At 32.7% G+C, this 57,671-nt stretch carries 49 protein-coding genes, 1 tRNA gene and 1 pseudogene (2 of these 51 only partly in view); 23 read left to right on the forward strand and 28 right to left on the reverse strand.

The features are described from left to right. Positions 1-539, forward strand: partial view of an AraC family transcriptional regulator gene (locus tag ACVCZW_RS15925; RefSeq protein ID WP_452231167.1) — the 3' portion only. It extends 334 nt beyond the left edge of the window; only the last 539 of its 873 coding nucleotides appear in the window; its start codon lies off the left edge, out of view; its stop codon occupies positions 537-539. 51 nt (positions 540-590) lie between these two features. Here ACVCZW_RS15925 and ACVCZW_RS15930 read toward each other — a convergent pair whose 3' ends face one another. The 4 genes from ACVCZW_RS15930 to ACVCZW_RS15945 all read right to left on the reverse strand — a co-directional run bounded on the left by ACVCZW_RS15930 (position 591) and on the right by ACVCZW_RS15945 (position 3,508). Continuing rightward, complete coding sequence (locus ACVCZW_RS15930; protein WP_452230678.1) at positions 591-1,247, reverse strand: HD domain-containing protein; 657 nt, start codon at positions 1,245-1,247, stop codon at positions 591-593. Positions 1,248-1,253: 6 nt separating this feature from the next. Next, positions 1,254-2,240: an acyl-ACP desaturase gene (locus ACVCZW_RS15935; protein ID WP_452230679.1), complete on the reverse strand. Its 987-nt coding sequence runs from the start codon at positions 2,238-2,240 to the stop codon at positions 1,254-1,256. Positions 2,241-2,244: 4 nt separating this feature from the next. Next, a complete protein-coding gene (locus ACVCZW_RS15940; protein WP_452230680.1) occupies positions 2,245-2,982 on the reverse strand; it encodes a lysophospholipid acyltransferase family protein in 738 nt (245 codons plus the stop codon). A gap of 115 nt (positions 2,983-3,097) precedes the next feature. After that, the gene (locus tag ACVCZW_RS15945) at positions 3,098-3,508 is read right to left on the reverse strand and encodes a BrxA/BrxB family bacilliredoxin (protein ID WP_452230681.1); all 411 of its coding nucleotides are present in this window, start codon (positions 3,506-3,508) and stop codon (positions 3,098-3,100) included. Positions 3,509-3,976: 468 nt separating this feature from the next. Between ACVCZW_RS15945 and ACVCZW_RS15950 the strand changes: the two genes are divergently transcribed. Beyond that, the gene (locus ACVCZW_RS15950) at positions 3,977-4,759 is read left to right on the forward strand and encodes a TerB family tellurite resistance protein (protein ID WP_452230682.1); all 783 of its coding nucleotides are present in this window, start codon (positions 3,977-3,979) and stop codon (positions 4,757-4,759) included. 70 nt (positions 4,760-4,829) lie between these two features. Here ACVCZW_RS15950 and ACVCZW_RS15955 read toward each other — a convergent pair whose 3' ends face one another. Continuing rightward, on the reverse strand, positions 4,830-5,204 hold the full coding sequence (locus ACVCZW_RS15955) for a GreA/GreB family elongation factor (RefSeq protein ID WP_452230683.1): 375 nt from the start codon (positions 5,202-5,204) through the stop codon (positions 4,830-4,832). 476 nt (positions 5,205-5,680) lie between these two features. On the opposite strand from ACVCZW_RS15955, the pseudogene ACVCZW_RS15960 reads away from it, so the two are divergent. After that, positions 5,681-5,860: pseudogene (locus ACVCZW_RS15960) on the forward strand (DnaJ domain-containing protein); the annotation flags it as partial. Here the strand turns inward: ACVCZW_RS15960 and ACVCZW_RS15965 are convergent. The 6 genes from ACVCZW_RS15965 to ACVCZW_RS15990 all read right to left on the reverse strand — a co-directional run bounded on the left by ACVCZW_RS15965 (position 5,857) and on the right by ACVCZW_RS15990 (position 12,883). After that, positions 5,857-6,003, reverse strand: a complete 147-nt coding sequence (locus ACVCZW_RS15965) for a hypothetical protein (RefSeq protein ID WP_452230684.1) — start codon at positions 6,001-6,003, stop codon at positions 5,857-5,859. The pseudogene ACVCZW_RS15960 and the gene ACVCZW_RS15965 sit on opposite strands and share 4 nt — an antisense overlap. A 95-nt stretch (positions 6,004-6,098) precedes the next feature. Then, on the reverse strand, positions 6,099-7,259 hold the full coding sequence (locus tag ACVCZW_RS15970) for a metal ABC transporter permease (RefSeq protein WP_452230685.1): 1,161 nt from the start codon (positions 7,257-7,259) through the stop codon (positions 6,099-6,101). After that, positions 7,252-8,379: a metal ABC transporter permease gene (locus tag ACVCZW_RS15975; RefSeq protein ID WP_452231168.1), complete on the reverse strand. Its 1,128-nt coding sequence runs from the start codon at positions 8,377-8,379 to the stop codon at positions 7,252-7,254. Before ACVCZW_RS15975 ends, ACVCZW_RS15970 begins: the two co-directional genes overlap by 8 nt. Positions 8,380-8,734: 355 nt before the next feature. Further along, entirely contained in the window at positions 8,735-9,532 is a 798-nt protein-coding gene (locus ACVCZW_RS15980; protein ID WP_452232878.1) for a metal ABC transporter ATP-binding protein, read from the reverse strand. A gap of 146 nt (positions 9,533-9,678) precedes the next feature. Continuing rightward, positions 9,679-10,590 carry a metal ABC transporter solute-binding protein, Zn/Mn family gene (locus tag ACVCZW_RS15985; RefSeq protein ID WP_452232879.1) on the reverse strand — a complete coding sequence of 304 codons (912 nt, stop codon included), beginning with the start codon at positions 10,588-10,590 and terminating at the stop codon, positions 9,679-9,681. Positions 10,591-10,630: 40 nt separating this feature from the next. Further along, positions 10,631-12,883 carry a TonB-dependent receptor gene (locus ACVCZW_RS15990; RefSeq protein WP_452232880.1) on the reverse strand — a complete coding sequence of 751 codons (2,253 nt, stop codon included), beginning with the start codon at positions 12,881-12,883 and terminating at the stop codon, positions 10,631-10,633. Positions 12,884-12,982: 99 nt separating this feature from the next. Here ACVCZW_RS15990 and ACVCZW_RS15995 point away from each other — a divergent pair, with 99 nt between their 5' ends. Then, positions 12,983-13,639 (forward strand): metal-dependent transcriptional regulator, encoded by a 657-nt coding sequence (locus ACVCZW_RS15995; protein ID WP_452232881.1) that lies wholly within the window; start codon positions 12,983-12,985, stop codon positions 13,637-13,639. Between the two features lie 111 nt (positions 13,640-13,750). Beyond that, positions 13,751-14,176 carry a hypothetical protein gene (locus tag ACVCZW_RS16000; protein ID WP_452232882.1) on the forward strand — a complete coding sequence of 142 codons (426 nt, stop codon included), beginning with the start codon at positions 13,751-13,753 and terminating at the stop codon, positions 14,174-14,176. A 297-nt stretch (positions 14,177-14,473) separates the two neighbouring features. Here the strand turns inward: ACVCZW_RS16000 and ACVCZW_RS16005 are convergent, their stop codons facing one another. The 4 genes from ACVCZW_RS16005 to ACVCZW_RS16020 all read right to left on the reverse strand — a co-directional run bounded on the left by ACVCZW_RS16005 (position 14,474) and on the right by ACVCZW_RS16020 (position 17,733). Then, the gene (locus tag ACVCZW_RS16005; RefSeq protein WP_452230691.1) at positions 14,474-14,605 is read right to left on the reverse strand and encodes a FeoB-associated Cys-rich membrane protein; all 132 of its coding nucleotides are present in this window, start codon (positions 14,603-14,605) and stop codon (positions 14,474-14,476) included. 54 nt (positions 14,606-14,659) lie between these two features. Then, positions 14,660-16,759 carry a ferrous iron transport protein B gene (gene feoB, locus ACVCZW_RS16010; protein WP_452230692.1) on the reverse strand — a complete coding sequence of 700 codons (2,100 nt, stop codon included), beginning with the start codon at positions 16,757-16,759 and terminating at the stop codon, positions 14,660-14,662. Continuing rightward, positions 16,752-16,988 carry a FeoA family protein gene (locus ACVCZW_RS16015; RefSeq protein ID WP_452230693.1) on the reverse strand — a complete coding sequence of 79 codons (237 nt, stop codon included), beginning with the start codon at positions 16,986-16,988 and terminating at the stop codon, positions 16,752-16,754. The genes feoB and ACVCZW_RS16015 overlap by 8 nt, the downstream gene beginning before the upstream one ends. Positions 16,989-17,061: 73 nt before the next feature. After that, positions 17,062-17,733, reverse strand: a complete 672-nt coding sequence (locus tag ACVCZW_RS16020) for an SCO family protein (protein WP_452232883.1) — start codon at positions 17,731-17,733, stop codon at positions 17,062-17,064. A 114-nt stretch (positions 17,734-17,847) separates the two neighbouring features. Between ACVCZW_RS16020 and ACVCZW_RS16025 the strand changes: the two genes are divergently transcribed. The 13 genes from ACVCZW_RS16025 (at position 17,848) to ACVCZW_RS16085 (ending at position 31,801) form a co-directional block, all read left to right on the forward strand. Then, positions 17,848-19,788 (forward strand): M1 family aminopeptidase, encoded by a 1,941-nt coding sequence (locus ACVCZW_RS16025; protein WP_452230695.1) that lies wholly within the window; start codon positions 17,848-17,850, stop codon positions 19,786-19,788. A gap of 72 nt (positions 19,789-19,860) precedes the next feature. Beyond that, the gene (rseP, locus tag ACVCZW_RS16030) at positions 19,861-21,201 is read left to right on the forward strand and encodes an RIP metalloprotease RseP (RefSeq protein ID WP_452230696.1); all 1,341 of its coding nucleotides are present in this window, start codon (positions 19,861-19,863) and stop codon (positions 21,199-21,201) included. A gap of 75 nt (positions 21,202-21,276) precedes the next feature. Continuing rightward, a tRNA-Asn gene (locus ACVCZW_RS16035) sits at positions 21,277-21,350 on the forward strand. A 222-nt stretch (positions 21,351-21,572) separates the two neighbouring features. Beyond that, the gene (locus ACVCZW_RS16040) at positions 21,573-21,893 is read left to right on the forward strand and encodes a hypothetical protein (RefSeq protein ID WP_452230697.1); all 321 of its coding nucleotides are present in this window, start codon (positions 21,573-21,575) and stop codon (positions 21,891-21,893) included. 137 nt (positions 21,894-22,030) lie between these two features. Further along, positions 22,031-22,444, forward strand: coding sequence for a response regulator (locus tag ACVCZW_RS16045; RefSeq protein WP_452230698.1), 414 nt, complete (start codon positions 22,031-22,033; stop codon positions 22,442-22,444). A gap of 4 nt (positions 22,445-22,448) precedes the next feature. Beyond that, complete coding sequence (locus ACVCZW_RS16050; protein WP_452230699.1) at positions 22,449-22,988, forward strand: heme NO-binding domain-containing protein; 540 nt, start codon at positions 22,449-22,451, stop codon at positions 22,986-22,988. Next, entirely contained in the window at positions 22,988-24,946 is a 1,959-nt protein-coding gene (locus tag ACVCZW_RS16055; RefSeq protein ID WP_452232884.1) for a PAS domain-containing sensor histidine kinase, read from the forward strand. Before ACVCZW_RS16050 ends, ACVCZW_RS16055 begins: the two co-directional genes overlap by 1 nt. Before the next feature lie 2 nt (positions 24,947-24,948). After that, positions 24,949-26,082, forward strand: coding sequence for an FIST signal transduction protein (locus tag ACVCZW_RS16060; RefSeq protein ID WP_452230701.1), 1,134 nt, complete (start codon positions 24,949-24,951; stop codon positions 26,080-26,082). Next, positions 26,082-27,161: a sensor histidine kinase gene (locus ACVCZW_RS16065; RefSeq protein WP_452230702.1), complete on the forward strand. Its 1,080-nt coding sequence runs from the start codon at positions 26,082-26,084 to the stop codon at positions 27,159-27,161. The genes ACVCZW_RS16060 and ACVCZW_RS16065 overlap by 1 nt, the downstream gene beginning before the upstream one ends. Next, complete coding sequence (locus ACVCZW_RS16070; RefSeq protein WP_452230703.1) at positions 27,133-27,450, forward strand: Hpt domain-containing protein; 318 nt, start codon at positions 27,133-27,135, stop codon at positions 27,448-27,450. Before ACVCZW_RS16065 ends, ACVCZW_RS16070 begins: the two co-directional genes overlap by 29 nt. 9 nt (positions 27,451-27,459) lie before the next feature. Continuing rightward, a complete protein-coding gene (locus ACVCZW_RS16075) occupies positions 27,460-28,173 on the forward strand; it encodes a LytR/AlgR family response regulator transcription factor (protein WP_452232885.1) in 714 nt (237 codons plus the stop codon). Positions 28,174-28,589: 416 nt separating this feature from the next. Further along, the gene (locus ACVCZW_RS16080) at positions 28,590-29,084 is read left to right on the forward strand and encodes a CAP domain-containing protein (RefSeq protein ID WP_452232886.1); all 495 of its coding nucleotides are present in this window, start codon (positions 28,590-28,592) and stop codon (positions 29,082-29,084) included. 116 nt (positions 29,085-29,200) lie between these two features. Further along, positions 29,201-31,801, forward strand: a complete 2,601-nt coding sequence (locus ACVCZW_RS16085; RefSeq protein WP_452232887.1) for a DUF6923 family protein — start codon at positions 29,201-29,203, stop codon at positions 31,799-31,801. A gap of 145 nt (positions 31,802-31,946) precedes the next feature. On the opposite strand, the gene ACVCZW_RS16090 is transcribed toward ACVCZW_RS16085, so the two are convergent. From ACVCZW_RS16090 to ACVCZW_RS16100, 3 genes are all read right to left on the reverse strand, one after another. Continuing rightward, entirely contained in the window at positions 31,947-32,342 is a 396-nt protein-coding gene (locus tag ACVCZW_RS16090) for a response regulator (protein ID WP_452230707.1), read from the reverse strand. Continuing rightward, entirely contained in the window at positions 32,329-33,849 is a 1,521-nt protein-coding gene (locus tag ACVCZW_RS16095) for a PAS domain-containing sensor histidine kinase (protein WP_452230708.1), read from the reverse strand. The genes ACVCZW_RS16090 and ACVCZW_RS16095 overlap by 14 nt, the downstream gene beginning before the upstream one ends. A 491-nt stretch (positions 33,850-34,340) precedes the next feature. Then, a complete protein-coding gene (locus tag ACVCZW_RS16100) occupies positions 34,341-36,401 on the reverse strand; it encodes a tetratricopeptide repeat protein (RefSeq protein WP_452232888.1) in 2,061 nt (686 codons plus the stop codon). 180 nt (positions 36,402-36,581) lie between these two features. Between ACVCZW_RS16100 and ACVCZW_RS16105 the strand changes: the two genes are divergently transcribed. Next, positions 36,582-37,823, forward strand: coding sequence for an oligosaccharide flippase family protein (locus ACVCZW_RS16105; RefSeq protein WP_452232889.1), 1,242 nt, complete (start codon positions 36,582-36,584; stop codon positions 37,821-37,823). Between the two features lie 236 nt (positions 37,824-38,059). Continuing rightward, positions 38,060-39,280 carry a glycosyltransferase gene (locus ACVCZW_RS16110; protein WP_452232890.1) on the forward strand — a complete coding sequence of 407 codons (1,221 nt, stop codon included), beginning with the start codon at positions 38,060-38,062 and terminating at the stop codon, positions 39,278-39,280. A gap of 148 nt (positions 39,281-39,428) precedes the next feature. Here ACVCZW_RS16110 and ACVCZW_RS16115 read toward each other — a convergent pair whose 3' ends face one another. Genes ACVCZW_RS16115 through ACVCZW_RS16125 form a run of 3 tightly spaced genes read right to left on the reverse strand, consistent with a single transcriptional unit; the run spans position 39,429 to position 45,243 of the window. Further along, a complete protein-coding gene (locus ACVCZW_RS16115) occupies positions 39,429-40,943 on the reverse strand; it encodes a cellulase family glycosylhydrolase (protein ID WP_452232891.1) in 1,515 nt (504 codons plus the stop codon). Then, positions 40,937-42,154 (reverse strand): hypothetical protein, encoded by a 1,218-nt coding sequence (locus ACVCZW_RS16120; RefSeq protein ID WP_452232892.1) that lies wholly within the window; start codon positions 42,152-42,154, stop codon positions 40,937-40,939. The genes ACVCZW_RS16115 and ACVCZW_RS16120 overlap by 7 nt, the downstream gene beginning before the upstream one ends. Beyond that, the gene (locus ACVCZW_RS16125; RefSeq protein ID WP_452232893.1) at positions 42,154-45,243 is read right to left on the reverse strand and encodes a hypothetical protein; all 3,090 of its coding nucleotides are present in this window, start codon (positions 45,241-45,243) and stop codon (positions 42,154-42,156) included. The genes ACVCZW_RS16120 and ACVCZW_RS16125 overlap by 1 nt, the downstream gene beginning before the upstream one ends. A 270-nt stretch (positions 45,244-45,513) precedes the next feature. Here ACVCZW_RS16125 and ACVCZW_RS16130 point away from each other — a divergent pair, with 270 nt between their 5' ends. Genes ACVCZW_RS16130 through ACVCZW_RS16140 form a run of 3 tightly spaced genes read left to right on the forward strand, consistent with a single transcriptional unit; the run spans position 45,514 to position 48,225 of the window. Beyond that, positions 45,514-46,698, forward strand: a complete 1,185-nt coding sequence (locus ACVCZW_RS16130; protein ID WP_452232894.1) for a response regulator — start codon at positions 45,514-45,516, stop codon at positions 46,696-46,698. Between the two features lie 27 nt (positions 46,699-46,725). Beyond that, positions 46,726-47,211 (forward strand): glycosyltransferase, encoded by a 486-nt coding sequence (locus ACVCZW_RS16135; RefSeq protein WP_452232895.1) that lies wholly within the window; start codon positions 46,726-46,728, stop codon positions 47,209-47,211. A gap of 12 nt (positions 47,212-47,223) precedes the next feature. Then, positions 47,224-48,225, forward strand: coding sequence for a type I phosphomannose isomerase catalytic subunit (locus ACVCZW_RS16140; protein WP_452232896.1), 1,002 nt, complete (start codon positions 47,224-47,226; stop codon positions 48,223-48,225). A gap of 12 nt (positions 48,226-48,237) precedes the next feature. On the opposite strand, the gene ACVCZW_RS16145 is transcribed toward ACVCZW_RS16140, so the two are convergent. From ACVCZW_RS16145 to ACVCZW_RS16175, 7 genes are all read right to left on the reverse strand, one after another. Then, on the reverse strand, positions 48,238-49,527 hold the full coding sequence (locus tag ACVCZW_RS16145; RefSeq protein ID WP_452232897.1) for a phenylacetate--CoA ligase family protein: 1,290 nt from the start codon (positions 49,525-49,527) through the stop codon (positions 48,238-48,240). After that, entirely contained in the window at positions 49,524-49,829 is a 306-nt protein-coding gene (locus ACVCZW_RS16150; protein ID WP_452230719.1) for a type II toxin-antitoxin system RelE/ParE family toxin, read from the reverse strand. Before ACVCZW_RS16150 ends, ACVCZW_RS16145 begins: the two co-directional genes overlap by 4 nt. Position 49,830: 1 nt before the next feature. Beyond that, positions 49,831-50,049 (reverse strand): hypothetical protein, encoded by a 219-nt coding sequence (locus ACVCZW_RS16155; protein ID WP_452232898.1) that lies wholly within the window; start codon positions 50,047-50,049, stop codon positions 49,831-49,833. 62 nt (positions 50,050-50,111) lie between these two features. Beyond that, positions 50,112-51,788: a C45 family autoproteolytic acyltransferase/hydolase gene (locus ACVCZW_RS16160; protein ID WP_452232899.1), complete on the reverse strand. Its 1,677-nt coding sequence runs from the start codon at positions 51,786-51,788 to the stop codon at positions 50,112-50,114. Further along, complete coding sequence (locus ACVCZW_RS16165) at positions 51,778-53,316, reverse strand: phytoene desaturase family protein (protein WP_452230721.1); 1,539 nt, start codon at positions 53,314-53,316, stop codon at positions 51,778-51,780. Before ACVCZW_RS16165 ends, ACVCZW_RS16160 begins: the two co-directional genes overlap by 11 nt. A 4-nt stretch (positions 53,317-53,320) precedes the next feature. Beyond that, positions 53,321-56,998 (reverse strand): MMPL family transporter, encoded by a 3,678-nt coding sequence (locus ACVCZW_RS16170; protein ID WP_452232900.1) that lies wholly within the window; start codon positions 56,996-56,998, stop codon positions 53,321-53,323. Then, positions 56,991-57,671: the 3' portion of a DUF2062 domain-containing protein gene (locus ACVCZW_RS16175; RefSeq protein WP_452232901.1), read on the reverse strand. Its footprint extends 516 nt past the window's final position; the window shows 681 of its 1,197 coding nt (coding positions 517-1,197); the start codon falls outside the window, past its right edge; the stop codon is at positions 56,991-56,993. Before ACVCZW_RS16175 ends, ACVCZW_RS16170 begins: the two co-directional genes overlap by 8 nt.

Here is a 57,671-nt window from a genome sequence, read left to right on the forward strand (position 1 = left end):
TTTTGCAGTTAATAGAACGCGCTAAAAAAGGAATTTTATTCAAACCAGAAATAAAGAGAATTGTTGGTCCAAAAATAGAGAAGTTACCAAAATATGAAGGCATAAAACGCGTAACAAAGCTTTTAGAGATATTAGAATTGTTGGCATTAAGTGCAGACTATGTGTTGCTTAACGAAAATGGGCATATGTTTGAAACCCAACCACAAGACAGTAATAAAGTAGATAAGATTTTTAAATACGTTAATAAAAATTATCAAGAACATATTACTTTAGATGAAATTGCAAGTCATGTAAATTTAACGGTTCCTGCGTTTTGCAGGTATTTTAAAAAAGTTACAGGAAAGACATTTACACAGTTTGTTAATGAGTGTCGTATATTTTATGCAACAAAGCTTTTAACAGAAAGTCAAAGTAGTATCACCGATATTTGTTTTGAATGTGGTTTTAATAATTTTTCACATTTTAATAAGGTGTTCAATGAAGTAATAGGAAAGAGCGCCTCGAAATATAGAAATGAAATGCGATTAATAATTCAATAAAAATACCGGAATAGAAGTACTGCATTAGAAATTGCAAAAGAGAATTCAAACTTACTTTTCACCATGCCATTCGGCATAAAATTGGGTTAGAAAACCTTCCATATAGTGGTGTCTTTCTTGCGCAATTTCTTGGCCAGTCTTTGTATTCATTTTATCTTTTAGCAATAGTAGTTTTTCGTAAAAATGATTAATTGTAGGAGCAGTAGATTGTTTATATTCTTTTGTACTCATTTTTAAATTCGGCGTAATTTCAGGATTATAAAGTGCTCTGTCTTTAAATCCGCCATAATTAAAACAGCGCGCAATACCAATAGCGCCAATGGCATCTAATCGATCTGCATCTTGTACAACTTCTAGTTCTTTAGAAGTAAAAGCTAATGCACCTTCTAAGGATTTGTTAAAGGACATGTTTGCAATAATGTTTACAACATGTTCGATAACCTCAGAAGGTACATTTTCTTTAAATAGAAATTCACGTGCTACTCTTGGTCCTACCGCATCATCTCCGCCATGAAATTTGCTATCTGCAATATCATGTAAAAGGGCAGCTAATGAAACTACAAAAACATCTACGTTTTCTTTTTTAGAAATAAGTAAAGAATTATTAAAAACCCTTAGGGTGTGAAACCAATCATGGCCACCTTCGGCATCTTTAAGCGTTTCTTTTACAAATGCTTTTGTGGCTTCCATGAGGATTTCAGTATTCATATACTTCTATAATTTTGCAGGTTCTACCCAATTAAATTGGAAAGAGTTTTCAGGAACTTTCATACGATCTGCGATACGAATCATTCTAGAAGGAAGCTTCATCAGGTAATCTCTAGCTTTTTCAGCTTCATCGGTTAGATTGGAAACCTTATCAATTTCCCAACGGATAATAAGTTTGTCCAATATATCTACATAATCTGCAGCGGTGTATACACCAATACGTTGTGCTGTATTAGAAAACTCTTCAAAAGCGGAACTTATTTTGTTTCCAGATTCTCTTAAAAAATGCGCAGGCATGGTAATTTTTTGCTTCATCATATATTGAAAAGCAAGCATCATTTCACTAGGATCTACAGCAAAAATACGCTCTACAAATTCGCAGTATGCATGATGGTGTCTCATTTCATCTCCAGAAATAATTTTACACATTTTAGAGAGTTGCTTATTTCCCTTCTGTTTCGCCATTTTAGCGACTCTATTATGAGAAATGTAGGTAGCTAGTTCTTGAAAACTGGTATATAAAAAGTTTTTATACGGATCTCTATCGGTACCAATATCAAAACCATCTGCAATAAGATGCTGCGTGGTTTTTTCAATTTCTTTCATATTAACACGTCCAGAAAGATATAGATATTTGTTTAACACATCACCATGTCTATTTTCTTCTGCGGTCCAGTGTCTCACCCATTTAGACCAACCATTTCTTCCTACTTGATCTACACCTTCCACATCCATTAACCAGGATTCGTAGGTTGGTAGGGCTTCTTCTGTTATCATATCACCAACTAAAACTACCCAGAAATCATAAGGTAATTCTTTAGAAAGCTCTCTAATTTCTTTTACTTCTTCAAAAAAATTATCGCCTTCGCTATTTGGTAAAAAATCAGATGGTTGCCAAATGGTATCTACCGGAATTAGATATTTTTGAATTAAGGACTCTATGTCTTTTTCTAAAAACGACATCACTTCTAATCTTACATTTTTTGTGGACATAATTTTATAGTTTAATACTGTTTTTTATTGTTTTTTCAATATGCTCTAGCAATAATTCCGTCGTTTCAAAATCACTTTTTTTAACTGGTTTATGTGCCGTAAAAGTTAAGTGATTTCCTATACCTAAAGGAAACTTACCATAGCGTAAGTTTTTCCATGAGTTATTAATAGTGACTGGTATTATAATAGCACTTGGTATGTATTTTATTAGCGTTTCCAGACCTTTAGTTTGAAAAGGTTTTGGTTTTCCATCACGACTTCTAGTGCCTTCCGGAAAAATAACTGCTGCCCGTTTTGTAGATTCTATATAATCTCCAAATTTACGAATGGCCACAATAGATTGCCTTGGGTTTTTTCTATCTATTAAAACAGAACCTCCGTGACGCAGGTTATAAGAAACACTAGCAATACCTTTTCCTAATTCCTTCTTACTTACAAATTTAACATGATGCTTTCTAAAATACCACATCAATGGTGGAATATCTGCCATGCTTTGATGGTTCGAAACGATCAGTACAGGTTGCGAATTATCTAAGGGATAGGCATTGTAAAACGAATGTCTTGAGCCTAAAATATTTACACATCGCATAAGACAAAACTGTAAAGCATCTACACTATTTTTATGCGCATTGTATCCAAAAACATTGAAACAAAACCATTGTATGGGATGAAACACTGCTAATGTTAATCCGAAAAAAAGATAGTAGATACAAGATAATGGATATGCTATAAGTTTTCTCATTTTTTTTGTTAAAATGTAATACTCCAAAAATAAAAAAACCACGTCTATAAAACGTGGTTTAATTGTAATAGTTTGTGTGTAACTTTAACTTTTAACATATAATGTTAAAAGGCTACTAACAATGCTCGTTATACGCATCTATAAGATTTTCTGCGATCATTTCTGCAGGTCTACCTTCAATATGGTGACGTTCTAGCATATGTACTAACTCTCCGTTTTTAAACAAAGCCATACATGGTGAGCTTGGAGGAAAAGGGATCATATATTCACGAGCTTTATTCACTGCTTCTTTATCCACTCCTGCAAAAACCGTTACAATATGGTCTGGTCTTTTTGCGTTTTTTATACTAGTTTTAGCTCCTGGTCTTGCATTGGCTGCAGCACAACCGCAAACTGAATTTACAACCACTAAAGTTGTTCCTTCTTTTGCAATAGCTGCATCCACATCTGCAACTGTGTGTAATTCTTCAAAACCTACGTTGGTTAAATCTTCACGCATTGGTTTTACTAATTCTGCTGGATACATATCTTGTAATTTTATGTTTAATAATTATTTCTATACAAAGATAATCAAAAACCGTGCAATAATTATTATGGCGTTACCTTATGACAGTAGTTCTTTATATTTAGTGTTAAAGAAAATTAGGAGTTTTTAGTTTAGGCAAAAAAGAAAAATCAAGCATAGCAATAGCTATGGTTTGTTTTTATTTTGACGAATTAGCTAAAAAGAACCATTTTATAATGCTAAATATAAATAACTAATGGCAATTACACTTATGGTGTCATAAGGTCAGGCTATACACTATATCTTTTTTACAAAAAAGTAAAAAAGGATGTCGTTTCTATCCTTAACGCGAACAACGGCATTTTCAATTTTAGTTTTACTTCCCGTATTTTAAAGAGGAGATGTCACGAATATGCAAAAGGGTTTCTGTAACAAAACCACACATATTATAACTAACAAGTAGTATCTTTGAACTTTAAAAATAAAAACATGAGTTTCGGAAAATGGATTGGAGCATCTTTAGGATGGTCTTTTGGAGGGCCAATAGGTGCCATTATAGGTTTAGCACTTGGTAGTTTTGTAGATACATTATCTTCAGGTAAAGGATTTACAATTGGTCAAGGAGATTTTGAAAGAGGAAGTACGCAACAAAGACCAAATTATAGAACACAACAACAACGTAGATCACAAACTACTTCTGGTGATTTTGAAGTAAGCTTACTTATTCTGGCATCTGTAGTAATAAAAGCAGATGGAGTGCAAGACCAAAGAGAATTGGACTTTGTGCGTAATCAATTTGTTAGCATGTACGGAAAAGACAGAGCGAACAAAGCATTTAAACTTTTTAAAGGTATTAGTAGTCAAACGGTGCCATTACGTCAAGTTTGTAGTCAGATTCAACAAATGATGGATCATGCATCTCGTTTACAATTAATGCATTTTCTATTTGGTATCGCCAAAGCAGACGATATGGTTACCGAAGATGAAGAGCGAACCATTTTTACCATCGCTGGATATCTAGGAATAAGCTCTCGAGATTATAACAGTATTAAAGCGATGTTTTATAACAGTAGCGAGAATGCATATAAGATTTTAGAAATCACAAAAACGGTAACTGTTGTTGAGATTAAAAAAGCATATCGTACCATGGCTAAAAAGTACCATCCAGATAAAGTAGCACATTTAGGAGAGGAACATAGAAAAGGAGCCGAAGAAAAATTTAAACAAATACAAAAAGCATACGAGCAACTTCAGAAAGAACGTGGTTTTTAAATCTTTAGTTTATAGAAATAAAAAAGAGTTCTTGTATCTTACAAGAACTCTTTTTTTGTAAAAAAAAACGTTACATACTTTCAACCATTAAAATCTCTAGTTTTCTTTCTCCATCCTTAAAAGGCCAAGTAACTATATCCCCTACTTGTCGTCCAATTGTTGCAACGGCAATATCACATAAAATAGATGATTTTCTTTTTTTGTTGTTGGCTTTATTGGTTGGAACAAACATATATTCTTGTTCTTTATTTACAGTGTGATCTTTAATTTTTACACGTCGGTTTACCGTAACTATATTACTTGGTAAGTCTCGTCGAAGTACTTGTTTAGCATTTTTTAATTCTAAAACTAATAGTTCTTCTTCTTGTTTCGTTACTTTTTTTCTTCGGATATGATCTTTAATCATATCATATATTCCTGTTGTTAAAATTACATTTTCTGACATAATATTTTTTTTGAAAACTTCCTTCTAATTACAATGTAGTTGTGACTCAAACATTCAAAAAAAGAACACAGCGTAAAGAGGTGCATTTTTGAGTGTTAAAAGTAGATTTAAAAGAAAATTAAGGTTAAAAATTTGATACTAAAAAGAGTAGCCCTGTTTTGAGTCGTAACAGGGATTAATTAATAAACTCTTTTGAATTTTTTAAAAAAATATCGTCGTGTAAGTAAGATAATGACAAAACTAACCCCAAAGAAGTTTTTATAGTATCTAAAAAATAAATAGTTGTCATTTTATCAAAAGTTGTTAATCAAATTTAACCTTTATATTTGATAATTACAATGATATAAGGATGAAAAATTAATGTTGAATATTAAAAATAGATTTGTCTTACTCAACGATAAGTTCGACTGTTCTCATCAAAATTAACTGTTTAAAGAAAAGACAATCATTCTAGAAGTAATAGTACTCATAAGTTTTTAGATAACACCAAACCGGCAACTACAGACCAAATTAAAAAAGCCTACCGTACTATGGCTAAAAAATACCATCCAGATAAAGTAGAACATCTTGGTGCAGAACATAAAAAAGGAGCAGAGGAAAAATTTAAACAAATACAAAAAGCATACGAGCAGTTGCAAAAAGAACGTAGTTTTTAATTCGTTTTTTTGTTTTTAATTCGTTTTTCAACACTCTTAAAGTAGCGCTTTTCCTTCCATTTTCTAATAAAAAAGACTACTAAAACAATTAAGCCAAGAATCATCATTCCTTCTTTTCCTGTCAGGTATTCAAATATTTTCATGAGTATTATTTAGAGATGTAAAAGTCGGTATTAAATAAAGAAGCTTTCAGTGTGTAGCTGTTTTTTTTTTTTTGAATTCTGATTATATAGATCTATTAACCTCTAAATAAGAAGAAGTCATCTTTCATATCTTCAATCTGTGCATCTTCATTTGTGATAATGTAATCAATAGCTTTAGAAGTAAAAGCATCCCCTTTTTCGGTAAGGGATACTATGTTTTTATCTAAAACAATCATATTGTTTTTTAACGCCAAGTCTAACACTGTTCGTGCTCTTACTTTTTGCCAATTAATATGTTCTTGTAAATGATTTACGTGACGTTCTCGTTCTTCGGTATGGTTTTTTAAATGCAATAGGAAAGTTAATAATGACACTTCTACACGTTGCTGCTTTTCTCTATACATAACAGCAATTATTCCTTTACTCGGAGCAAATAAAAACACGATTAAGAATATTAAGCCTAACATGGTGGTTATAGATCCGGCAATAGATGCATCTAGCCAATGTGCAAACCAGTAACCAGAAATAGCGCTTAATACACCAAAACCAACGGCAAGCCAAAGCATTTTCTTTAAGTCTGTGGTTAGTAAATATGCGGTCGCAGCAGGAGCAATCATTAGTGCAACTACTAAAATAGCGCCAACAGCATCAAAAGCACCAACGGTTGTTACCGATGCTACAGACATTAAACCATAATGTATTATTGCTGGTGAAAAACCTAAGGATGCAGCAAGACCTTTATCGAAAGTACTTAGTTTTAATTCTTTAAAAAAAGCGATAAGTAAGCCAATAGTTATAAGTAAAATAGTACCAATAATCCATAAGGATTTCGGACCAACATCTACTCCAGAAATGGTAAGTCTATCAAAAGGAGCAAAGGCTAATTCGCCCAAAAGCACAGCGTCAACATCTAAATGTACATCATTCGCATTTTTTGCAATCAATATAACACCAATACTAAATAGTGCAGGAAAAACTAAACCAATGGCAGTGTCTTCTTTTACTAATCCTGTTTTCTGAATATACTCAACTAAAACCACCGTAATAATTCCGGTAAAGGCAGCTAGTAAAATTAATAAAGGCGAGTTGAGGTCTTGTGTAATAAAGAACCCAATTACAATTCCCGGTAAAATAGAATGACTAATAGCATCGCTAATCATTGCCATTTTTCTTAAGACAAGAAAAGTACCAGGAATAGCACAAGCAATAGCTACTAAGCTTGCAATAAGTTGTATTTCTATTTGCGCACTATTCATCTTTCGTTTCTTGTTTAGTGTATAAATTTTCAGCGGTTTTAAACCCTAAATCCGTTAAGCTCCACATGGAACCACTAATTGTAGCGTAATTTTTCTCCACTAACTTCTGCAGTGTTTTTTTTGTGAAACCTTGAAAATTATTCAATAGTTTAATGGCATGCGGATGTGAAATGTTTTCATGCGTTTCTGCGATATGATGCATGAAAGCTAATGTTTTATGTAGCTCTAAATCGCGTCTATTTTTTATTAATCGAATTTGTTTAAAAAGCAAACCTCTACTTGGAGAAAATATAAAGGAGAATGCAACAAATACGGCAGCAACTAATACAATTACTGGGCCAGTAGAAAGGTTGTTTTGACTGGCGCTAATAGCGGTTCCAAAGACGCCTGAAAAAGCTCCAAAAATTGCAGCTAGAAATACCATTACACTAAGACTGTTTGTCCATTGTCTTGCTGCAGCTGCGGGAGCAAGTAACATGGCGCTCATAAGTACAACACCAACGGTTTGTAGTCCTAAAACAATAGCTAAAACAATAAAAGTGGTAATAAGAATGTCTATGAACTTGGTGTTGAAACCAAGTGTTTTCGTGTAGTCTGCATCAAAAAGTAAGAGTTTAAATTCTTTCCAGAAAAGTAATAGTACAAAGAGACAAATCCCTGTTACTATTGCCATCAGCCAAACATCACTTTCTACTAAGGTTGCGGCTTGACCAAATAAATACTTGTCTAAACCTGCTTGGTTTGCATTGGGTTGTTTCTGAATAAAAGTTAAAAGCAACATACCGAAACCAAAAAATATAGATAATATTAAACCTAAAGCAGTATCACTTTTTAAATGGGTTTTGGTTATTATTCCTCGAATCCAAAAGGTACCAACAAGCCCGCTAACTAAAGCGCCTAATAATAAAGTGTTGCTATCCTTTGCGCCAGTAATTAAAAAAGCGATTGCAATTCCTGGTAACGCTGCATGCGAAATCGCATCGCCTAAAAGACTTTGTTTTCGTAATACTGCAAAGCTACCAAGCATTCCTGTAACAGCGCCTAAAAGTGCTGTGCCAAGTGTGATGGTTCTTAGTGTGTAGTCTGTAAAGACTAATGAAAAATATTCTGTTATGTCGATGATTCTATATTTTATGTCATTGCGAGACTTTTAAGTCGAGGCAATCTGTTTATTTCTAGTCTTAAGTTGTTTCTAAACCCTTCCGTCTTTAATCTCTTTAAGGAATTGTTTCTAATTATATTTGTTTTTTTGTCAGTTCGAGTGATTCCGATTTTTCTTCGGAATGGTATCGAGAACTTTAAATGACTTCTCGATACCATTTGCTCACGCTTCACAAATCACTCGAAGTGACATCCTTTTATTTAATCGAGTAAACACTGCCGACTGCCACTTCATACTGCATTTTTTTGTTTTTCATCCGAGTAAGTACTGCCAACTGATGACTGCGCACCGCTAACTATTTACTGCTTACTATTTATTTCTGAACACTTACTTTATAGTTAATCCCGTAAGTCTTAGTTAAATTATCATCGTTAAAAATATCTTTCACAGGTCCTGTGGCAATTTTCTTCACATTTAAAAACGTTACCCAATCAAAATATTCCGGAACCGTTTGTAAATCGTGATGTACAACAATTACTGTTTTACCTGCTTTTCGTAATTCTTTTAAAATGTTGATAATTGCAATCTCGGTAGTTGCATCTACACCTTGAAAAGGTTCATCCATAAAATAAATAGAAGCATTTTGTACTAATGCTCTTGCTAAGAATATACGCTGTTGTTGTCCGCCAGAAAGCTGACTAATTTGTCTTCCTTTAAACGAAAGCATTCCTACTTTTTCTAAGGCTTCCAAAGCTGCTTTCTTTTCCTTTTGTCTCGGACGTTTGATCCATCCTAAGCTACCATAAGTTCCCATCATCACCACGTCTAAAGCAGTAGTTGGGAAATCCCAATCTACACTTCCTTTTTGTGGTACATAAGCTACTAGTTTACGTTGCTTGTCGTATGGTTTGCCATAAATAGTTACGCTTCCTGCAATGGGTTTTAAAATTCCTAAAATAGATTTTATTAGTGTGGATTTTCCTGCGCCATTTGGACCAACAATAGCCATAAGAACACCTTCGGGTATTTCTAAATCAATATCCCAAAGTACAGGTTTGTAGTTGTAAGCAACGGTTAAATCGTCTACTTTTACTGCTAACACTCCTGCGAAGGCAGGAGTCTCCTGATTAGGATTTTTGTTTTTTATATTTTCTTCTGAATTGTTTTTCATTAATACTAGTTTTTAAAACCCTTCCGTCTTTAAGCTTTTTCGGAAGCTTAAATCCACCTTCCCTTAAAAAAAGGGAAGGAATTTATTCTAATTATATTTTGTATTCCATCGAGTAAGCACTGAAAACAGTGACTGAAAACTGTATACTATTTCAAAGCATTCACAATTGTATTCACATTATACTCAAACATACCAATGTATGTCCCTTCTACAGTTCCGTCATTTCCTAAAGCATCCGAATACAAAGTGCCTCCAATAGTAACTTGGTGTCCTTTAGAATTTACCGATGCTTGCAAAGCTTCAATAGTACGTTTTGGTACAGAGCTTTCTACAAAAATAGCTTTTACTTTTCTTTCGATAATAAATGCAGCTAATTTTTGTACATCTTGTACGCCTGCTTCCGTTGCTGTAGATATACCTTGTAAACCAACAACCTCAAATCCGTAAGCTTTCCCAAAATAGTTAAATGCATCGTGCGCCGTTACTAATATCCTTTTTTCTTTTGGAAGCGTACTTATTGTTTGTTTGATGTTCTTTTGAAGTGCTTCTAATTTCAAAATATAGGCATTCTTATTTACTTCATAATTTTTAGCGTTTTCTGGATCTTTTTCAGATAAAACAGCAGCTGCTTTTTTAGCAAAGTTCTCAAAATAATTAATATCAAACCAGACATGTGGATCGTAATTGGAGGCAAAATATTCAGAACCTATAAGTGTATTTTTGTCTAAAGCATCAGAAAGCGCTATGGTTGTTTTGTTCGTGCTCTCCATTTTTTCAAGTACTTCAACAAGCTTTCCTTCTAAATGTAATCCGCTATAAAAAATAATATCTGCATTTACCAATTTAGATACATCTCCTTCACTGGCTTTGTATAAGTGCGGATCTACTCCAGAACCCATTAAACCTTGAATATTTACATGATCGCCACCTATATTTTTAACCAAATCTGTAATCATGGTTGTGGTGGTAACGATGTTTAGTTTTCCGTTGTCTTTAGATTCGCTTTTGCAGGCGATTAAAACTAGAGAAATACTAAAAAGTATAATTATTTTTTTCATAGGTCTAAATATTTATTACGAAGATACTAAAAATGTGTGATTAATTCAGTTTATATCTTACACCAAAGAATAAACGAATGCCTTGATTTGGTCCATATACATATGAAGGATCGAAGGTTAGCGCATATGGATTGTCTGCTGTTGCTATAACATCTCCGTTTCCATTAAACTGTACGTTTTCATCAAAAGGATCGTCTGCTCTTGCAATAATAAACGGATTTCCTTTGTTTGGTGTCCAGTTTAATAGATTTTTAACGCCAGCATATATTTCAAGATTATCAATGCCATCAAATGTTAATTGAATATTTTGAATACTCCACGTTGGCGAATATTCTTGTCTTGGGTCTAATTCACCAAGTAGTGGTAAACGCATTGGACCGTAGACATTTCCGGTATAATCTAAGGTTAGGTTTGTTGGGTAATTTTTATAACTAAAGGACCAAACTCCCGAATATTTCTCGGTAAGTATTTGTTCTGTCTTTTGACCGTTTTCTGTTTGTGATACATCTTGGTAGGTAGCGCCAATAGAAGCTTTAATACCGCTTCCTAAAACGGCATCCACATTAAAACTAAGTCCTTTAGTAGTAGAATAACCATCTAGATTATTATATATGATTTGATTTGGATTGGTGTCGTAATCTGGTATAATAGCATTGGTAAAATAGGTATACCAAGCAGAAGTATCGAAAGTGAAATACATGCCATTTTTTAAGTACATTTTTTTTAAATAATTAAGGTTTATGTTGTAAGATTCTTCAGGATTTAAGGCTTCTTCAATAATAACATCTCTGGATCCGGTAAGTGCTGCGTGTTCTTCGGTAAATAGATTTACCACTCTAAAACCTGTACCCGCATTTAATCGAATAATATCATTGTCTGTTGGTTTGTATTTATACGCGACTCTTGGTGTAAAAATACTACCATGTCTGCTATCGTAGTCATAACGCATTCCTAATAATAGACTTTGTTTTTTACTGAACTTAATTTCATCTTGAACAAATAGGGAAGGAATAGTTACTGGATCTGCATCTTCGGTTGCTGTAGTGTTATCATTGTAGTAGTTGTAACGTATTGCAGAACCAAATAGTAAATCGTGTTTGTTTATTTTTTTATCCCAAATAAATTGTCCGAAACCAATATGTTGTTGTGCTAAATATGGAACATCACCATAAACCGAGTTTTGATCATGGTCGGAATAAGAAAATTGAAAATTTACTTTCTCTTTAATTGGTAATTCATAGTTTCCTAAGATTTCGAATCGAGAAGTATAAATGCTTTCTCCGTAAACTTCATTTCCTCCTCTATCTGCTTTGGTCCATTGTAATTCTCCTCCCCAACGATCTTCGTAAAAGTAACGTCCAGCGAGAGATAATTTTTTATTACTCGCTCTTTTAAAATCCCATTTTTGGAAAACAGAAATACGATTTTGTAATGTTAAGTCTGTGAAATTATCATTGTTATTATCAACAATATTATCGTATTTAAAATAGTTTACACCAAATAAAACCGTTGCTTTTTCATCAATATTAGCTTTAAAACCGGCATCTAAATTCACTTCTCCCCAGCCTGTAACAAAACCGTCAGCAAAGAATCTTGGAGCATTTTCCGGAAGCTTGGTAATCACATTAATTAAACCGCCAACCGCTTCACTACCATATAAGGAAGATGCAGGACCTTTAACAATTTCAATTTGTTCTATTAGTGAATTAGGTATTCCAGATAAACCGTAAACGGTAGATAAACCACTTACAATAGGCATTCCATCGATTAAAACGAGTGTGTAAGGTCCTTCTAAACCATTAATATGAATATCTCCTGTATTACATACATTACAGTTTAATTGCGGGCGAACGCCGTTTACATTTTGAAGCGCTTCAAAAATATTAGGTGTTGGATTTTTCTTTAAAAAGGTTGGAGAGTATACTTCTACAGGAACAGGGCTCTCTAATCTGGAAACCGCTTTTAAGGTTCCGGTTATAATAACTTCGTCTAAATCTTCATTTTCATTTAAATTAAAGGTTATAAATACGGTTTTATCTTTTATGGTTATTGTCTTTTTCTGAAGGGTGTAGCCACCAAAAGAAGCTGCGATACTGTATTTTCCGGGTTCTAAATTTTTAATAATAAAAGAGCCGTCATCATTGGTTGTTGTTCCTTTTGTAGTGTTTTTTATATAAACATTAGCATAAGGAAGCGGTTCTCCATTAGATAGCACTTTTCCTTTGATGCTAAAGGTGTTTTGCGCTGTAGCGGAACAAAATAGTAATAGTATAAAAAAATTAATTAGTTTCATCTTGAATTATTTTTAAGCAAATATAAAATTATTTTTAGATTAGTCTAAAAATATTTTAAGAAATATATCTTTTCTATATTTGTATTACATAATTATGCTATGATCACACTAACGGAAGAAAATTATATTAAGGCTATTTATCATTTAGGAATTAATGGTGATAAAACGGTGAATACAAATGCTATTGCAACGGCCTTAGAAACGAAAGCTTCTTCGGTTACAGATATGATTAAGAAATTATCTGAAAAAGGCTATGCAGATTACAAAAAATACCAAGGAGTTACTTTAACCGATGGAGGTAGAAGAGTAGCTTTAAATATTATAAGAAAACACCGTCTTTGGGAAGTGTTTCTAGTAGAAAAATTAAATTTTTCTTGGGACGAAGTACATGAAGTTGCAGAGCACTTAGAGCATATAAAATCAGAAAAACTAATAGAGGAATTAGATCTTTTTTTAGGTTCTCCTTCTCACGATCCACACGGCGATCCAATTCCGGATAAAGAAGGTAATTTTAAACATATTGAAAAAATTGTTTTGGCAAAAGCAGAAATTGGAGCGGTCTATAAATGTGTAGGAGTTGACGATACTTCTTCAGAGTTTTTAAAATATCTAGACAGTAATAATATTGCGCTTGGAACGATAATTACTATCCAACATAAAGAACCTTATGATAATTCTGTAAAAATTGCGTTTGATGAAAATGAGATGGTTGTTTCTCAAAATGTCGCTAAAAATATTTATTTAAAGAAGGTTTAGTGGGGTAAGCAATCTTTTTGTAAATTATACTTTGGTAGGTTTTAAGATTGGATTTAATGTCTAAAGACACTTGATTAATTTAAAAGATTACCGCTTTCGCGGAAACTAAAGATGAAACACCTATTATTTATTTTTCTATTATTAGTAACAAGCTCTGGTTTTGCACAAGATTCTATAGTGGAAACCATAGTAACACCCCCAAAAATTGTAACAAAACTTCATTTTGGTTCCAGTGTACAGTTTGCCGATGTTCGATTAAAATTTGTGGAAGTAGTGCAGGATTCTCGATGCCCTAAAGCGGTGCAATGTATTTGGGCTGGGGAAGTAATTGTTTTGGTGGATGTTTTTAAAAACGGAAACAAAATAGCACAAAAAAAGTTAACGATTAATCCTACTTTTTCTTCGCAGGAGCAACTAGGGAATTTGTTTTCTTCGGAAGAACTAGATGTTTCTGGTTTTAATGTTTTGCCGTATCCTGTTTCAGGTGATAAGATTCCGATGGAAGAATATTACATTCAATTAGAGGTAAGAAACTAGAAAATTGCGTTATTAAAATGCAGTCGTGTGAGACCGCAAATCTCAAATAGATTGATAATAAATACGGTTTACAAAGACTTTAAATATTCCTATAATTTGTAAGGTTTTTATGACAGAGTGAGCGCGTTAAGGATGAAACGGCATGTTTGAAATCCTTTTTTGTAAAAAAAGATTGAGTAGTGACAGCCTGACTTTTGCGATCCTTTAAGGTTTTTAAAACCTGGAAGGTATGCGTAAAAGTAACGCCCAAATAAAAATTGGTTTTAAATTTATGAGATCCCTTTTTTTAAACGGATTTTAGTGACAACCACAGTCGTCTGTTCCACATGCTTTTTTCGATTTCTTCTTATAAAAATACTTTTTTACAATAAAAGCTACTGCTAGTAAAACAGTAGAAAAAACGAGTATGTCTTGAATGATTGTATTCATAATTTATTGGTCGTTTGCTATTCTATTAATTTACAAAATTTTCTATTAATTACCTCACTTTAAAAACTGATACGCTAATAATGCTGCTACGTAAGCAATAGCGGTCATGATTATTAATTGTAAAGTTGGCCATTTCCAGGAATTGGTTTCTCTTTTTACAACGGCTAATGTACTCATACATTGCATGGCAAAGGCATAGAAAAGTAATAGTGAAATACCGGAAGCTAAGGTAAATAAAGGGCCGCCAGTAATTGGATTTATTTCTTTAGCCATTTTGTTTTTAATGGTCTCTTCTTCATCATTACCAACACTATAAATAGTTGCAAGTGTACCAACAAATACTTCGCGAGCAGCAAAAGAACTAACAATAGCAATACCAATTTTCCAGTCGTAACCTAAAGGTCTTATAACAGGTTCAATAGCTCTTCCTGTGATACCAATATAAGAGTATTCTAATTTTTGCGAAGCTACTTTCTGATTGATTTCCTCTTCCGATAAGTTTTGCGAAGCGTATTCTGTTTTCACAATCTCTTCTGCATTATTAAAGTTTTTTCCTGGTCCGTATGACGCTAAAAACCAAAGTACAATAGATATGGCAAGGATTATTTTACCAGCTCCAAATACAAAAGATTTTGTTTTTTCTAAAACGGTTAAAGCAACATTTTTTATAAGTGGTAATTTGTAGTTTGGCATTTCTACTACAAAGAAGCTTTTGTTCTTTATTTTAAGTACTTTATTTAATAGGTATGCTGAAAAAATTGCGGTTCCAAATCCTATTAAATATAATAGCATTAGTGTTAACGCTTGGTAGCTTAATCCTAAGATTCGTCCTTCCGGAATTACCAAAGCAATGATAATTAAATATACCGGTAATCTTGCGGCACAAGTAGTAAACGGAGTTACCAAAATGGTGATTAATCGTTCTTTCCAACTTTCAATATTTCTGGTTGCCATAATTGCTGGAATGGCACAAGCAGTACCCGAAATTAGAGGTACTACGCTTTTTCCGCTTAGGCCAAAACGTCGCATAATTCTATCCATTAAAAAGACCACACGACTCATATAGCCACTTTCTTCTAAAACGGCTATAAATAGGAATAAGAATGCGATTTGTGGAATAAAAATGATAATTCCGCCAAGTCCTGGGATAATACCTTCGGCAATTAAATTAGTAAAAGCACCTGCTGGCAATGCGTTTTTTGTCCATTCACTTAAAGATGCAAATGTAGAATCAATGAAATCCATTGGTACGCTAGACCAATCGTAAATTGCTTGAAAAATGGTTAGCAAAATGAATGCAAAAATAACGTAACCCCAAACTTTATGGGTTAGTACTCTATCTAAATTTGCTCGTAAACCTTTGGCTTGACTCGCATCAATAGTTTGTCCTTTTTTAAGCGTATTGTTTATAAACTGGTAACGTTTTATTGTTTCTTTTTGTTGCAGCTTTTTAAGATCTGCCTTCGATTTTGTTTTAAAGCTAGCGATAGCTTCTAGTTCCTGCCTGTCTGTTTTTCCGAAATTTACATCCTGTGTAATTACTAGCCAAAGTTTGTATAATAGTTGATTAGGAAATGCTTGACGTAATCTATCAAAATATTCTTTATCTATTTCTGAAGCATGCAAACAAGGCGTAATCGATAATTCTTTATAATTAGCAATGTGTTGTTTTAAGGTATCTATACCTTCGTTTTTACGTGTGCTTATTAAGGCTATTTTAGTATTTAGTTGTTTTTCTAAATAATCAATATCTAATGAAATACCTTTGTAGCGCATTCTATCCGACATATTAATAACTAGAATACAAGGGATTTCTAAATCTTTAATTTGCGTAAAAAGAAGTAGATTTCTTTTTAAGTTTTCTACATCGCTGACTACTATTGCAACATCTGGATAGTCTTTATCTGTTTTATTTAAAAGCAGTTCTATAACTACATTTTCATCTAAAGACGAAGCATTTAAGCTATAGGTTCCTGGTAAATCTATAATGTGTGCTTTTACACCACGCGGTAATTTGCAGATACCTTCTTTTTTTTCGACTGTAATTCCAGGGTAGTTACCCACTTTTTGGTGTAGACCTGTAAGCGCATTAAATACAGAAGTCTTCCCTGTATTTGGGTTTCCAATAAGCGCAACATTTATTTGTTTACTCATGGACTATTTTTTCGATTAGTATATGACTTGCCGTTTCTTTTCGAATTGCTAAATGCGTACCATTAATATTCAAATACATGGGATCTTGGAAAGGAGCAACCTGTAAAAGTTGGACTGTATTACCAGGAAGACAACCCATTTCTAACAGTTTTAACGGTATGTGAGCAGAAGAAACATCAGTGATAATGCCTTGTTCTCCACGTTTAAGATGTGCTATAGTTACTTGCAAGCTTATTTAGATTGATTTTAAAGAAGCAAATGTAGTATAAAAGTAGTAGCTAAAAAAATTGTTGCTTAATAAACTATTTATATTCTTTTTTTAGGATTTTTATATCTTCAATAAGTTGTGCTATTTCTTCCGGATTGGTGCCGTCATAAAAACCTCTTATTTGTCGCTTTTTATCTATAAGAATAAAGTTTTCTGTGTGTATCATATCATACGCATCAACAGTTCCAGCAGTTTTCACTGCTAAGTAACTTTTTCTAGCGAGTGCATAGATTTGTTTTTTATCTCCAGTTACTAAATTCCATTTATCATCATGAACACCTTTTTTTAGTGCATAACGTTTTAATTGTGCTACGCTATCTATTTTAGGAGTTACAGAATGTGAAAGTAGCATCACCTCGTTATCATTTAAAATCGACTTTTGAACTTGATACATATTATCTGTCATTATTGGGCAAATAGTTTGACAAGTAGTAAAAAAGAAATCGGCTACATAGATTTTATCTTTATAATCCGCTTGCGTTATTGTTTTTCCGTTTTGATTGGTAAGGCTAAAGTCTGCAATTTTGTGATATTTTTTTACGTATTGCATGGTGCTGTCTACCAATTCTGCATTTACCAAAGCAGGTTGATAAATAGGTAGTACTTTTTCTACTTTTAGAATATTGTAGAAAATTGTAATGATGAGGATAGATAGAATTCCTAAAACAAGAGCGAAATATTTATAATCTTTAAAAAACGAAAGCATAAGAGGTGTTTTGTTATGCAAAATTACAAATTATTTCATGCGGTACTAGTAATAATGGTTACATAAGTTAAAACTAAATATTGTAACTTTAAATTCTTAAAAAAAACTATTGAAATGAAATATTATTTTTTATTGATCACCTTGCTTTCTATAGGTTCTTCTTTTTCACAAACCTTTGATGAAGATTTAAATACCCTTGTGGAAGGCGAAGCTAAATCGGCTTATAATAGAATTTACAACCATAGAGTAAATCTAAATACAGGGAATTATGATGTTACCTATCATAAATTAGAATTTACTATAGACCCAAGTGTGGCAAGTATTTCGGGGATTGTGACTACACATTTTGTAGCAAAAGAAAATATGACCGAAGTAACTTTTGATTTAGCAGATAATATGCTTGTTTCTCAAGTTTTACAAAACGGAAATAGCTTAACTTATTTGCAAAATGTAGATGATGAGTTGGTAATAACTTTACAAACAACGGTGAATACGGGGCAAACAGGAATTGTGGAAATCACCTATTCTGGGAATCCTATAAGTTCTGGTTTTGGTTCTTTTGCACAAACGACACATAATAGTGATCCTATTATTTGGACATTATCAGAACCTTATGGCGCAAAAGGTTGGTGGCCTTGTAAACAAGATCTAAATGATAAAATTGAAAATATAGATGTGTATATAACTACGCCGCAGTTCAATTCGCAAGGCGAAGAATATATTGCGGTAAGTAATGGTGTGGAGCAAAGTCAAACCGTAAATGGCGCTAATAAAACAACATATTACAAACATGAGTTTCCTATTCCTGCGTATTTAATTGCAATTGCAGCAACAAATTATGAAGTGTATTCGCATACCGTTCCTAATAACGGAAACCCTTTTGAAATTGTAAATTATGTATATCCAGAAAACCTTACTTCTGCACAGACAAGTACGGCAGTTACTGTAGATATTATGGAATTGTTTTCTACCAAGTTTGAAGAATATCCGTATGCATCCGAAAAATATGGACATGCTCAATTTGGTTGGGGTGGAGGAATGGAGCATACCACAGTTTCTTTTATGGGAAGTTTTGGAAGAAGCTTAATAGCTCATGAATTAGCACATCAATGGTTTGGCGATAAAATTACTTGTGGTAGCTGGAAAGATATTTGGTTAAATGAAGGTTTTGCTACGTATTTAGCAGGACTAGTAATTGAGGATTTTGATGGAGAAGAAAGTTTTAAAAACTGGAAACAAGGACGTGTGAATTCAATAACCTCGCAACCAGATGGGGCTGTATATTTAGCAGATTCCGATACTACAAGTGTTGGTAGAATTTTTAGTAGCAGATTAAGTTACAATAAAGGATCGATGGTATTACACATGCTTAGAAAAAAAGCAGGTGACGCTAATTTTTATCAAGGCATGCAAGATTACTTAAGTGATACGGATTTAGCTTTTGGTTATGCTAAAACACCAGATTATATTGCTAAAATGGAAGCGGCTACTGGTGAAAATTTAACGGAGTTTTTTGACGATTGGATTTACAATCAAGGATATCCATCTTACAATATTAGCTCGAGTTGGTTAAATGCAAATCAACTTCAATTTCAAATAAGCCAAACACAAAGTCATAGTTCGGTTAGTTATTTTGAAGCACCAATTCCGTTACGAATTGTAGGTACAAATGGAGAGATTTTAGATATTGTTTTAGATAATACTTTTCAAGGAGAAACATTTGTAGAAACCGTAAATTTTGCGGTAAGCGACGTGTTATTTGATCCAGAATTTGATTTGATTTCTAAAGATAATACGGTAACGTTAAGCACGAATACCTTTCAAATAGAAAACAGCTTAATAATGTATCCTAATCCAACAACAAGCTATCTTAGATTTGATAAACCGGATGCATTAGTGATTCATCAGATTCAAATATTTGATGTTTTAGGCAAGTTGGTGTTAGAGACAGATTATCAAGAAAGTATCCGTACAGAAGGCTTGTCTTCTGGTATTCACTTTGTAAAATTTACTACGAACCAAGGTGTTTTTCATAAAAGGCTGTTAAAGGATTAAGCAATACACCTTCGTGTTTTTTTTAGTTAGCATAAAAGCTTACTTTTGCACGTTACAAATAAAAACCAATACATGACTGTATTTATAATTAAAGCCGCTCAGTTATTTTTGAGCCTTTCTATATTAGTTGTTTTGCATGAATTAGGACATTTTGTTCCTGCAAAACTGTTTAAAACCAAAGTAGAAAAATTCTACTTATTCTTTGATGTTAAATTCTCTTTATTTAAGAAAAAAATTGGCGAAACCGTTTATGGTATTGGTTGGTTACCACTTGGAGGTTATGTAAAAATTGCCGGAATGATAGATGAGAGTATGGATAAAGAACAAATGGCTAAACCACCACAACCGTGGGAGTTTCGTTCTAAACCAACTTGGCAACGTTTAATTATTATGCTTGGTGGTGTTTTTATGAATTTTTTATTAGCGTTCTTCCTGTACATGGTGATTTTGTTTGTTTGGGGAACTGTTTATATTTCTAAAGATGATGTAAAACATGGTTACGGCGTTAGTAAAACTATGGAGAACTATGGTTTTCAGCAAGGAGATAAAATTGTATCTGTAGATGGTGAGCCTATTGAAGATTTATCAGAAGATGTTAGTAAATACCTAATGTTTAGAAATATAGAAACGATTAAAGTAGAGCACCCTAATGGTACTATTGAAGATCTTGCTATTCCTGAAGATATAGGAAAACAGCTTTTTGCTGCTGGAGATTTACCTGCTTTCGAACCACGTTCTCCTTTTCAAGTAGAAGAAGTAGAACCAGGTTTACCTGCAGAAAAAGCAGGACTTATGGCTCAGGATAAAATTGTATCTGTAAATGGAAATCCGATTACTTATTTTTCAGATTTTACGTATCAATTAAAAAATAGTGCGACAAAAGACATTGTTTTACTAGTAGAACGTAACAATGAGCAAAAGGAATTTACTTTAACACCAACCGAAGATAATAAGGTTGGTATTGTAGTAACAAGAACAGATCCCGATTTTATAAAGGTAAACCAAAGAGAATATACTTTAGGCGAAAGTGTTTCTGGAGGAATTAGCAAGGGATATTGGGAGATAAAAGATTACTTAGCACAATTTCAATATATATTCACTAAAAAAGGAGCGTCGCAAATTGGAGGCTTTGCTGCAATCGGACAAATGTTTCCTGCGCAATGGAACTGGCAAGTGTTTTGGAAAATGACAGCATTCTTATCTATTATGCTTGGTGTTTTAAATTTATTACCAATTCCTGCACTTGATGGTGGTCACGTAATGTTTTTATTATATGAAATTATTTCTGGAAGAAAACCAGGAGATAAATTCATGGAATATGCGCAATTAGTTGGTTTTGTACTTCTTATAGGTTTGGTTCTGTTTGCAAATGGTAACGATGCATTCAAAGCAATACAAGATTGGTTAAATTAATTTAAAATTTTTTTAAAAAAGATTTGTAGTAACTAAAAATAAACATATATTTGCGCTCGCAAAAGCGAATAACACTCCTCTTTAGCTCAGTTGGTTAGAGCATCTGACTGTTAATCAGAGGGTCCTAAGTTCGAGTCTTAGAAGAGGAGCAAGTTAGAATAAGCCACTATTTATAGTGGCTTTTTTTATGGGGTAAAGTCAAAGGAGTGTTCTGCTAATACTCCTTTAGTAGCTAGGCTTTTAGGGTCTCTAAAAACCATTCGTCTACACTTGTTTTCCACTTATCTATAGTTGTTATGTGTCTTAAAGAATTTTTTAAAATTTAGATTCTTCTTTATTTAGTTTTGGTCTAGTTAATTCAAACAAACACCATGTCTAAGACAAAAACGCCCTCTTGCTTCATTAGAATAAGCAATATGTTTTTTAAAAAGAAACAAACAATTAATAAGAATACGTTTAACCAGTATGCCGTTGAAATAGATGCAAAAAAAGATAATTTACAAACAATGGGAATACGTGCATTAAATAAAAACATAAAGAACTTAGAATTTATAAATCATTTAGAAATGAATTTACAAGACAAGCAAATAAATAATATGCCTCTTGAATTTTTAACAGATTTAAACACACTAAAGCAGCATTCTCAATGTAATCTTTTAACAGCACTTCATGCAATGAATAAATTTGAGTAAAGTATCTAAATAGTTCTAAAAACCATTCGTCGACACTTAAATGCTATTCACCTACACTAAAATTACGCTAAACGAAATTTTAATCCGCCGTGATCTCATTAAGGTACCTTTGAGGTAATTAAAACAATACCTTTAATATGATTAAAAAACTTAAAATTCTGCTTATTGAAGATGACATGATAGAAGTTATGAAATTGAATAGAACCATTTCAACTTTAAAATTAGATCATAAAATCATCGAAGCTAACAATGGGGAAGAAGCTTTAGAAATATTAGAACAAAAGGACAACTTACCTGATATTATTTTATTAGATTTAAATATGCCTAAGATTAATGGTATTGAATTTTTAAATATTCTAAAAAAGGATAGTGTTTTAAAGTACATTCCAACCATAATTTTATCGACATCCAACAATCAAAAAGATTTGCTGGAATGTTATAAAACAGGAGTAGCAGGTTATGTGATTAAACCCTTAAAATATGAGGATTACGTTAGTAAAATTGAAAAATTATTAGCATATTGGAGTATTAATGAATTAATCGTAGTTTAAAATAATGAAAGGTATCGTTTTTACAGAGTTTTTAGAATTAGTAGAAGATAAGTTTGGTCTAGAAATGGTAGACAATATTATCACGAGTTCTACCTTAGAGTCTGAAGGTGTTTACACCGCAGTTGGTACCTATAGTTTTTCCGAAATGCTACAGTTATTAGGGCATTTAAGTGAAAATACAGGTATTTCTATAGATAACCTACTTTTGGTGTACGCAGAGCACTTTTTTAGCGTTATTGAAAAAAGTTATCCAGGTCTTTTAGCTACCTATAAAGATCCTATTGAAATGATTTCATCTATAGAAAATCATATTCATGTAGAGGTTAGAAAGATTTATCCGGATGCAGAATTACCAACCTTTGAAGTCGTAGAAAAAACAGAGAACTCTTTGGTGATGATATATAAATCTAGTAGATCTATGCATCATTTTGGTCTAGGATTAATGAATAAAACATTTGAACATTTTAATGCAACAGCGACCATAGATTTGCAAAAAATTAAAGAAGACGGAACGGAAGTTAGATTTGTTATTCATAAAAATTAATGAGTCAAGAGCAAACCGAAATATTACAACGTGCTTTAAAAAGAGAAAGAGCTGCCCGAAAAGCAGCAGAAAAAATTCTGGAAGAGAAATCCAGAGAGCTATATTTTACTTCCCAAAAGCTAGAGCAACTTTTAGACGAAAAATCTACACAACTAGAAGGCGTTTTTGAAAATATTCTAGATGCATACGTTGTTATGGATCTTGAAGGTAACTTCATAAAATTTAACGAGGCAGCAACCAAATTATTTGGGTATGATATTGCTAGAGATCAAGTAAATGTTATAAACCTTATTTATAAAGAAGATCTTTCCTACGCAATGACCTCTTTCTTGGCATTGCAAAGCAAAGGTTTTTTTAAAAATTATGAGGCTAGAGTGTATACCAAATCCAAAGAGGTAAAATGGGTACATATAAATGCAAGTGTCATTTATGATAAAAATCAAAACCCAGTAGCAGCACAAGGTGTAGTTAGAGATATTACAGATCAAAAAATATCCGAAGAAAAATTAATAGAGTCCGAAAATAGATTATCAGCGCTTATTTTAAACTTAGATAGCGGTATTGTTTTAGAAGATGAAAACAGAAACATAGTACTCACAAATAATAAATTTTGTGAGCTTTTTGGAATAGATGCAAAACCTACGGAGTTGTTAGGTATGGATTGCACAGCGGCATCCGAGAAAAATAAAGTATTGTTTAAAGATCCTAAGGGATTTATGCAAAGGATGCGAGATATTGATGCCAATAAAAAAACAGTAGTTGGTGACGAGCTAGAAATGATAGATGGTAAAATTCTAGAACGCAGTTATATGCCTATAGTATCAGGAGGTGCCTATAAAGGTTATTTATGGACCTTCACAGATGTCACCTTAAAAAGAACCTACAGAAAAAGCCTAGAAGCGCAAAAGCAAAAATATTATAATATCATTGCTAATATGAATTTAGGGATGGTAGAGTTAAATAACGACGACGAAATTCTGATGGTAAATCAGAGTTTTGAGAAAATGTCTGGCTATACCGAAGCAGAAGTTAAAGGGAAAAATGCAAGAATACTTTTTTCTGCGGAAGACGGAGAAGAATTGTTAAAAGAAGAAAGAGAGAAACGACAAAAAGGGCTATCCAACTCGTACGAACTCAAAGCGGTTTGTAAAGCAGGAAAGACGAGACATTGGTTAGTAAGTGGGGCACCAAACTATAATATAGATGGTGAAATAATTGGGTCTATTGGAATCCATTTAGATATTACCGAAACTAAAAACCTAGAAGTTCAAAAAGAAAAATTATTAGAAAAACTAGAAAGAAGTAATGACGAGTTACAAGAATATGCACACATTGTATCGCATGATCTAAAATCACCTTTACGTAGTTTACATGCATTAGTAAGTTGGTTAAAAGAAGATAATCAAGGGAAGTTGGACGCGGTAAGTCTTCAAAATTTCGGACTTATTGAAACCACTTTAGAGAAGATGGAACAGCTAATTACAGATGTGTTAAATTACTCTAGTGTAGGAGCCGACAATGCCGTTAAAGTGGATGTAGATTTAAATAGTATGGTTAGTGAATTGATTAATCTGTTATACATTCCGGAGCACATAGAAATTAAAAGTCTTCATGTGTTACCTGATATACAAGGCGATAGAACAAAGCTGCAACAGCTATTTCAAAACCTAATTAGTAATGCTGTTAAGTTTATAGATAAAAAGTGTGGTAGTATTATTATAGACGTAGAAGATTTTAAAAGCCACTACAAATTTTCAATACAAGATAATGGTATTGGTATTGATAAAAAGTATCACGATAAAATATTTAAAATATTTCATTCTTTAAAGAAAAGTAAGGATTCCTCAGGAATTGGATTGTCTATCGTTAAGAAGATTGTCAATTTACACGACGGAGAAATATGGCTAGATAGTGAGCCAAATGTAGGAACTACTTTCTATTTCACATTAAAAAAATAACGATGAAAACAGTACAATTAGTAAAACATAAAAATAAAGATTGGGAGTACGTAATTGAAAAACAAGAATTAAAGGAACCTTTAGTTATTGTTTTTGGGAATAGATATTTGTTAGAAGAAGATGCTATTTACGAAGATATTAGAACGTTATTTCCAGATGGACATATTATTTTTGGTTCTGCATGTGCCGAAATTTCATCAGATACTGTAAACGAAGAAAGCATTACAGTAACAGCTATAGAATTTGAAAAAAGCAACTTCCTAATTAAGACAAGTAATGTTTTAAACACCGACTTAGACAGTTTTAAAACAGGAGATGATCTTATTAAACAATTTCCAAAAGAGGGCTTAAAATACGTCTTTGTAGTGTCAGAAGGCAGCTTTATAAACGGTAGTCAGCTCACCAAAGGGATGAGTGCTTCTACTGGTGATAATTTAGTAATCACTGGCGGATTATGTGGGGATGATTCGCGTTTTGAAAAAACACTAGCGTCTTATAATGAAAATCCTAAAGAAGGCGAGTTAGTTGCCGTTGGTTTTTATGGAGAAACACTAGAAATATCTTTTTCTATTCATGGTGGATGGACACCTTTTGGACCAGAACGTATTGTTACAAAATCGGAAGGCAACACATTGTATGAGTTAGATGGTCAACCAGCTTTAGATTTATATAAAAAATACTTAGGAGATAAAGCTAAAGATTTACCAGGAGCAGCCTTATTGTATCCTTTAAATGTAACATCTGCAGATGAAAATCAATCTATTGTAAGATCTATTTTGAATATTAATGAAGAAGAAAATGCGGTGATTTTAGCAGGAGATATTAAAGAAAACTCCAAAGTACAGCTCATGATGACTAATGTAGATAATATTGCAAATGCATCCGAACGCGCGGCAAGACAAGCTCTAGAATATAGAACAAACAAACCAGAGCTAGCTATATTAGTAAGCTGTATTGGGAGAAAACTAGTGCTGGACCAACGTGTAGAAGAAGAAATTGAAGAAGTAATTGATGTACTAGGAAAAGATACCGTTATCACCGGTTTTTATTCTTATGGAGAAATAGCACCTTTTCATGGAGAAATGGCTTGTCAGTTACATAATCAAACCATGACTATAACGCTAATTAGCGAATAATGAATTCATTATTAAAAAGACAAATACGTAAATTTTTAAGTGAAGAATTAAAAAACAATGGAGATTTAACTGCGTTTATTAATGCTATAGACCTTTCTTATAATAATTTTGACGAACAATCTAGCATGATTCAAAGAGCTATGTCTATTAGTTCCGATGAGTTATATAGTGCTAACCGAAAGTTGCAAAAAGAAGCAGAAGAACAAAAAGAAGTCATTGATAAATTAAAAAATGTTATCCATACACTAAAGTTTTATAATTTAAAAGAAGACGAAAATCCAGAAGAAGTAGAATTAACAGGTTCTGATTTGGTAGATTTTATTGATAATCAAACCAAAGAGATTATCGAAATGAATAAGCAGAGACAATCTCTTTTAAACGAATTAGCCCATCAAAATCAAGAACTTAGTGACTATGCGCATATGGTATCTCATGATTTAAAATCACCATTACGAAGCATTGATGCTTTAACGGCCTGGTTAGATGAAGATTACAAAGATACTTTTGATGATAATGGTAAAAATACATTACATCTTATTAGAAATAATGTAGAAAAAATGGATACCTTAATTAATGGTATTTTAGAGTATTCCACCATTGGAAAAAATCAAATAGAGCTTTATGATGTCGATTTAAATAAGCTTATAGATGGCATATTGAGTAGTATTAAAATTCCAAATCATATTCACATAACAAAAACGAATTTACCAACTATAAAAGGAGATAAATACAGGTTACAACAATTGTTTCAAAACCTGATAGGTAATGCTGTAAAATATAATGATAAAGCGAAAGGAACTATTGAAATCGGTGTAGAAGATCAAGATAACTATTGGCAGTTTTATATAAAAGATAACGGTAAAGGTATTGAAGAAACCTATTTTGATAAAATTTTCAAAACCTTTGAAAAATTAGAGAATAATCCAGATTCTTCAGGAATTGGATTGTCTATTGTAAAAAAAATCGTCGAATTATATGGTGGAAAAATATGGCTAGAATCACAAGTCCATATTGGAACTACTTTTTATTTCACCTTAAAAAAATCCCCAAATGGAACAACCCAACCAATCCTACATTAACAGCTTGTCTGGAGACGATAAAGCTTTCAAACAAAAATTAATTGACGTTATTAAAAAAGAGTTTCCAGAAGAGAAACAAGTGTATTTGGAGAACTACAATGCTAAAAATTATAAGTTAGCAGCAGATAATGTGCATAAACTTAAACATAAAATTAGTATTTTAGGCCTAGAAAAAGGGTATGAGGTTGCTGTAGCATACGAAAATAATTTATTGGAAGGTTCTACCAACCAGAAAAATCAATTTGAAGCTATACTAACTAATATCACCAAATATCTAGAAGAAATTTAAACACAACGTATGAATTGTATTGTTATTGATGACGAAGCAACAGCTAGAATGATTATTTCTCAATTGTGCTCCAATGTACCAAGTCTTAATGTTTTTGAGGAGTTTCCTAATGCAATGCAAGCCATTAAATATTTAAATCAGAAGGAAGTCGATTTAATTTTCTTAGATATACATATGCCAGATTTTACAGGTTTCGATTTTATTGAAACACTTAAAAATCCGCCAAAAATTGTACTTACCACATCCGATCCTAATTTTGCTATTCAAGCATTTGAATATGATTGTATTGTAGATTATTTAGTAAAGCCAATCACACAAGAGCGTTTTCAAAAAGCAATTGATAAAGCAGAAGCGAAACAAAATAAACCTGCTGCAATTGCATCAAAAGCAGAAAAAGTAGAAAGTACTTCGGGTAACGATTTATATGTAAATATTGATAGACGCTTAATTAAAATTGATATTCCAAGTATTTATTTAGTAGAAGCAAAAGGGGATTATATTCAAGTAAAAACCGAAGATAAAAACTATACCGTACATTCTACTTTAAAGAAAATTGAAGACAAACTACCAGATGCCTTGTTTTTAAAGGTGCACAGATCGTATATTATAAACATTCAAAAGATAATCGATATAGAAGATAATAGTGTTTTAATTAAAAAAGATGTTATTCCTGTTAGCAGATCGAATAGACCAGAGTTAATGAAAAGATTGAATTTATTATAATAGTTGTATTACAACGATTTTTTTAAGGCATTCGTCTTAAAGTATTTTTCAAGTCCTATTTAAAACAATAATAAAATGAATTCCCATTATTTTTGAGGTCTAATCAGTTGAGGGATTTATTGGTTAATAATTTAAAGGACAGAAATTAATTTTTTTGTCCTTTTTTTTATAAAATAATTAGACATTAAAAAGTCCTTTGAAGTATTTAATCATCCTTCACCTTTCGCTAATATCTCTCCCAGCGCATTAAAACACCTTTGTTTTAGTAGGTATATTTAAACCTTTAGAAAATAGATTTATAAAACGTTTAACTAAATGTTTTCACCATTCATCTATACTTAAAATTGCACTTATCGAAAAGTAAAAAACCCAACTGTCTTTACATATAGTTTTGCCATCAAATTAAACCAAACCCGATGAAAAAATTAGTAGCTACCACAGCAATCTTATTAAGTATCTTTTTAATGTCTTGTTCTGCAGAGGAAGAAAATAATACTGCAACACATAATGCTTCCGAAATTATAGACATAGAATACACATCGCTAGATTATGAAATAGCAGAACTAATTAATGCGCATAGAATTTCCATAGGTCTTCAAGCTTTACATATTTTAAATCATGCTTCTTCGGAAGCAATTTCACATAATCAGTATATGGTGAATCAAGGTGTGCTTAGTCACGACCATTTTAGTGAACGTTCCCAAAACTTAAAAGATGCAGTGAATGCAAAATACGTATCCGAAAATGTTGGTTATGGGTATGTATCGGCGCAATCTTTAGTGAATGCTTGGTTAAATAGTGAAGGGCATAGACAAGCAATCGAAAATCCAATATATACAGATTTTGGTATTTCTTCGAAGAAAGATGCCATAGGAAGTGCTTATGTTACCAATATTTTTGTAACGCTTTAATAGCTTATCTACACCTTTTTACCATTCGTCTACACTTAAATTGCACTAAACGAAAAACATATTTTAAGGCAAGTTATACTCGTAATTTTGTCTTGTAAATAAGAAATAAACAAATCATGACATCCACATTACACACACTAAAAAATCAAATAATAGTACTTGTAGTATTGCTTTTTAGCTTTTCTAGTCAAGCACAAGACATTCCTTTTAATTGTGATTTTAGTGCATATCTATTTCAGTATAACGATGTGTATTCCATTGACTTAGCGTCTGGTAATTCTTACCTTGCTGCTTCCAATATTACAACAGGAAATATAAACGCAACAGCATACAATCCGGCAGATGGTTATATTTGGGGATATTTAAGCACACCGTCACAAACTATAGTTAGAATCGGAAAAAATTTTCAAACTACATCTTTTAGCGTGCCAGAATTAACAACTGGGAATAAATATGTGGGAGATGTTAGTCCAGAAGGCATTTATTATTTAAAGGCAGGAGGAACAAGCTATTTTAAAGTAGATTTAGATCCTAACTCCGCAACCTATACGCAATACGTATCAACAGAAACGTTATCGCAAAATATTAGCATTCATGATTGGGCTTTTAATGCAGTAGATGGTAATTTGTATGCCGTAGAAAAAAACAGTAATATATTATATAGAATTGACCCAATAACAAGTACTGTAGTAGCTTTGGGCGAAGTGCCAATTTTATCTGGATTAAAGTATACGTACGGTGCTGTTTATTTTGATGGTGACGGACGATTTTACGTATCTGCAAACCAAACAGGAACCATATACGTGATTCAAAGTGTACAAGATTTAAATCCAACATCTATTATAGATTCTAATTTATTTGCATTTGGTCCTTCAAGTGCTAGTAATGATGGAGCACGTTGTCCAACAGCGCCTGTTGCGCAAGAGATTTGTGATAATGGTATTGATGATGATGGCGATGGTTTAATAGATTGCGAAGATCCTTCTTGTTCTGGTTTTGGTAGTTGCGAAGAAATTGCTGCTCCAACCACTGCTAATGATGGTGGTTTAGAAAGCAACGGAAGATTATCGGAAGCAATCAGTAAACGTAATTTTAATCGTGCTAAAAAGAGCTATGCGTTTGACCAAATGTCGGCAAAACGTGTTACTCCAAACCCTGTAAATTATACGAGCAGAACAACCAATGATTTTCAATTACAAGACTTTGTACCATTAACAACTATTAACGAAGATTATGCAGTAGAATCTACACCTACCGACTTATTAAACATTACCAATGCAACAGAAGTATACGCTGTAGATTATATGCAAAACGATGCTTCTATCGCTTCTATTTTAGCCTTAAAAACAGAAAATGGTGTATATGAACACACCAAATATATTTGTGACAGATTATTAGGAGCAGAATTGATTTCGGTATCTACCATAGATATTAATGACCAAGCATTTATAAAGTCTATTATTAAAAATGCAGATGGTTCTTATGAATATGTATTGAGTTTGTCTGCTAAAGTAGCTAATAACGACGTTAATTTTGAAGTAGAATCGCACTGGAACTTAGATGTATACGAAGCAGATGTGACCTTTTATAACTTTCAAATCTGGTCCGATTCTATAGACGATTTATATAGCCTTGCTCAAGAAGTGTTAAACTTATTAGAAGTGGTAAAACCAATTTCTGGTTACGAGTTATCTTCGCCTCCAACCGTTTTTGTAAGAAAAGGGAAATATAACAATGGCGCTTTAGACCTTCAAATTATAAATACCAATGCAACAGAAAATGTAACCTTCGATTCTGGATTTAGAGAAACAGAGACTAGTGATTTTAACTACACATCTTCTAATCTGGACTTAAACGAAAACTACATTACCGATATTCAAGTTCCAACGGGAAAGTTGTTTGATGTAGGATTTAGAATAGGAGACGGAATACACACACCAGACGATTTATTTATGTCAGATGGTCCATGGGGAATGGATGATTCGCAAGCAAGTACTGTGGTAACGAACTACGCTATCTCTCCCAATACTAATGATTTTGATGCCGCAGATTTTCCTATAGAAAGAAACGTATCGTTAAGCGCAACCACAAGTACGTATTTTGCGGCTTACAGAGCGTTGACACCACGTTTCAAAGCAGTAGACTTAACAGACTATAATAGCTTTAAATTACAAGCAAAAGGAACTGGAGATTTAGAAATTACTTTTGTAAAACAAAGTATTACCAATTGGGAAGAGCAATACAAAACAAACATTGCTTTAACAGCAAACTTTCAAAACTTTGAAATACCATTTTCAGAATTTAGATCTTCATTAAACGGAGACCTAGTATTGGATGATATTGTAACTATAGTATTTACAATGGTTAGTGAAGACGGTTCGAGAACAACAAAAGAAATGCAGTTGCAAGATGTACGTTTCTCAATAGCAAATACTTTATCCGTAACTAATATAGAAACAGAAGCGGATGTACTTGCGGTATATCCAAACCCAATGGTTACCAAAGCAAACATACACTTTACAGCAAACCAAACCGAAACGATACATTTAACAATCTACAACCATTTGGGTAAAGTAGTATATACAAAAACGGTAAAAGCGCAATCTGGTAAAAACCAAATAGCAATAAGCAGACAGCATTTAAGTACAGGTTTATATATCTGTAAATTATCAGGCACACAAATCTATTATAGTCCCTTGAAGTTACTTGTGAAGTAACACTAATTATTTATTTTTTTGATGTTGGTGTAGAAACCTAAAAACTAATAATAGCTTATAAGTTGGTTTCTACTAAAGGCAAGACTTTAAACTCTTGCCTTTTTTTTTTGAGTAGTTTTGTTGGGTAAGGAAGTATCTATTAATTTTAGCTCATATTTTGAACAAGATTAATTACTGTTTTTGTGGTTACAGGTTTTATAATGAAATCTGTTATAATATCATAGGTCTTAGCCTTTATGAAATCTACGGAATCTACAGATGAACTTACAATATACAATTTGGTTTTATTTGAAACTTTCATTTTAACAAATTCATCTAGAAATTGCCATCCATCCATTATAGGCATATTTATATCTAATAAAATAAGTTTAGGAATCTCTTTTCCAGATGCTATCGTTTTTGATAACCCTTCCATTGCATCTTCACCATTATTGTAGATTGTAAATTTTGTGGAAATATTAGATAGCTCAAAAATTCTTTTTACAGCAAAAATAAAAACAGGATCATCATCAATTAAACAGACAGCGTTAATTTTCATCATGTTTTAAGTATATGGTGAAAGTTGTACCGCTATTTACTTTACTAGTTACTTCTACTTTACCATCCATGGACTCAATTTGATTTTTGGTAATGTAAAGTCCTAAACCTCTAGCGTCGTCATGTTGGTGAAATGTTTTGTATAAGCCAAAAATTTTATCTCCATGCATGTCTAGATTAATACCAAGACCATTATCTTCAATCTTAATTTTTACATACTTATTGGCCTTTTCTGCTGTAATGTTTATGATAGGATGGATATCTTCTTTTTTATATTTAATAGCGTTAGATATAAAGTTTAATAAAATACTTTCTAAATAAGCAGGTATCGCCAATACTTCTATTTTAGTGTCAATATCAATATTTATTTTTGCTTTTGTTTCTAGTATTTCTGCTCTAAAAGTTCCTAAAGCATCATTTGTGAAATTTAATAAATTATTACTTTCTAATTCTTGTTTTTCCCTGGTGTTTATATTCGCTACTTCATTTAAGTTTTGAATGGTTTCACTTAATTTGTTTACGGCTTCACTTATTAATGGAAAAAAATCATTTTTAGTAGATTCTGGGATTTCTTCTTGCATTAATTCCAATAGCATCTCTAAATTACCGGAATGTGATCTCAAGTTATGAGATACTATATGAGCAAAATTTTGAAGTCTTGTATTTTGACTTTTTGTAGTTTGTAATAGTGATTTAATTTTTTTATTTGCCTCCTTACTTTTAGATATATCTATAATATTAGAAATAAAATGCAGTGGTGCATGGTTTTGATCTCTAAGGATGGAAACTGACAACAAGCAGTGTATAATGGATCCATCTTTTTTGAGATACCTTTTTTCACATTCAAAACTATCTTTTGTACCATTCATCATTTCATTAATGTGTATTGGTATAATATTGATGTCACCAGTATGAGAGAGTTTGTTTACATTGGTATGCATTAGCTCTTCTTTTGTATACCCTAAATAATCACAAAATTTTTTGTTTAAATTTAAAATTTCACCGTTTAATCCCACTAATACCATTCCGTTTGGTGCATGTTCTAAGGTAGTACGTATTAATTGCTCTTTATATTGAAGCTCATTAATAATATTCGTTTTTTCAGTAATATCTTGAAAAACACCAAGTATTTTAACTACTTTATTGTTTTCTACAATGGGGAAACCAATAGATCGTACCCATTTTAGATTATTTTTAGCAGTCCGTATTAATAGTTCTGTGTCAAATTCTTCCCCATTCTTTGCCGCTTTATCAAATAACACAGCGATTAAATCTCTATACTTTCCTTCTTCGTAAAAATGTATAGCCTCTTCAAAATTGGGTGTATAGTCCTTTTCTACTTCATGAATAGATCGGGTCATAGGACTCCAAGTGATGCGCATGGTTTCAAGTTCTACTTCCCAAGACCCTATAGCAATAGATTGTTGTATGGAGTCTAAAAAGATGCTTGTGTCTATTTTAGATGTCTGTGTATTTTGGGTTTGAAGTAAGTAATTATAAACATCTTTCATATAAGTTGTAGGATTAGTCCTGGCAAGTTATTGGTTTACAAGGATTAAATAGATTTCGAATTACAAACATACTACCGTAAATCCGATTAAACGCAATTATTTACGTTAAAAAGCAATGTTTTTTTATTGGTAACCTAATTAGAGCACTGGTTTTTGCCTATAATACTGTATTTGTTGCGAATGGAACGGTAATTTATTTATAGTAAAAGCACAGCTTTATAATGGAAATCGCTTATGCATAGAGATGCTTCGTTGCATTCTGAATGATAGTATTGGAGTGGTTCTTCTGAAGGATGTTGGGTGCGTTGTTCTATTTGTTATTCTGAAGGAATTTAGATGCTAATCGAATATCGGAAGCATCTCTTTAATAGCGATGCTTCGCTGCGCTTTGAACGACAGTACTAGAGTTGTCATTTAGAAAAAAGTACAACAATAATGAAGTCGTTGAAGCATTTCTTTTTATTGGAAGAATTAAGGTTTAAGAATAAACCCTACTTTCTAAAAACAGGCTTTTTAAATAACAACCATTTAAAACGTAATCCAATCTCATTAAAAGTAAAACCAGCAGCAGTTGCAGAGGCAATATTACTTCGTGTACCAAATAGGTTTGCCATACAACGATCGGAGAATTTATAACCTAATTTTCCTTGTATTCTGTAGGTGCTTTGGCTTTTATCGTCTTCAATATATTGTAATCCTGTTGCAGCTGTCAATTCGTAAAACCATTCTTTAGGTTTCGCGATGTTTTCGTCTTTAATAAGATTTGCAAAAACCTCTACAGCATTAAAGGTTTCTGGTGAGAAATACACTGTTGGTACTTGGTTTTTAAACGTAATGTATTGGTAGTTTACACCGGCTTTAAGCGATGGTTTTGGTAAAATGTTATAGTATAAAGAAGTAAATAAAAGGTTTCTAGCATTGCTATCGCTTTGGCTAGTATAAAAGTATTGTGTAAACCAACCTAAGTTAAAGTTCGTGTTTAAGCTATAGTTTGCATAATAGTTGTTTTGTACGATTTCACGATCTAATAATTCGGCATTAAAACTTTGTAATTCACGCTTGTAACCAACCGTTAAATCTTGTAATTTAAAGGGTTTAATATTAAAAGATACATCGGTTAATAGTTGGGTATAATCATTCGTAGTTGCTTTTGCAGAGGTAAGTCCTGCAGTACCTTTAAAGGTTACGTTTGGTAATAATTGATACGATAAACCTAAACTAAAGTCGTTAGAAGTAGCATCATTATTAGTAACGGCATTGGTTGTACTTCTATAATTATAACTTGCTAATATTTTAAATTTTGTAGAGAATGGAAACTCCATATTATTGTTAAACGCAAATGCTTCGTTATCTCCATTATCAAAGGTATAGGATGTTTTTCCTTCGTAAAAAGGAGTAAATGTGGTGTTGAGGTTTTTAATAAAGTTGGTCGCATCTTTTTGATTGTCGTAAAACTTTAAGGTGTTTTCGGCAGAAGTATATGCAGCTTCATATTTACCTAAAGCTTTTAAAGCATTTGCATTTCCTAAGTTACCATCAAAAGAAGTGCTATCATTCACTAAAATCTGGTCGTAATCTTGGACACTCTTTTTAAAATCACTTTTATAGATGTTAAGCGTAGCACGTAAAGCTAATAACCAGTTTTCGTTAGGTTTGGTTTCTATTAAACTATTAATAAGTGTGTCTGCTGCTTTGAATTTTTTATTCCAAATTAAAGCTTGTGCATAACGCTCTGTTGTTTGTTGGCTAAGTGTTGATTCTGTAGTTTTATCTAAACTTTCAAAAGCTTCTGTACTTAATTGTAATGCGTCTTTTTCTTTTCCGTTTAAGTGAGATACTAATGCTAAACCGTTTAGTGCGGTGATTTTATTCTCCGGATTTTCAGCTAAAATGTCATAGGTTGCTTTGGCATCCTCTAAACGATTGGCAATTAAATATAAATTGGCTAAGTTTAATAAGGTGTCTTTATCATTATCAAAAAGCGTAAGGTTTTCTTTTAGTAATGCTTCTGCTTCCTCGTATTTTTGCGATTGCTGTTTTTTATACGCATGTCCTAAATACATATATTTTTTAGAGGTTAATGCATTTGGATTTCCTGGTAAAACTTCCAAAGCTTTATTTACATATTTCAAAGCATCCTCATATTCTTTTAAATTAGAAAGTGTATTGGCATAACTTAATAATGCAGGAAAGCTTTTAGGATCTTCATCGATTAAACCTTTAAAATAGGTTTTGGCTTTTGGGAAATTGCTATTCCATAATAAAGATTCTCCATAATTTAGTTTTACCTCAAAATCGGTTGGGTAATCTGATAATAGGTTTGTGAAAAGGGTATTCGCTGCTTCTGGTTTTCCGTTTAGTCCAATAGCACGACCATAACAAAGTCTGGCAGTTTTATTATCTGGATGTTCTTTTAATATGTTTTGGAAAAACGTTTCCGCTTGAGCGTACTTACCAGTTTCTAAATAGGTAAAGCCTTTTTGCATGTCTTGTGCATGGCTAAAAAAAGCGGTTAATAATAAGGTAAGTAAGGCAAAAAATTTAAGTTTCATGTTCTGGTTTTTAATCATTTGCAAGTTAGGCATTCATTTCCATTCATTCATCTACAGCAATGGTCCACTCGTCGAAATTCAATGGAATCTCATAGCTTTCCATTGCATCTTTGCATCAGAAATTAGACACAATCAAAACAAAAATAACAATTATCACACTAACAAATACCATAGAATAAGATGCAAACTTTATCTTTATTAAAATCGAAAAAAATAACTCCAGAACAAGTCTTTATGCTAAGTGTATTAGCTGTAAATGGAGGGAATTATTTGTATAATCTTATTTTAGGACGTGTGTTAGGCCCAGCACAATTTGCAGATGCAGCTGTGCTAATAACCTTTTTATTAGTGCTATCTTTTGTAGCGATGACCTTTCAATTGGTAACTGCAAAGTTTTCAGTGGTTTTTGAAAATGATACGTTTAAAAATTTCGTCTCCAATATTTATAAAAATGCAACGCTTGTTGGATTGGGATTAGGAGCTTTAATCATTGTGTTTGCAAGCCAACTACAAGATCTTTTTAATACGTCGTCTTCTAGCATGTTTACTATTTTCGGAATTGGAGTGCCTTTGTACTTTTTAATGAGTGTGAATCGAGGTGTGTTTCAAGGTAAAAAAGAATTTAAATCTTTATCGATTACCTATCAAGCCGAAATGTTAAGCAGATTAATAATCACCTTAGCTTTAATCTTCTTATTCGATATACAATCTTCGGTGGTGATTGCAATAGGTATTTTAATCTCTTTCGGATTTGGTTTAGTGCCTTTTAAATTTAAAAATCTAAACTATAAAAAGACGATTGCTATTCCCGAAAGCCAATCGAAACAAGTAAGAAGCTTTTTTATAATTACAGCTTTTTACGAGTTTACACAGATTATAATTAACAATAGCGACATCTTATTAGTGAAACATTACTTTGATGCATACGATGCCGGATTATATGCATCATTAGCCTTAATAGGTCGTATTGTTTACTTCGTGGCATGGATGTTTGTCATGTTGTTATTACCAACAGTAGTTCAGCTTAAAAAAGAAGGTAAAGAAACCGCGCCAATTTTATTTAAATATGTTGCTTACATCGCAGCAATTGCAACAGCAATCGTAATTGGTTGTGCATTGTTTCCAGAAACCGCAATTACCATATTATTTGGAGATAGCTATTTAGCAATGGCTCCATTGTTATGGAAATATGCTTTAGCAACAGGTTTATTTGCCATATCTAACATCTTTGCGTATTACTATTTATCCTTAGATAAGTTTGTTCCTGTAGTAATTTCTGGAGTCTTCGGAATGCTACAAATGGGATTAGTTATCTTTTTTCATGACAGCTTAGAGCAAGTAGTGCACATGCAAATTGTGGCAATGGTTTCCTTATTGGTGGTACAGATCTTGTTCTTTGTTTTGGATACGAAACGTAAGTAATAAGAAGAAATAGAATTTTATATTATTAGTCTATATAAAAGGAAGAAGCTGTGGTTTTATACTGCAGCTTTTTCTGTTTTATAACATTGGAATACGCTATCTAAAATAAGCAAATCTATACTTAATTACCATTCGTCTACAGCAACTTGCAACCCATCTAAAGTTACCAGATTTAGTCCCTTTTAAAACGCAAATTTGTACTGTAATTAAGAAATAACATATTAAAAACATACATTATGAAACTAGCAATCGTAACCGCATATCCACCAAGTAAAGTAACCTTAAACGAGTACGCTTACCATTTAGTAAAGCACTTTAGACAAAAAGAAAATGTTACTGAAATTGTTTTATTAACAGACAAAACGGATGGTGCAAAAGACATCGCTTTTACAGAAGACGGTTGCAAGATTACAGTGGAAGAATGTTGGGAATTTAATAGTTATACCAATATTATAAATGTGACTAAAGCGATTAACAATACACAACCAGATGCGGTGTTATTCAACTTACAATTCATGAAGTTTGGAGACAAAAAAGTAGCAGCAGCTTTAGGCTTAATGTTACCATTGGTTTGCAAGCTGAAAAAGATTCCAAACATAGTCTTATTACATAATATATTAGAAGAAGTAGATTTAGGTTCTGCAGGATTTACAAGTAGCAAAATCATGCAAAAAGTATATGGTTTTATAGGAACTAGCTTAACAAAGTTAATATTACAAGCAGATACCGTTGCAGTAACGATGCAAAAATATGTGGATATTTTAGAGCAAAAATACAATGCTAAAAATGTGACTTTAATTCCGCATGGTACTTTTGAAATCTCTGATGAAAAACCAGAATATAGTTTACCACAAGGACCTTTACAAGTGATGACTTTCGGAAAATTTGGTACCTACAAAAAAGTAGAAGGTATGATTGAAGCAGTTGAAAAAGTAAGAGCTTCCACAGGATTAGATTTAGAGGTTGTCATTGCTGGAACAGACAATCCAAACGTACCTGGTTATTTAGCAAAAGTACAAGAAGATTATAAGCATGTGCCACAAGTACGTTTTACAGGTTATGTAGAAGAATATGAAGTGCCAACCTTATTTAAAGAAAGTGCAGTAGTAGTATTTCCATATACATCTACAACCGGAAGCTCCGGTGTTTTACACCAAGCAGGAAGTTATGGTAAAGCAGTAGTGATGCCAGATTTAGGAGATCTTGCTTTATTAGTAAAAGATGAAGGGTATAAAGGGGAGTTTTTTGAGCCAACCTCTGTAACTAGTTTAGCTACAGCAATTGAAGCTATTGTAACCAATGAAGCGCACAGAATTGCTTTAGGTAAAGCAAACTACGAAGCTGCAACAGCATATCCAATGGAGAAAATTGCCGACATGTACTTATCTCATTTTGATAGAATTATTGCTAAAAAAATACCACAAAGTACCAATGCATTAAAACCTACTAATGCATAAAATGAAATGAATCGATGCCTTTTTTTGTCCCAAAACAATTAAGAAACCTATAGTTGTTTAGAAGGAAGTATAACGAAGAATATTAAGAAGCAACCTATTGGATTTGAGATTCTTTACTTTACTCTAGATAGCAAACGAACGAAAAGTACTAGTTCGTAATGTATTTAAACGATGCCTTTTTTGCCCCATTTTTATCGATAAATCCAAAATGTTTTTGGGTATTTCGACGCCAAGGTCTGCTACCTACAACAGCTTTTGGCACATCTACAAAATCATATAAAGTCCAAGACATAAATTGCAAGCTATTCGCAGCAATAATCTCTTGGATTTTTTTGTGGTAATTGGCTTGGTCTTCTGTGGAAGAACCAAGTGGTTTCCAGAAACCACTATACGATGAAATTCCAAACTCTTGTAATACTAGTGGTTTGTTAGGAATGTCTTTACGCAATGTTTTTATAGCAGCATCCAACTCGCTTAAACCTTCATAATAATGAAACGAAACAATATCTACTTTATCTTTTAAAATGGGTGCACTTTGTGTGTTAGACCAACCAATGGTTACAGGATGTTCTGCATCTACAGATTTTACTAAATCGATCATGCTATCTAACCAAGCGATAACCATATCTTTTCCTCTAGATTCAAAATCAAGGTTTGGTTCGTTTTTAATATCCCAAGCAATAATAGCGTTATGGTCTTTAAAAGTGGAGACTATGGTTTCTGCATGACGTTGGTTTAACGTCCAGTTCATCACCGAATAATCACCAAAAAAATCAAATAAAGTCAACACGACTTTTAGTTTATTTGCTTCCGCAGCATCTAAGGTTTGTTTTAATTTTTCTAGCTTTTCAGGATCTACATCTGCTTTTCCAAAATCATCATATTGCACAAAAATCCGAACCGAATTCAAACCAGCAGCTTTAATAATTTTAAAGTCGTTAGCAATAATGTCTTCTGCGAAAGCGTCACCAAACATATTCCAAGGCGTTGCTTTTGGGTAATAATTAATTCCTTTTATAATTAAACTATCGGTTTTTATTTTTGCTGTTTTTGCTTCCAAAGGATTACTGCTTTCTTTTACCAAATGTCTAATACGCCAAAAGCCATCTTCTAATAAAAACACCATTTTATAAGCGGAGGTTTCTGTAGTTTCTAGTACAAGCTTTTCTGCTTTAAAAATCCGTTTATATTCTACAACATCTCTATCTGTTATAACAGCTAATTGGCCGTCTTCGCTAAAAAATTCTAAAGTTGGATTGTGGTTTAATGTAGTCGCTTCAATAGTGGTGTTTTCCGCTTTGTTTAAGTCAATAAAAGCATATAAATTTTCTCTGGCACTATCGGTATAATAATCTTTTATACCCGCAGTTTTATTCGTTTTATAAGCGACTTGTTTTACATACCAAGCATCTAGATAATCCTTTTGTAAGGCATTTATATTTTCGGTATCCATTGGTCGGCCTTCATTGTTTAAAGGTTCCCAAATTAATTTCGGTGCGTATTGTTCTACTTTTTGTATTTCGGTATGTAGCATGGTGCTTCGGTCTGCTCCAGTGTTTAGGTAGCTAAAAAGCGCGCTAATACCAGAAATAATCAAGGCTACAATCATAATATATGAGATTATTAATATGGTACGAAGTATGTTTTTATTAAGACTTACCATAGTTTTTTATTATTAAAAGTTTTGTCTATTCCTGCAGTTTCTATACGGAAATTATAAGTGTTATTTTCATAAACAGCCGGCTTCAAATTAAAAGTGACATAACCATTAAAAGATGTTTTTGTAATGGTATCCAAAAGTGTATTGTCTTTGTAGATTAAAAGTTTAACGTGCAAACCATCCGGAATCATTTGCTCCATAAAACTTTGTAAAGGACCAACTAATATTTCACGATTTTTGCTAGTAAAGGAAACTTCAAAATCGTCGATAACACTTTGATAACTTAAGGTAATGGTGTTACTCTCTGCCATACCATCCACATAAGCTTTAATACTCCAGTTGTCTTTAAAGTCGGGATGAATCATCTTAGAATGTGCTACACCTTCTATAGTGGTTCCTGTAGTTTTTAAAATGTTTCCGTTTGCATTCGTAATAAAAAAGGTGACAAATGTCCCGTCGCTAACTACATTATTTTGCTTGTCTTTTAGTACAGAAGTATTAAAAGTGGTTACTTGATTTCCGTCGGCATAATTATGTGGTCGTTTGGCAGAAATAGTGAAATCTGTAGGAATTGCAGCCCAAACATTAATGGTGAATTCTTTAGAGTTGATACCTAAACTTTCTGAAGACACTAACATGCGTCCGCTTTCTCTTTCGGAATAAATGTTTCGATAAGCAATTAAGTTCTTGGTGAAAATGTCATCATTTTCTTCGGAAGCTAAAAACTGAAACTTTGCATTTACCTTCGTATTTGTTGGTACAGGATTATCTAAAGAATCGGTTGGAATAACAACTAACATGGTGTAATCTGTTCCTCCAGCTTCTATACTTGGCGGACCAATATAGGTTTCCATGGTTGCGACTTCCGCTTTTGAATGCATATAGAATTGACCAGAAATAGCTTTGTTTTGGTCTAATAGCTTCCAGTGAACAACACCAATTTTTTTAGTGATGTTTTTCGGAATTATATATTGAAGTATATTTTCTTGTACTACAGCCGAAACCAAAGTAGAACCATAACTATTAGAACAATAGAGTAGTGGTTTTTCGCCTTCGGAAGCCGTAAATTTTAGAACCACAGCATTTCCAACTTCATAGTCTGTTTGGATGGTTAATAATTGGATAGGATTAGTGGTTTCATTTTGTTGCACAACAGCAAACGATGATAATAAAATCAAGCCTAAAAGAAATATGTATGTACGTTTAAGTTGCATTAATTCGGACTTCCTATATATGTGTTAATTTCTATTTTAATATAACTAAAATCGGGATGGTCAATTTTTTGTAATTGTGCATCACTATGATTTTCTATTCTGTTTGGCACTATTTTTCCAGCAATAGCATCGTTTGGTAAACCATTTACAAAAATGTTATGCATGTCTGTATTTATGATTTTCACTGCACCATCTTGTAATATTTGGTATTCAAAATCTTGCTTGCGTTGTTGTCGTACTCCTTCTTTTACAAATAAATGATCCACCCAAACCATGTCTTTATTGGCATCATAGTACGTCACTAAAAGCTGAGGTATGGTAATTTCTTGAATGCCGCTATTAAATAAGTTTCCGTTTATAATACTGTCTTTAATGGTAATGGCACTTAATACCACGTTTTTATATAAATCAGAGCCCGATACATTTCCTGCTACTTGCAAGTTGAATTTTGTTGGTTGTTCTTCAAATTCAATAGGTGTAAATTCATCTGGATTAAACGTGTCCGGAATGGAATCTTGGGTTCTAGACCAGGCAATTCCTTCAAAATTAATACGGAAACTACTGGATTCTTTAGGCATTAATTTATGTTTCACATGATACTTTGCATTGTATGTTGCGAGTTGTTTGTTGGCATCGTTGTACAGGGTTCCTTTTAAAATAATATCTGCAGGTACATTATCTATATTTTGGACTTCCCCAATAATCGCATAACTGCCATCATATTGTACTAATTTAGCCGAAACCACTTCTAAAACAGGTTGTTTTAAAATGTCTTCATGATGCGTTGCTTCTGTTGTAATACGACGCCTACCTTGATTAAAATACTTGGTGGCATTCGCAGAATAGAGTTGGTCTGGTGGTAAATCGTTATTTAAAACGTCTGGTTGTAAATACCAATTTCCTTTGCGTTTGGATAGCGATTTATAATCCACTTTTTCAATTTTCTCTAAAGGCGTAATCCATTGGCTAGTCACTTTTGCCGAAACGGTACTGTCATTATGTTTGGTGATTTCGGTCTCAATAGCATCCATTTTTGCATAGCTACTTAGTAAACCATCGGTTACGGAAATCTCCAACATATATTGGGCAATTGGTAACTGGTTTTCTGGATCGATTAAACGATGTGCTTTTTCAAATTCTTTAAAATCTAAAGCATCATAGTAGGCGATAATGGCATTTTCCGGACTGCGTTGCGAATCGTTTTTGAGGTAGAATAAATAAATACCATAAAAGACTGCAACCGCTAATAATATGGACCAAATGTGTGTGATTCGTAATACGTTTCGGTTAAACTTAGTATACGTTGTTGGAAACTTTAAAAAGTCGGGAATGGGTTTAATTCGCGTTTTTAAAGCATTAACCCAAAGCATTTGTATGTTTAAAACAAACGCAATTAAAACGGTTAAAAATGGAATAATTCCCCACATTAATTTTACCCATTTAGCAACATCTTCTTTGGGTAAAATAGAGGAAACTGGCGGAATGTTTAGTCGTTCCCAAACCATGATGCCATTTTCTAATTGTCGTAATCGTTGCCAACCACAGAAGTAGAGAATGGGATCGTAAAATTTATCGTTAGAAAATATATATTTAAGATTGTATTTTTCTGGAGTAGTTAAAAATTGCTGTAACGAACCAATTCCGGCAACACCTTTAAATTTAGAGTTCTCTAAACGCTCGATAGGTCTGGTGGTTAATTCTGGTAATCGTCTTGCAGAATGATAGTTTCCATCCACAGTCATGGCATTTGTTTGTGCACTTAACCACGCCATTTGATCGCCAAAACCAAGAGTTAAAAATCGCCATTTATCGTGATCATCTTGATTTAAGAAATTCACGATAGGTAACATTTTTATTTTCTGTGGTTGCGATGGTCTAAAATAGTTTAAACTCATGGTAAATACGACCATAAACACCATGAGTCCTGCTAATATTCCGCCAATAATACGATGGTAAATAGCGCCTAATTTGTTCTGAATTAATTCCTTTAAATCCCCTTCGACAAAACGATAGGTGAATTCCCCTAACATAGGTATAGACAAGATAGAGGCCCAAAGTGTAAACCGATCTAAGGTTAATATATTAAATGCTGTTTCACCTAGCATTTTTAAAGGTACAGGAGTAGTTCCTCCAGTTCCTAAAATGGTGCAAATGGTTATAGATAATCCAAAAAACAAGTAGCGTTTGCTATAATATCTGTAGAATATATAAGGTAATAAGATTAATAAAATCCCCCAAGGAATTAAAAAGAACACCAATCCTGAAGAGGTGATTTCTAAGAAATTATCGCGAGAACCATGCGGAATGGGAACTTGTGTAATTGGATTCGCTTTCGAGTTTAGCCAATACGGAAAAATACAACCTATAATTAATACCAAGGATAGCATTCCAAAGCTTATAATACGTTTAAACAATTTGAAAAAGCTATTCAAAAATATTTTGAAGGTGACTTCTTTCATGGTGTTTACTTGCTCTCTAGAAACATCCATAATTACCATTCCTATTAAAGGAAAGATAAAAAAGATCATCCCAAAAATAGGTGTCACGTGATGTGAAGTCACGGTAACTGCTATTAAAGATAAGGAGGTTGCTAAATACCATTTTTTACCCGTTTTTAGCCATAAATAGATTTCTGGTAAGGCATGCATTAATACCGATACACCTATAATACTTGGTAACTGTCCGAAAATATGAAGCGTCTCCACAAAAGAAGAACTAAACACCGCTAAAATAGCAGCATAACCAGCAACTGTTTTGTTACCAGTCATCATTAAAGAAAAACGATAAGCTCCTGTAATAAATAGAACAATTGCAATTAAGGCAACACTAAACATACCAAACTTTAAACCGCCAATCATAGACAAGAGTCCAATAGATTGGTGTACTAAAGGCGGATAACTCTGTACGGTAAAACCTGTGTACCATTCATAATTCCAGGGTTCAAACCAGCTATTTGCATAATGATCTGCAAAAAACAGGTGTATTAACGCATCATAAGTAGTTTCCAAAGTGAAAAATATGGCACTACCATGAAATGCTAATCCCAAAAGGATGGCAACGATTAAGTATTTATTTGAGGTTTCTTTCAACGGTTAATTTTGGTTATTCATTTATAGGTCAGTTGTAATATCCATAACCATGTGTTTACTAGTCCTATTAATATATAGGGATATTTCATTTAAAGCCTAAGTTCTAATAATATGGTAAAGATAAATAAATATTATAGTGCTTCCATTTTTAATTATCTACAGCAATCTACCATTCGTCGACACTTAGCTATAGGTTAAACTAAATAAGAATTTTAGGGCTGTCTTCTCCTGTACATTTGTACCATCAACAACAAATAAAAACAACTTATTATGAAAGTTTTAGCCATAGATGACCAACAATTAGTATTACTTCCTTTACAAAAGAGATTAGTAGAATTAGGTTATGAAGTGAAAATTGAAACCGATGCAACTAAAGGATTAAAATTATATGAATCTTTTAATCCAGATTTAGTTATTGTAGATATTAATATGCCTTTCGTTTCTGGTTTAGATGTTGTAAAACATATTCGTGTTACTAAAAATTTACAAACACCAATCATGGTTTTATCTGGAGATACAAAAGATGAAACGATTACAGAAGGTTTCGATTTAGGGATCAACGATTATATGAAAAAACCATTAAGCTTAAACGAGATTAGTGCTCGTGTAAAAAGATTAATTGGAGCTCCTGAAGTGCAAAATGCAGTTACTAAAAGTGATGTAATGATTCAAGAGCGTTGTGTTGGTGTTGTTATTCCTTGTTATAATGAAGAAGAACGTTTATTAAGTGATGAATTTATTAACTATATCGATAAAAATTCTGGGTACCATTTATGTTTTGTAAACGATGGTAGTAAGGATAAAACCTTAGAAGTTTTAAAAAATTTACAAAAAGGAAGAGAAGATTTTATTACGGTATACGACTGTGAGAAAAACGGAGGAAAAGCAGAAGCTGTTCGTTTAGGAATGTTACACATGGCTAAAAAAGAAGATTTAGATTATATCGGATTTTTAGATGCCGATTTATCTACAGACTTAGCCGATTTTGATGATTTAGTAAAGACAATTGAAACTTCCGATTTTAAAATTGTAAGTGGTTCTAGAATATCTCGAATGGGAGCAAATATCACTAAAGAATCTGCTAGAAAAATAATTAGTTTAACGATTAATTTTATCATTAGAAAAATCTTAAAAATGGATTTTAAAGACACACAATGTGGTGCTAAAATATTTCGTAAAGATGTAATTCAAATCGCTTTTGGTGAAAAGTTTGTTACCCAATGGATTTTTGATGTAGAAATATTTAAAAGAATGCGTATTCATTTCGGATTAAAAGAAGCGAAAGCAATGCTTTGTGAGCAACCATTAAAAAGATGGATTCATGCGGATGGTTCTAAATTATCGATGAAAGATTCTATAAAAATTGTTGGACAATTAGGACAAATAGCTTGGGTATATAGAAACAAAAAGCAAGTCGTGAAAACAGCAGTTACTACCGATTTGCACGCAGCCTAATTACTAATAGTTAAAACGTCTCAAATCATGAAAACAGGAATTATTATCATCTTTCATAATAATGACAGTGAAATGGACCCTTCTTTTTTTATTGAACAAATAAAGCAAACGTCCAATTTAGAATTATGTTTAGTAAACAATGATAGTAAAGACAGTACTTTCGATTTATTAAATGAAGTAAAAGACGCTTGTAATAATGTATCTGTGGTTAATATTCGAAAGTTTAAATCGGATGTTGCAGCAGTAAAAGCGGGAGCAAGATTTATGTTTAATGCGTTTCAACTAAAAAATGTAGGTTACGTTTCTATAAATATGATAAACACTAAATACCATGGTGTAAATAGGTTGATTAAGGTGATCGCCGAAAATCAAGAGGTTATTATTAATTATAGTCGCAAACCTTTAAAAAGGAAACAAACCTTATTTCAGAGTTTATTCTCTGTTATCGATTACTTAAAAAACATCGAAATAGAGAATCCCTTTATCCAACTTCAGTATCAAAGAAACCTTTAAAAAAAAACAGTTATGAAAGTATATCCAATAAAATTCAATCCCATATTAAAAGAGAAAATCTGGGGAGGAAACAAACTAGGAAACCTTTTAGGAAAAGAGACAAATAAAGAAAATGTAGGGGAAAGCTGGGAGATTTCAGATGTAAACGGAAACATTTCAGAAGTTAGTAATGGTGCATATAAAGGAGCAAATTTAAAAGAGCTTATTGAAGCACATGAAGCAGCGCTTTTAGGAACAGAGAACTTTGCTAATTTTGGTTATAACTTTCCGTTACTAATTAAATTTTTAGATGCAAAAACAGACTTATCTGTTCAAGTACATCCAGATAATGTAATGGCTAAAAAGCACCATAATTCTTTTGGAAAAACAGAAATGTGGTACATTATGGATAGTGATACTAATGCAGATATTGTTTTAGGTTTAAAGGATAAAACAACAAACCCAGAATTATTAAATCACATTAATGCAAATAATGTAGATGCTGTTTTTAATAGAGAAGAAGTAAAGAAGGGAGATAGCTTTTTTATTCCAGCAGGAAAAATTCATGCCATTGGAGCAGGAGTTTTAGCTGCCGAAATTCAACAAACAAGTGATATTACCTATCGTGTTTACGATTGGGATAGAACGGATGATTCTGGACAAAAAAGAGAATTACATACCCAATTAGCAGAACAAGCTACGAAGCAGTTTGATTCTAACGGAAAAGCAGTATATGATTTACAACCAAACGCTAGTGCAAGCTTAGTAGATTGTGAATATTTTACAACCAACATTTTAGATGTAACCAATCATCAAGTGAAAGATTATAACAACTTAGATTCGTTTGTGATCTTTATGTGTGTGGAAGGGGAAGCAGAAATAACTGCAGGTTTACATACCGAAACTGTTAAAATGGGAGAAACTATTTTAATTCCTGCCAATACAGAAGAAGTGGTGTTTAGCGCTAATAACGCAAAATTATTAGAAGTTTATGTCGATAAAGGAATCGTGCAAAACATGCAACAAGCTTCTTAAGAAGCAAAACATTTACACCCGCTTGTCAATCACCATAATAGGCTTTCTACTCATCGCAGGAAATTGTAATTTAATAATTTCCTTTTTATCATGAAAAGCAATTCTTGGCGCAACACGAAGTTTGGCTCTAAAGTGATCTTTAATGCTTTGTAGTAATTTTTCGGAAGGATCTTTTGCCGCGATTTTAATTAAAATTTCATCGGTACCAATATCATTATGTGAAAGTTCAATAACATAGGCTTCTACGTCATTAAAATCATTTAGAATATTATCCATTGCTGGCGGATACAAAGTGGTTCCTTTGTATTTTATCATTTGTTTTCTTCTACCAACAACCGGCCCTAAACGCATCGTATTTCTACCACAAGCACAAGTTTCTTGATTTGCTTTTACCATGTCACCCGTTTTAAAACGCAGCAAAGGCATGCCTTCAATACCAAGGGTTGTAATCGTTAATTCCCCAACTTCTCCTTCTGCAACGATATGATCGTTATCGTCTAAAATTTCCACAATGATTAGTTCTGGATGTTGATGTCCGCCTTGTTGGTATTCACACTCGGTAAAAGCAGTGTTCATTTCGGTAGAAGCGTAGGTAGAAAACAATTCAATATCCCATTTTTCTGTAATTTTTTGCGATAAGGTATTCAGACTAAAATCTTGTTCACGTAAAGGTTCACCAATACAAATAGCACCTTTTACTCCAGATGCATTTACATCAATATTATGTTGCTCTGCGTATTCTATTAATTTTAATAAAAAAGAAGGAACTGCAATCAAATAGGTTGGATGAAACTTTAAAATAGAATCCCATTGTAGTTCCGGAATTCCAGCGCCAACACGAATGATTCCCGCGCCAAGCTTACGAACACCAAGAAAATATGCTAACCCAGCCATAAAACGTCTGTCCATGGTGGTCATGAGCTGTACAACATCTTCTTTACCAACGCCCGCGCAAGCAAAAGAAATGGCTTCGTTATATGCTAAACGCTCCAAGTCATTGTCGGTTAATGCGAAAGTTACAGGATCGCCTAAAGTACCAGAAGTAGTCACATAATCTATGATTTTACTTTTAGCTACACATAAAAAATCATCATTGTATTGTTGTAGCTGATCTTTGGTTGTCACCGGAATTTTAGATAAATCTTCAATAGATTGTATCGCATCTAGATCTATATTGTTTTCTGAAAACACACGTTTGTAATACGTAGAATTTTCATTTAAATACGCTAATAATTCGGCTAACTTTTCTTCTTGAAAAGCTTTTATTTCTGGTGTAGATGCTTGTTCTATTTTAGGAATCATGTTAAGTCCTTCTTTAATTTTTTTGGATCTTGTCTTGTGTCAAAAAGCGTAACGACAAATACATCATTACTTGTAAATGTGTAATATAATGTAGTATGTTTAGTTATTACACATTTATGAAGAGATTTTTTATTTTTAGATAAAGGAAATATTTCTGGATTATCCTGTAAAATGGATATTGATTTGTCTAGTTTTTTTATGAAATTAGATTTTACTTTTAAAGACCAGTTTTCGGTTAGGTATTCAAATAATTCTGGAAGTTTTTCATTTGCGATGTCCGAAAACTTAACAACTCTTGACATACTATCTATGTTTTTTCATGATAGTTTCATAGTCAGTAACTTTGCCTTCATTTATTTGATGTAACCCTAATTCAATTTCAGATTGTTGTTCTGCTGAAAGATCATCCCAAAAGTCATTTTTTTCTTTTATGAAAATTTGCTTTATGGATTCAATAATTTTAGGGTTATCAGTATTTAATAACAATTTTACTAATTCCATTTTTTCAGCTTGAATGTCCATCTTATAGCGTATTATAAACAAAAATAAGAATTCTTTTTCTTAATTAGTTTGCTTCGTATTTTCTATTTAAGTTTTCTCTTTATTTTCTTAATATATTTTTCTAATTCCTCTTGATCTGGAACCGTTGTAATCTCTTTCGTTTTCGCTATTTCAAAAGCGTTTAATGCTGCTGTGTAAAAACCTTTTTCGTAATAATATTTTCCAACAAGATAATATACTTCCCAATATTCTGGGTTTAGTTCTATGGTTTCCTTTAGTTTTTCGGAAGGAATGGATCTATCCTTACGAATAGCTTTTTGTAATTCTTTACTAGCTATTCTATAGGCTTCATAATTTTTATACGCTTGGGTAAACTGAAAAGGATCTGCTTCCTTTGTTAATTCTGGTATGGATAGATTTAAATGGGATGCAGAATTATCACTAAATATTTCATCTAAATCATAGGCTACAAAAGCTCCTAATTGATACGGATTGGAAGAAACCCAAACTTGTCTTTCTTCTGGTTTAAAAACAATTCCGTGATGCGCTAACAGCTGATTTAAGGCTTTTTCATTACCATAACCAATCACTTTATCATGCAAGCCTTCTTTGTTTCTTAGAATATCAACAGCATCTTGTACGTTTAGTTTTTCGGTTGCGTTTAAAAGCTCTTCCATGCGTTCGTAACGATATTGCGAATGGCTTTCTGCTATTGCTTTTAGGTTATTTTTATCTTCCGCGTAAGCGTCACTTTGAAAATGATTAGTACAAATTAGTTGGTTGGTGTTTTCTACTTCATACACTCCAAAATTCTTAGGCGAAACTTCTATAGTAACTGCTTTTTTATCTTTTGCACTACCCACAAAAATAGATTCGGAAACAAAAACTTGACGCTTTTTAGCAATAGCAATCGCTTCTTCAATATTGGTTGCGTGTTGTAAAATTTCACGATTCAGAATAGAAATGGGTGTTTTGGCAATCCACGGAATTTTAGACTTCCCAGCGTTTATAGTGACTGTAAGTCCGTGTTCATTCATCCCAGAAACCACACCAATCATTCCTGGCCAAGTTACCGACATAAATTTGTAGCCTTCGGTAGGATTTACAAAAGCTATGATTTTGTTTTTTGCGAAATCATCACCAGCGTAGAAATCGAGATTTCTTCCAATTAATAATTGTCCGTCTTCGGTTTTATTTCCCCAAGCCGCAAAAGAAGAACAGCCAACCAGCATTAAATCTTGCATGGCGTGACCAATATCATGCGCACCATGAAGGTATAGCACTCTTAAATATTCTTCGGCAATATGATTGTATTCGTTGGATGCGTATTTGGAGAGACCCAAAATCTCTGCCTTGTATTCTTCGGTAATATGTAAATACATTTTACGATTATAGAATGCTAAAACTTTGCGCAATAGATATTGTTTGAATTTGGAAGGCACCAATTCATCTACTTTACTTAAAAAAGCGTGTTCTTGGGTTTTGAATAAATCTTCGGTTAGTAAACCGGTATTTAAACCAATTTGATAGGCATTTCCTGTTACATAAAGCTCATAAGAACCATACTTGTTTTTTGCAAAACTGTTGTTTCCAGAAGTGAATGTAGAATCATTAATCGTTATTTTTTCTGAAATTGTTGCATCATAGCCACTAACATCTGGAATATCATGAATAGATTTCGAGATACCACAAGAAGTAAGTACTGTAAAAAGTACTACGACTAAAAACGAAGGATATTGCTTAAAAATATTAATCTTCATTGCTGTTAGAGTCTAGAATCTTATCTAATAAATAATCTTTACCAAGAATTTCGGAACAGGTAATAATAGCACTAATAGTTACACCTAAAATGCCATGCATATTTAAACTTTGACCGGTAAAAAACAAGTTTTTAATTTTTGTTTTTGGCGATAAATGCGAGTGTAGTGGTTTGTTTACATCTTTTACATACGCATACATAGAACCACGATTACTACCAATATAATCTCTATAAGATAAAGGTGTTGAGGTATAATAGGTTTCCACACAATCTCTAAGATTCGGGAATTTTTTCACCAATTCATCAATCAATGTTTCTGCTTTTTCCGTTTTAAACTGCTCGTAGGTTTGTCCTCTTTCGTTTTTATTCGCAACCGTATTATGTGTGTCTTCCCAAGGTTTTACTTCGTCATAATTCATATAGGTCATCACCGCAATACTATCGCCATAACCATTAGAGTTTTTCTTAATTCCCATAGACATCATATAACCTTCTGGCCAACTTTCTTGTGTGTAGTTGTGCGAATCCCAAACCTTGCTAGCATCTTTAAAATGGTAGAAATTTTTGTTTTGGTACTTAAAACTGTTCGGTTTTAAAACCAGGTATAAAGTGAAAGCAGCAATCGTACTTTCAATTTTTTGAATTCTGTTGGTGTATGATTTTCTAAACTTATCTTCACCTACCATTTTTACGGTAAGTTTTGGTTCTATATTAGAGATAAACAAATCGCCTTTAATTTCAATTCCTTTGGTTGTAATTGCTGAGGTAATCAAACCATCTTCAAACCCAAATTTAGAAACTTCATGGTGTTTATAAACTTCTCCACCTTCTGCTTTTAATCTTTTAATAAGTACTTTGGTGATCTGACTTCCGCCATTCACACAACGATACGAACTCTGTATATACGAGTTTGTAGATAAAGCATGCACGAAAAATGGTGTTTTATTCTGATCTCCGGCATACAAATAATTAGAGCCCGCCAATACCGCTTGTAGCTTTTCATTTTTTGTAAATGAATTAATGTATTGTTTTGCTGGTAGTTGAAAAATCTCTGCATCATCATAATAAGGCTTTCCTTTTTCTAGAGAATATAAAGGGAATTTCTGACACGTTGCTTGTAGTTTATCGCAATACATTCTAATGCCTTCTTCCTCTTCTGGAAAATCTACCAATAGGTTTTTTATAAAATTATCATAACCTTGTGCATGTTTGTATTCTTTTGGGTCGCCATCAAAAGAGATAATATCAAAACCATCTTCATCCATTTTATGAAGCTGTATGCCGTCTAAAATATCAATATATTTAAAGTATTGATGCAGATTCTGGCCTTCGCTTAATCCGCCAATATAATGCACTCCAGTATCAAAAATGGTTTTATTACGTACAAAGGTTTGTAGGTTTCCACCGTATTGATTGTTCTTTTCTAAAACACAAACACTCTTTCCTTCTTTAGCAAGAATGATTGCAGAAACCATTCCCGCAAGACCACTTCCAACTATTACAACATCATAATGCTCTTTGTACTTCAATATTTTATTTTTTTAAGATACTAAGTGTATCGTTTTCTATTTCTACTTTAAAACCTAAGGATTTTAAAGGCTCCAGATATAAATTTCTGCTTTCTTTTAATAATACAAAAAGATTTGCAGTATTTGCCATGTTTTCTATTTCATTTTCAGCGATACCTTCCAAATTAAGAAGGGCAACATTAGCATTGTTTTGTATTACTTCTTCTACAGAATTACAAACCAAAATCTTGTAATGTGTATTTGTAATATAGCTATTTTTAACGATAGCGCTTTCGTTTTTATCTGCTATAAAAGTGTGTATTTTTCTATCTGGATGATCTAAAGCTAATAAGAAATCGAGTTGCCCAGAATCTTTAGAAAGATGTATGATACTTGCTTTTTCGTCTATAAAATCTAGAATGGTTCTATAGTTTTTTGCATTGGTTTTTAGGTCTGTTTTTACTTTATAGTAAAGTGCATCGCCTTTATATCTATAGTCTTCTAAAGTAATACGATGAAAGTACGTTTCGTCTTCTAACTCTTCACGAAGGAGATTAAATTCTTTCTTAAAATGTGCACTTATTGCTTTCGTTTTTTCTCTAGATGTGGTACCAAAATTAGTGTTTTCCAATGGAATTCTATCTAATATTTTGATAGTAAGATGTTCCCTTTTTATAATAAAACTTCCTTTTGGTAATACTTCCGAATTTCCATGAATAAGTATTGGAACAATATCTAGTTTTAATTCTTCCGCTAAAAAAAAGGCACCTTTATGAAAGCGTTTTATTTTGTTGGTATACGAACGAGTTCCTTCTGGAAAAGCCATTAAAGAATAGCCTTGATCTAGTTTGGTTTGTAAATGCGAAACGCCTTTATCGATACCGTTAGAAACCGGATAAAAACCAGCCATTTTTACTGCTCTACCAAAAACTGGTGAGTTGTACACCCAATCATTTACCAAGAAAATAATTTTTGGATATTGCATTCCTATTGCCAGAATATCTAGAAAAGAGGTGTGGTTTGCAATAATAATAGATTGCTTTTTGAAGGTTTCGTTACTCGGATTTAAAGTACGGATTTTAACAAACGGATTGGTGTAAAAAACGGACTTCATAAACTTAGAAAGTATTTTATGAAACCACGACATTTTTATTTTTTTGGAAAGCGGAATAAGTGGAAATAGAATAGCACTTATTAAGCCTAAAACAAATCCGCCAATACCATAATATCCAAAAGAAAATATAGCATGTAACAGCAAATGGAAGGTAATTGGTCTTTTAGTTTTGCTACCTATGAATAATTTAAAAAGTAAAGGCTGAATGCTAAACGAAATTAGCAAAGCAGATAAAATACCAATAATAGAAACTAAAGAGATAGAATGTAGCGCAGGATGCTTGGCGAAAATTAAAACGCCGACTCCTAAAATAGTAGTAATAACCGAAAGGATAATCGAAGTTTTATGTGTTGGTAACGCTGCTTCTCCCGTTTTATATTCATGCAGTAAACCGTTGGTAATAAATATGCAATAATCTATGCCTAAACCAAAAACAAAAGTAGAAATAATGATGTTGAAAATATTGAACTGAATACCAAATAAACCCATAACACCAAGCGTTGCCAACCAAGTAAGTGCAATTGGAATTGCAGTAACTAAGGTTAAAGAAATGCTTCTGTAGAATAATAATAGTAGTATTAAAACGACGATAGACGAATATAGAACCAAACGATTAAAGTCCGTTTTAAGGTTCCCCAAAAAGGTTTCGTTCATGTGTTTTCTATCTACAACAACCGTCTTGTCTTGACGCTCAAAAGTATCTACAAGATTTTGTGTGTTTTCATCTTGTACTTTCACTAAAGTGGTAACGGTAGAAAAATCTTCTTTGGTTGTAATATAGTCTTCCGTAGAAATCGTTTTTAAAGCTTTAAAATCTACAACAGAAAGAGGTGTAAAGTCGTTTTCTAAAAGCGCATAAAAGTTTTTAAAAGTGCTAGGTTTAAAACCTAAAGTGTTTCCGCTTTCTACTAAATTATTTTTAGTGTTTTGAATGTTTTGAGTAGTCCAAAATTGCTTCCAATTATTTATTTTTTGAAGCTGAATTTCTTCCGATTGAATTAAAGAACCTATAGAACTAAATTGAATGATTTTATCTTCCTTCTGAAGCTTTTTAAGTATTGGATAAATAGCGTCGTTAGCTAATAAAGCTTCGTTTTCTGTGTTTCCATAAGTTGCTAAATACACCGATTTGGAAGAAATATTGGTAAGCGCATCCAATCTTTGTTGTGCTTCCATAAGCGGTTTAGGTTCAAAATTTAATTTGGCTAAATCGTTATTAAAAGTCACTTTGTTATAGGTGAAAGCGCTAATACTTAAAAGAATAACCAAAGCAATTAAACTCCATTTGTTTTTATGCAAAGGATAAGAAGCAACGCGATCTATAATATTCTTTTTGGCATTCGTTTCTGCTTTGGTATGATACACTTGCGGAATAAAAAGAAGTGCAAAAACCGAAGCTCCTAAAACACTAATAGCAGCAAAAATTCCTAAATCCTGTAATGCTTGCGACTCAATAAAAAGCAAACATAAAAAGGCTAGAGCAGTCGTTAAGCTACTCATTAAAATAGGTTTTGTAATTTCTTTATACAACTGTTTTACGTTGTTATTACTGCGTATATGTGTAAGAATATGCAATGCGTAATCTAAAGTAACACCAAGAAGTACCGAACCAATTCCTAAAGAAATAGCAGAGATTTTACCACGAATTAAATACAGGAAACTAACGGCTAGAAGTGCACCTAAAACAGTTGGTGTAAATAGTATAATGGGTACACTTAGCTTTTTATAAAACAGAATGAGAATGAGTAATAAAACCGTAATAGCAATACCAACAGTAAGCTGAATATCTGTTTTAATCTGTTTGGCATTTGCAACAGCAATTAGTGCTCCACCAAAATAATCTGCGGTTACTTTGCCTTGAAAAGTAGTATTAAGTTGTTCTTGTAAAGCATATAAATTATCCGCAAAAGTAGCGTTTTCAGCAGTCTCGCTTGAAGCAAAAGTAGGCGTGATAAAAAGCAGGACATTGTTTTTGTCTTTGCTAATTATAAAGCCGTTGTGTAAGGTGAAGTCGTCACCAAAACTGAGTTCTTGTAGTTTCTTTAAAGCAATAAAAGATAAACCTAAAGGGTCTTTTAAAATCGTTTCTTTCGCTACAAAACCAGAGGGTGAAATCAGGGTTTTATAATTGGCATTCGTTGTTTTTTGAATGCTGTCTTTATGTAGTTTTTGCTGTATGGATTGGTAATCGCTTTCGTTTAAAAATAGCGGTAAATTGTTGTAGACAAAGTCTAAAGTGTTCATGATATCTTCATCTGCAACTTGACCTTGAATGTCTTTTATATATGCTTCGGAAGTAGTAGCAATACTATCCATAAATGCCGTTGCATAGGTTGTTAAGTCGTCTGCATTTCCGTTTTCTTTGCGTTGAATATTTACAATAATCTTATCGGCAAAATTAACTTGTTTAAGTACTTTTTGTGCTTCGGAAGACTTTTCGCTTTGCGGAATAAGTTTCGTTATATCTTCTTCAAATTCAATGTTAGAAGCTAGAAAGAATAGACCAATAATTAACGACAACAAAATACCGATACTCAAAGGTTTTTGCGACGCTATGCGTTGGTATATGTTATAAAACAGCTTATCCATTTTGTAGTGTTGTGTTCTTTTTTTTGAAAAAGGTAAAGATTATAAAACTTATGATACCAAATACAATAGCAGAAATTGTGGCTAATGTAAAACTACCAACTAAGTATGTTTTTAGATGTTCTGTAATATCGAAACCATTTTTAAACATATCTAAAGTATACTTAAAATCTAAACCTAAAATACGTTGTCCAATTATGGAACTTCCATACAATATAAATGGAATAAAAGGAGGTAAGCTCACGTTAGAAAAACCAAAAGCGATTGCTTTATTTAGCTTTAATAGTATGGCTAGAGAAATGACAAGTAATGTTTGAAATCCCCAAAAAGGAGATATCCCAATAAATACACCTAGTGCAACCGATAATGCTTTTTTAGTTGGCGAATCTTGATGCCCTAAAAAGTCTTCGACAAAGAATCGTTTAATTCCTTTTTTTTTTAATTTCCTAAATAAATTTCTAGGCTTTATATAAAATGCTAATATTAAAATTAAGCAGGTATTTAAAATGCTAATTCTGGTGAAATCTTTAAAAGGCCTAAAGTGCGAAACGCGCTCACTTTCATCATACAATACTTGTATAGGGATATTTTTTACTGCCACATCATTCCATGCTGCTTTCACGATGACTTCTATTTCAAACTCGAATTTCTTCGTGTAAAATGTAAGCTTCTCTAA

The sequence above is a fragment of the Lacinutrix sp. MEBiC02595 genome, from assembly GCF_053601555.1.

What these genes read in the sequence shown, in the direction of transcription:
- ACVCZW_RS16085 (WP_452232887.1), top strand. Translation starts at nt 29,201, where the DNA reads ATGACATCCACATTACACACACTAAAAAATCAAATAATAGTACTTGTA.
- ACVCZW_RS16095 (WP_452230708.1), bottom strand. Translation starts at nt 33,849, where the DNA reads ATGAAAGATGTTTATAATTACTTACTTCAAACCCAAAATACACAGACA.
- ACVCZW_RS15950 (WP_452230682.1), top strand. Translation starts at nt 3,977, where the DNA reads ATGAGTTTCGGAAAATGGATTGGAGCATCTTTAGGATGGTCTTTTGGA.
- ACVCZW_RS16005 (WP_452230691.1), bottom strand. Translation starts at nt 14,605, where the DNA reads ATGAATACAATCATTCAAGACATACTCGTTTTTTCTACTGTTTTACTA.
- ACVCZW_RS15985 (WP_452232879.1), bottom strand. Translation starts at nt 10,590, where the DNA reads ATGAAAAAAATAATTATACTTTTTAGTATTTCTCTAGTTTTAATCGCC.
- ACVCZW_RS15930 (WP_452230678.1), bottom strand. Translation starts at nt 1,247, where the DNA reads ATGAATACTGAAATCCTCATGGAAGCCACAAAAGCATTTGTAAAAGAA.
- ACVCZW_RS15980 (WP_452232878.1), bottom strand. Translation starts at nt 9,532, where the DNA reads ATGAAAAACAATTCAGAAGAAAATATAAAAAACAAAAATCCTAATCAG.
- ACVCZW_RS16135 (WP_452232895.1), top strand. Translation starts at nt 46,726, where the DNA reads ATGAAAACAGGAATTATTATCATCTTTCATAATAATGACAGTGAAATG.
- ACVCZW_RS16080 (WP_452232886.1), top strand. Translation starts at nt 28,590, where the DNA reads ATGAAAAAATTAGTAGCTACCACAGCAATCTTATTAAGTATCTTTTTA.
- ACVCZW_RS16160 (WP_452232899.1), bottom strand. Translation starts at nt 51,788, where the DNA reads ATGAAGATTAATATTTTTAAGCAATATCCTTCGTTTTTAGTCGTAGTA.
- ACVCZW_RS16040 (WP_452230697.1), top strand. Translation starts at nt 21,573, where the DNA reads ATGTCTAAGACAAAAACGCCCTCTTGCTTCATTAGAATAAGCAATATG.
- ACVCZW_RS16065 (WP_452230702.1), top strand. Translation starts at nt 26,082, where the DNA reads ATGAATTCATTATTAAAAAGACAAATACGTAAATTTTTAAGTGAAGAA.
- ACVCZW_RS16100 (WP_452232888.1), bottom strand. Translation starts at nt 36,401, where the DNA reads ATGAAACTTAAATTTTTTGCCTTACTTACCTTATTATTAACCGCTTTT.
- ACVCZW_RS16055 (WP_452232884.1), top strand. Translation starts at nt 22,988, where the DNA reads ATGAGTCAAGAGCAAACCGAAATATTACAACGTGCTTTAAAAAGAGAA.
- ACVCZW_RS16020 (WP_452232883.1), bottom strand. Translation starts at nt 17,733, where the DNA reads ATGCTTTCGTTTTTTAAAGATTATAAATATTTCGCTCTTGTTTTAGGA.
- ACVCZW_RS16140 (WP_452232896.1), top strand. Translation starts at nt 47,224, where the DNA reads ATGAAAGTATATCCAATAAAATTCAATCCCATATTAAAAGAGAAAATC.
- ACVCZW_RS16045 (WP_452230698.1), top strand. Translation starts at nt 22,031, where the DNA reads ATGATTAAAAAACTTAAAATTCTGCTTATTGAAGATGACATGATAGAA.
- ACVCZW_RS16000 (WP_452232882.1), top strand. Translation starts at nt 13,751, where the DNA reads ATGAAACACCTATTATTTATTTTTCTATTATTAGTAACAAGCTCTGGT.
- ACVCZW_RS16060 (WP_452230701.1), top strand. Translation starts at nt 24,949, where the DNA reads ATGAAAACAGTACAATTAGTAAAACATAAAAATAAAGATTGGGAGTAC.
- ACVCZW_RS16115 (WP_452232891.1), bottom strand. Translation starts at nt 40,943, where the DNA reads ATGGTAAGTCTTAATAAAAACATACTTCGTACCATATTAATAATCTCA.
- ACVCZW_RS15940 (WP_452230680.1), bottom strand. Translation starts at nt 2,982, where the DNA reads ATGAGAAAACTTATAGCATATCCATTATCTTGTATCTACTATCTTTTT.
- ACVCZW_RS15955 (WP_452230683.1), bottom strand. Translation starts at nt 5,204, where the DNA reads ATGTCAGAAAATGTAATTTTAACAACAGGAATATATGATATGATTAAA.
- ACVCZW_RS16050 (WP_452230699.1), top strand. Translation starts at nt 22,449, where the DNA reads ATGAAAGGTATCGTTTTTACAGAGTTTTTAGAATTAGTAGAAGATAAG.
- ACVCZW_RS16105 (WP_452232889.1), top strand. Translation starts at nt 36,582, where the DNA reads ATGCAAACTTTATCTTTATTAAAATCGAAAAAAATAACTCCAGAACAA.
- ACVCZW_RS16070 (WP_452230703.1), top strand. Translation starts at nt 27,133, where the DNA reads ATGGAACAACCCAACCAATCCTACATTAACAGCTTGTCTGGAGACGAT.
- ACVCZW_RS16120 (WP_452232892.1), bottom strand. Translation starts at nt 42,154, where the DNA reads ATGCAACTTAAACGTACATACATATTTCTTTTAGGCTTGATTTTATTA.
- ACVCZW_RS15990 (WP_452232880.1), bottom strand. Translation starts at nt 12,883, where the DNA reads ATGAAACTAATTAATTTTTTTATACTATTACTATTTTGTTCCGCTACA.
- ACVCZW_RS15995 (WP_452232881.1), top strand. Translation starts at nt 12,983, where the DNA reads ATGATCACACTAACGGAAGAAAATTATATTAAGGCTATTTATCATTTA.
- ACVCZW_RS16150 (WP_452230719.1), bottom strand. Translation starts at nt 49,829, where the DNA reads ATGTCAAGAGTTGTTAAGTTTTCGGACATCGCAAATGAAAAACTTCCA.
- ACVCZW_RS16130 (WP_452232894.1), top strand. Translation starts at nt 45,514, where the DNA reads ATGAAAGTTTTAGCCATAGATGACCAACAATTAGTATTACTTCCTTTA.
- ACVCZW_RS16110 (WP_452232890.1), top strand. Translation starts at nt 38,060, where the DNA reads ATGAAACTAGCAATCGTAACCGCATATCCACCAAGTAAAGTAACCTTA.
- ACVCZW_RS15935 (WP_452230679.1), bottom strand. Translation starts at nt 2,240, where the DNA reads ATGTCCACAAAAAATGTAAGATTAGAAGTGATGTCGTTTTTAGAAAAA.
- ACVCZW_RS15970 (WP_452230685.1), bottom strand. Translation starts at nt 7,259, where the DNA reads ATGAATAGTGCGCAAATAGAAATACAACTTATTGCAAGCTTAGTAGCT.
- ACVCZW_RS16170 (WP_452232900.1), bottom strand. Translation starts at nt 56,998, where the DNA reads ATGGATAAGCTGTTTTATAACATATACCAACGCATAGCGTCGCAAAAA.
- ACVCZW_RS16155 (WP_452232898.1), bottom strand. Translation starts at nt 50,049, where the DNA reads ATGGACATTCAAGCTGAAAAAATGGAATTAGTAAAATTGTTATTAAAT.
- ACVCZW_RS16075 (WP_452232885.1), top strand. Translation starts at nt 27,460, where the DNA reads ATGAATTGTATTGTTATTGATGACGAAGCAACAGCTAGAATGATTATT.
- feoB (WP_452230692.1), bottom strand. Translation starts at nt 16,759, where the DNA reads ATGAGTAAACAAATAAATGTTGCGCTTATTGGAAACCCAAATACAGGG.
- ACVCZW_RS16025 (WP_452230695.1), top strand. Translation starts at nt 17,848, where the DNA reads ATGAAATATTATTTTTTATTGATCACCTTGCTTTCTATAGGTTCTTCT.
- ACVCZW_RS16145 (WP_452232897.1), bottom strand. Translation starts at nt 49,527, where the DNA reads ATGATTCCTAAAATAGAACAAGCATCTACACCAGAAATAAAAGCTTTT.
- ACVCZW_RS15945 (WP_452230681.1), bottom strand. Translation starts at nt 3,508, where the DNA reads ATGTATCCAGCAGAATTAGTAAAACCAATGCGTGAAGATTTAACCAAC.
- ACVCZW_RS15965 (WP_452230684.1), bottom strand. Translation starts at nt 6,003, where the DNA reads ATGAAAATATTTGAATACCTGACAGGAAAAGAAGGAATGATGATTCTT.
- rseP (WP_452230696.1), top strand. Translation starts at nt 19,861, where the DNA reads ATGACTGTATTTATAATTAAAGCCGCTCAGTTATTTTTGAGCCTTTCT.
- ACVCZW_RS16090 (WP_452230707.1), bottom strand. Translation starts at nt 32,342, where the DNA reads ATGATGAAAATTAACGCTGTCTGTTTAATTGATGATGATCCTGTTTTT.